This window comes from Variovorax sp. PvP013, from assembly GCF_050435945.1.
In the GTDB taxonomy this organism is placed as follows: Bacteria; Pseudomonadota; Gammaproteobacteria; order Burkholderiales; family Burkholderiaceae_C; genus Variovorax.
Genome location: NZ_JBNDLF010000004.1, coordinates 166,603 through 223,889 on the forward strand (window position 1 = coordinate 166,603; position 57,287 = coordinate 223,889).

Sequence of the window (57,287 nt, forward strand, 5' to 3'; positions counted from 1 at the left end):
GCACGTTGACCACGTCGCCCAGGGTCACGAAGCCGCCGTCGGGCGTGGCGATCGGGGTGCGGCGCAGGTTGGCCATGACGCGCTCGTCGGGCGGCAGGCGCACGGCGACGGCGAACTTGCGCTCGCCCTCCCACAGGCTGGTGGCGGCCTTGCCGGCCAGCGCGGCCTCGATCACGTCCTGGATGTCGCCGACGTTGAGGCCGTAGCGCGAGGCGCGGTCGCGGTCGATGTCCAGCAGCAGCTGGGGCACCTGGCCGTCGCGGTCGATCTCCGCGCGCACCACGCCCTGCACCTGCTTGACCTCGCGGGCGATCTGGTCGGTGGTCTGCTTCATCAGCGCGAGGTCGTCGCCGGCGAGCTTGATCACGATCTGGCCCTTGATCTGCGAGATCGACTCCAGCACGTTGTCGCGGATGGGCTGGGAGAACGCCGGGTCGATGCTCGGGATCGCCGACAGCACGCGGTTCATCTCCTCGGTGATCTTGGCCTTCGTCATGCCCTTGCGCCATTGCTCCTCGGGCTTGATGTCGACGAAGATCTCGGCCATCGAGATCGTCTTGGGGTCGGTGCCGTCCTCGGGCTGGCCGGCCTTGGAGACGGTGGTACGCACCTCGGGCACGGTCAGCAGGGCCTTGCGCGCCATGTGCAGGATGCGCGAGGCCTCCTGCGTCGAGACGTTGGGCGAGAGCGTGAAGTTGACCCAGGTGGTGCCCTCGTCGAGCTCGGGCAGGAACTCCGAGCCCAGCCGCGCGGCCACCACCGTCGTCAGGCCGAAGGCGGCCACGGCGATGATCATCACCGTGCGGCGACGGCGCAGCGCCCAGTCCAGGATCGGCGCGTAGAAGTGCTTGGCGCCGCGCACCACGCGGTTGTCGCCGTGGGGCAGCTTCTTGCGCAGCATCCAGAAGGCCAGCAGCGGCACCAGCGTGAGCGAGAAGATCAGCGAGCCGATCAGCGCCGAGGTCACCGACAGCGCCATCGGCTGGAAGATGCGGCCCTCGTGGCGCTGCAGCGCGAAGATCGGGATGTGCGCGGCGATGATGATCAGCATCGAGAACAGCGTCGGGCGGCCCACCTCCGTCACCGCCTTGACGATCACGGAACGCCGCTCCTGCGGGTCCATGGTCTCCTTCTTCTCGGCCAGGCGGTGCATGATGTTCTCGATCACGATCACCGCGCCGTCCACGATGATGCCGAAGTCCATGGCGCCGAGCGACAGCAGGTTGGCCGGCACGCCCATGATCTTCAGGCCCATGAAGGTCGACAGCAGCGCCAGCGGGATCACCACCACCACCGCCAGGCTGGCGCGGAAGTTCGACAGGAAGACGTAGAGCACCACCGACACCAGCAGCGCGCCCTCGACCAGGTTGCGGAAGACGGTGGAGAGCGTCTTCTCCATCAGCCAGGTGCGGTCGTAGAACGGCACGATCTGCACGCCCGGGGGCAGGGCGCGGGCGTTCATGTCGGCGATCTTGTCCTTCACGCCCTTCAACACCACGCTCGGGTTCTCGCCCTTCCTCATGATGACGATGCCGGTGACGACGTCGTCGTCGTTGTCCTGGCCGACCACGCCCAGGCGCGGTACGGCGCCGATCCTCACCTGCGCGATGTCGCGTATCAGGATCGGGGTGCCGTTGCGCGCGGCCACCACGATGCGGCCGATGTCGTCGGACGACTGCAGCAGGCCCAGGCCGCGGATGGTGTACTGCTGCGCGCCCTGGCGCACGTAGCTGCCGCCGGCGTTGGAGTTGCCGCGGCCCAGCGCGTCGAGCAGGTTCTGGAACGTGACCTTGTACGCGCGCAGCTTGTCGAGGTCGGGCTGGACCTCGTACTGCTTGATGGCGCCGCCCATGGCCACCACGTCGGCCACGCCGGGCACCTGGCGCAGGCCGCGCTCGACGGTCCAGTCCTCCAGCGTGCGCAGCTCGGTCGTGGACAGGCCGTCGCCGCGCAGGCGGTAGCGCATGATCTCGCCCACCGGCGTGGCGTTGGGCGCGATGTCGGCCTCGACGCCCTCGGGCAGGTCGATGCCGCGCAGGCGTTCGGCCACCTGCTGGCGCGCGAGGTTGACCTCGGCCTTGTCGTCGTACGTGACGACGGTGAAGGACAGGCCGAACTGGGTGTGCGAGAACACCCGGATCGAGTTGGGCAGGCCAGCGAGCGCCACCTCGATGGGCAGCGTGACCTGCTTCTCAACCTCCTCGGCGGCGCGGCCGGGGAACAGCGAGATCACCGTGACCTGGGTGTCGGTCACGTCCGGGAAGGCCTCGACCGACAGGTTCTTGAACGCGATCACGCCCGCCATCGCGAACAGCAGCGTGCCCAGGATGATGAACAGCGGCTGATGCAGGGCGTACTGGACGAGGCGCTTCATGGCTTGGTCGTTCCGCTGGCGGCCGGGGCGGCGGCGGGGGCGGTGCCCCCGGCCGGTGTCGCGGGCCGGGCGTCCTCGCGCGCCACGGCGAACTGGCGCGCCAGCAGCAGGGCGTTGTCCGCCACCACCTGCTCGCCCACGGCGAGGCCGCTCGAGATGACCACCTCGCGCGTGCCGGTGTGGCCGATCTTCACGCGGCGCGGCTCGAAGACGCCGGGCTGGGTCTGCACGTAGACGGTCTGGTTGTTGCCGTCGAGCGTGACGGCGCGCGCCGGCACCACGGTGCCCGTGAGCGCCTCGTCGACCAGCGCCGTCACCAGCATCTCGCCCTTGAGGCGGCGGTCGGCGTTGGCGATCACGCCGCGGATCTTGATGGTGCGGGTGGTCGGGTCGATGAAGTCGGACGCCGCCGCGACGCGGCCGGTGAAGTTCTCGCCCGGATAGGCCGGCACCTGCACGGTGAAGGTGGCGCCCTTCTGCAGGCTGCCGATGTCGTTCTCCTTGGCGTCGATCTGCACCCACAGCGAGGTCGGGTCGGTCACCACGAAGAGGGCCTGCGTGCCGGGGCCGGACTGGTCGGGGCGCAGCTCCTGGCCGGGGTTGAGGTTGCGCTCGACCACCACGCCGTTGATGCCCGAACGGATGCCGAAGCGCTGGTTCACGCCCATGCCGCCGCCGTACATCGTGGTGCGGGCGCCGGCGCGCGAGGCTTCGGCCTGCGAACGGGCCGAGTCGGCCTCGGCCTGCTCCAGGTCCTTGCGGGCGATGATCCCGGCCTGGAACAGCTCGCGCTGGCGCTCCAGGTTCTTGCGCGAGAACGACGCGTCGGCCTGCGCCTTGGCGGTGTCGGCCTGGGCGATGCCGAAGTCCGGCGAGGCCAGCTGGGCGAGCAGGTCGCCCGCCTTCACGCTTTGGCCGACGTCGGCCTTGATGTCGGTGACGCGGCCGGCGAAGGGCGCGAACACGCGCTGCGTGCGCTCCTCGTTCCAGACCAGGCGGCCGGGGAGGTCGACGCTCACGCTCTTGGCGGCGGTGGCGGGCACCACGGCCAGCAGCTTGAGCTGCGGATGGTCGGGCGCGAAGCGGATCTGGTTGCCCTGCACGATCGGCGCGGGCGGCTCGGTGTTGACGACGGGCGCGTCGCGCTCGCCGCAGCCGGCGAGCATCAGCGCGGCGGCGAAGGCGATGGCCGCGAAACCGGCGGAGGGGAAGACGGAGGTGGTCATGGTGTGGGCGACGAGGTTTGGGTGCGCAGGCGCCAGGCGAGGGCGGCCTTGGCGTGATCCACGCGGGCGTTGATGGCGTCGAGCTGGGTGGCGCGCAGCGTGCGGCGCGCGTCGAGCAGGTCGGTCAGCGACAGGGCGCCGCGGCGGTAGGCGAGTTCGGCGTTGTCGGCGAGTTTCTGGGCGCCGCCGAGGATGTCGCGCTGGAACACCTGCAGGCGCCGCGCGTTCGACTCGGCCTCGGCGCGCAGGCGCTGGAGTTCGAGCCGGGCGATGTTGCGCGCGCGATCGAGGTTCTCCTGCGTCTGCGTGTAGACCGCCAGGGCGCGGCCGATTTCGCCCTCGGCGCGGTAGTTGAACAGCAGCGGGATCGAGGCGCGCACCTCCAGCAGGCGGTTCGACGTCGTCGGGTAGCGTTCGAGCGACGCGCCGATGGTGACGTCGGCCACGCGCTGCGCCTGCGCGTTGTCGAGCGAGGCGCTGGCCGAGGCCACGCGCGCGCGCGCCGCGCGGATGTCGGCGCGGTTCTCGATCAGGGTGTCGAGGTCGACCTCGCCGGCCGTGCCGTAGGGCAGCAGGCCCAGCACCGGCCAGTCGGTGCCGGCGAGGCGCCCGCGCACCGCGGCGGCGGGACCGAGGATCTGCGCCAGCACCAGCTGCGCGCGGTCGCGGTCGAGCTCGGCCGCGCGCAGGTCGACGGCGCTGCGCTGGGCCTCGACCTCGGTGCGGGCGGCTTCCTGCGCCGGCAGGTCGCCGGCCTGCACGCGGCGCGTGGCGGTGCCCGCGAGCTGCGAGGCGCTGCGCTCGATGGCGTTGATCTCGACGATGCGCTCCTGCGCGCCGAGCAGGTCGTAGAAGGCGCTGCCGGCGACGAGCTGCTGGTCGAGCTGCACGTCGTCGATGTCGAAGCGCGCGGCGTCGGCGGCGCGTTCGGCGGCGGCGGTCCGCGCGGCGCGCTTGCCGCCGCGCTCCCAGGTCCAGTCGACGCCCACCGAGCTGTCCACGCGCTTGCGCCCGAGACCGCCGGCGCCGACGCCGTTCTGCAGGTCGATCGAGGCCGCCTTGGCGGTCAGCACCGGCGAGGGCGCGTGGTCGGCCGCCAGGATGTCGGCGCGCGCGGCCGACAGCGCCAGACGCGAGGCGCTCACGTCGGGGTTCTCGCGCGCGGCGCGCAGCACCTCGTCGAGCGTCAGCGGCGCAGGCAGCGCGGCGGCGACCGCCGCCGGCATGGGCGTCGCCGTGGGGATCGTCGGGGTCGAGGGGGTGAGGGGCGGCGCAGAAGGAGAAGGGGACGAGGGGGATCGCTGCGCCGGAGAGGGCTGCAGCGCGGGGGATGGAGGTTGCTGGGCGAGCGCCATGCCGCTCGTCCCCGCGATCCAGAATGCCGCCCATGCGGCTTGCCGTCGTATGCTCATGACGCGTTTATCGCGCCACCCTGCTGACTCGTGGCTGACCGCCGCGCGACGGCGCACTTTCTCCCATTCCTTCCGAGACTTTCCGTGCGAATCCTGCTGGTCGAAGACGATGCCGTGCTGCGCGACGTGATGCTGCGCAGCCTGGGCGACGCGGGTCACCGCGTGGACGTGGCGACGAACGTGGAGGATGCCGACCACCTCTGGCGCATCCAGCCTTTCGACGCCGTGCTGCTCGACCTCACGCTGCCCGCCCACGCCGGCCCCGTGAGCGTCGCGGGCAGCGGCCTGACGGTGCTGCGCCGCGCCCGCGCGCGGGGCGACCGCACGCCGGTGCTGGTGCTGACCGCGCGCGACCGCACCGACGAGCGCATCGCCGGCCTCGACGCCGGCGCCGACGACTACCTGGGCAAGCCCTTCGACCTCGCCGAGGTCGAGGCCCGGCTGCGCGCCCTGGTGCGGCGCGCGCTGGGCACCGACGACGTCGCCGTGCTCGGCACCCTGAGCCTGGACCGCAAGGCACGGCGTTTCGCGGTCGACGGCGACCTGCTCGAACTGCCGGCGCGCGAGTTCGAGGTGCTGTGGGAGCTGATGAGTCCGCCGGGGCGCACGGTGAGCAAGCGGACCCTGTCCGACAAGCTCTCCACCTTCGACGAGGCCCTGGGCGACAACGCGCTCGAGGCCTTCATCTCGCGCCTGCGCAAGAAGCTCGCCGGCAGCGGCGCCAGCATCCGCACGCTGCGCGGCATCGGCTACCTGCTCGAACCCGGGCGATGACCGCTCCGCATCGCCCCGGGGTGCGCCGGTGAGCGCGACCGAGGACGCGGCCCGGGCGAAGGCGGCCGCCGGCGACGCGGCGCCGGGCGTGCGGTCGCGCTGGCGACCGGCGTCGGGGCGCCGACGCGCGCCCTCGCTCACCGCGCGCGTGCTGCGCGGCGTGCTGCTGCCGCTGGCGCTGACCTGGCTGCTGGGCTCGGGGCTGTCGCTGACGGTGGCCAACTACTTCACCGGCCAGGCCTTCGACCGCGCCATGCTCGACGACGCCTACTCGGTCTCGGCCAACGTGCGCGCCAGCGGTGCGCGGGGCGCGCAGTTCCTGCTGACGCCGCGCGAGATCACGAGCGTGCTGTTCGATCAGTCCGAGGCGGTGTTCTTCGCCGTCATCCGTCCCGACGGCTCGCTCATCGCCGGCCACGCCGGCCTGCAGGCGCCCGAGCCGGTCGCGAACGCGCGCTACCGTTTCTCCGACATCGTCTACCAGGGCCGGGCGCTGCGCGCCGTGGTGCTGGAGAACCCCGAGCCCGACAACGCCTACCACGTCGTCATCGCCCAGACCACGCGCGCGCGGCGCGCCATGGTCGAGCGGCTGCTGCTCTACACGCTGGTGCCCGAGATGCTGGTGCTGACGCTGCTGGCGGCCTGGCTGTGGCGCAGCATCGGGCGCGAGCTGCACCCGCTGCGCGACCTGCAGCGCGCGCTCGACCGGCGCGACGCGAACGACCTGTCGCCGGTGCCGGTGGCGCGCACCTCGCGCGAGCTGGAGCACCTGGGCGAGGCGGCCAACTCGCTGCTCGACCGCCTGGGCCACAGCGTGCGGGCGCAGCGGGAGTTCGCCGGCAACGTCGCGCACGAACTGCGCACGCCGTTGGCCGGCATCCGCGCGCTGGCCGACTACGGCCTCGCGCAGACCTCGCCGGCCGTCTGGCGCGAGCAGCTCGAGCGCATCGCGCAGAGCCAGTCGCGCGCGAGCCACCTGGTCGACCAGCTGCTGGCGCTGGCCCTGGCCGACGAGGGCCGCGCGACCCTGCGGCGCGAGCCGGTGCGCCTGGACCTGCTGGCCGAGCAGGCCGTGATGCGGCACCTGGCGCGCGCCGATGCGCAGGGGGTGGACCTGGGCGCGCGCGGCCTCGACACGCCGGTCACGATGCAGGCCAACACCGCGCTGGTCGAGGGCATCCTGGACAACCTGATCGACAACGCCCTGCGCTACGGCGGGCGCACCGTCACGGTCGAACTCGCCGGGTCGACCCTCGCGGTCTCCGACGACGGCCCCGGCATCCCGAAGGCGGCGCAGCGCGATTTCGTGCGACGCTGGGCGCAGGGCCCGGACGGTCAGAAGCTGGGGCAGGGCGCCGGCCTGGGATTGGCGATCATCGCGCGCTACGCGACCCTGCTGGACGCCCAGCTCAGCTTCGGCACCACGCCCGGCAGCACCGGCCTGCGCGTCGAGCTGAGCTTCGCGCCCTGGGACCGGGCCGAGCCGGCCGACTGACCGACCGCTCGACCGACCGACCGATCAGTCCAGGGTCGGGTAGTCGGTGTACCCGTGCTCGCCGCCGCCGTACATCGTCGCCTTGTCGGGCTTGTTGAGCGGCGCGCCTTCGCGCAGCCGGCGCACGAGGTCGGGGTTGGCGATGTACGGGCGGCCGAAGGCGACCAGGTCGGCGCCGTCCTCGACGGCCTGCTCGGCCAGGGCCTTGTCGTAGCCGTTGTTGACCATCCAGGCGCCGCGGCCGCCGGCCGTGCGGTAGGCGGCTTCCAGGGCGTCGTAGTCGAACGGGCGGTCGTCGAGTTCGCGCTTGCCGCCGGTGGCGCCTTCGATCACGTGGACGTAGGCCAGGTTGAGCGTGGCGAGCTGCTGGACGAGGTGGGTGAACAGCGGCTGCGGATCGGCGTCGTCGGCGTCGTTGGCGGGCGTGACGGGCGACAGCCGGATGCCGGTGCGGCCGCCGCCGACGGCGTCGGTCACGGCGCGCGTGACTTCCAGCGTCAGGCGGGCCCGGTTCTCGATGCTGCCGCCGTAGTCGTCGGTACGCTGGTTGCTGCCACTCTTCAGGAACTGGTCGAGCAGGTAGCCGTTGGCGGCGTGGATCTCGACGCCGTCGAAGCCGGCGGTCTCGACGGCGTTGCGCGCGGCGGCGGCGTAGGTGTGGACGATGCCGGGGAGTTCGCCGGCGTCGAGCGCGCGCGGCTCGGAGGTGTCGACGAACTCCGCCTTGCCGTCCTTGATGAGCACGGTCTGGGCCTTGGCGCGGATGGCCGAGGGCGCCACCGGAGCGCCGCCGTCGGGCTGCAGGTCGGTGTGCGAGATGCGGCCGACGTGCCACAGCTGCACGACGATCCTGCCGCCGGCTTCGTGGACGGCGTCGGTCACGCGCTTCCAGCCGTCGAGCTGTTCGGTGCCGTAGAGGCCCGGCACGTCGGAATAGCCCTGGCCTTGGTGGCTGATGGCGGTGGCTTCGCTGACGATCAGGCCGGCCGTGGCGCGCTGGGCGTAGTAGGTGGCGGTGATGTCGCGCGGGACGGCGTCGGGCGAGCGGTTGCGCGTCAGCGGCGCCATGACGATGCGGTTGGCCAGCTGCAGGTCGCCGAACTGGACCGGTTCGTAGAGGGAGGTCATGCGGAAATTCTTCTTGGAAGGAAAAGGGGAAACGCGGGAGAGAGAGAAGGAGGATTACTTCGCCGCGGCCTTCGCGGCGGCTTCCGCGGCCAGCGCTTCCCTGACCGCCGGGCGCTCGCCGATGCGCGCGTGCCAGGCCCGCACCTGCGGATAGGGAGCGAGGTCCAGGCCCGTGGGCTTGGCCCAGTTGGTCACGGTGAAGAGGTAGGCGTCGGCCACGGAGAAGGTGTCGCCCATCAGGAACTCCTTGCCGGTGAGCTGCTGCTCGATCCAGGCGTAGCGCTTGGCCAGCTTGTCGCGGGACTGCGTCTTGGTCTCGTCCGGCGTGGCCGGATTGAACATCGGGCTGAAGCCCTTGTGGATCTCGGTGCCGATGAAGTTGAGCCACTCCTGCAGGCGGTAGCGCGGCAGCGTGCCGTTGGCCGGCGCCAGGTTCTTCTGCGGCGCCTGGTCGGCGATGTACTGCACGATCACCGGGCCCTCGCGCAGGACGGTGCCGTCGTCGAGTTCGAGCAGCGGCACGTAGCCCAGGGGGTTGATGGCGTAGTAGTCCGTGCCGTCGGCGAGCTGGTGGCTTTTGGTGCTGGCGAGCACGGGTTCGAAGGCGATGCCGGCTTCGATCAGGACGATGTGCGGCGACAGCGAGCAGGCGCCCGGCGAGAAATACAGCTTCATTCGTTGAACTCCTGGGAGTGGGGGAAGGGGGACGAGAGTGGTCGCAGATGGGGCGGCGACTGCATTCTGCAAGCCGGCGGAGGGCGGATCGGGCGCCCCTCAAGGCATCGCGTTTTTGTCCTACGGGTGCCCGCGCAGGCCGGACGTGCCGCGTCCGGAGCGCTGCTCTACGCTCACCCCATCAGCGGCACGATGCCGCGCCATAGGAGTCGCCATGTTGAAGTACGCCATCGTTTTCGCGGTCATTTCCCTGATTGCCGGTGCCCTGGGCTTCGGCGGCGTCGCCGCCGGTGCGGCGGGCATCGCCAAGGTGCTGTTCGGCCTGTTCCTGGTGCTGGCCGTGATCTTCCTGGTGCTCGCTGCGCTGGGCGTGGGCGCGGTGCGCAAGGCGATCGACTGACCGGTCGATCGCGGCGGGAGGTGGCCCCACGGGCCACGCTCCCAGGGTCGCCCGCTTAAAATCGCGACCCCGTCTCCCACGGAGACTCCACCGCCGCGCACGCGATAGTGCGCCCCCTCTCCACATGCTTTATCCCGAAGAATTCGACGTCATCGTCGTCGGCGGCGGCCATGCCGGCACCGAGGCGGCCCTGGCGTCCGCCCGCATGGGCGCCAAGACCCTGCTGCTCACCCACAACATCGAGACGCTGGGGCAGATGAGCTGCAATCCCTCCATCGGCGGCATCGGCAAGGGCCATCTAGTGCGCGAGGTCGATGCGCTCGGCGGCGCCATGGCATTGGCGACCGACGAATCCGGCATCCAGTTCCGCATCCTCAATTCCAGCAAGGGACCCGCCGTGCGCGCCACGCGCGCCCAGGCCGACCGGGTGCTCTACAAGGCCGCGATCCGCCATCGACTGGAGAACCAGCCCAACCTCAGCCTGTTCCAGCAGGCGGTCGACGACCTGATGATCGAGGGCGACCGCGTGGTGGGCGCCGTGACGCAGGTCGGCATCGCCTTCCGCGCGCGGACGGTGGTGCTCACCGCCGGCACCTTCCTCGACGGGCGCATCCACGTCGGGCTGGACAACTACCAGGCCGGTCGCGCGGGCGATCCGCCGGCGGTCACGCTGTCGGCGCGGCTGAAGGAACTCAAGCTGCCGCAGGCGCGCCTGAAGACCGGCACGCCGCCCCGGCTCGACGGCCGCAGCATCGATTTCTCGCGCTGCGTCGAGCAGCCCGGCGACGGCATGCCCGGCGGCGCGACGAACGCCATGCCGGTGTTCAGCTTCATGGGCGACGCGGCCATGCACCCGGCGCAGATGCCGTGCTGGATCACCCACACCAACGCCCGCACCCACGAGATCATCCGTTCCGGCTTCGACCGCAGTCCGATGTTCACCGGCAAGATCGAGGGCGTCGGCCCGCGCTACTGCCCGAGCGTCGAGGACAAGATCAACCGCTTCGCCGACAAGGAAAGCCACCAGATCTTCCTGGAACCCGAAGGTCTGACGACCAACGAGTACTACCCCAACGGCATCTCGACCAGCCTGCCGTTCGACATCCAGCTGCAGCTGGTGCGTTCCATGGCCGGCCTGGAGAACGCGCACATCCTGCGCCCGGGCTATGCCATCGAGTACGACTACTTCGATCCGCGCGAGCTCAGGAGCAGCTTCGAGACCCGCGCCATCCAGGGCCTGTTCTTCGCCGGCCAGATCAACGGCACCACCGGCTACGAGGAAGCCGCGGCGCAAGGCCTGTTCGCCGGCATCAACGCGGCCCTGCAGTGCCGTGGCGAGGATGCCTGGTTGCCGCGTCGCGACGAGGCCTACCTGGGCGTGCTGGTCGACGACCTCATCACCAAGGGCGTGACCGAGCCCTACCGCATGTTCACCAGCCGGGCCGAGTTCCGGCTGCAGCTGCGCGAGGACAACGCCGACATGCGCCTGACCGAGGCGGGGCGCCGTCTGGGCCTCGTCGACGACGCCCGGTGGGATGCGTTCTCGCGCAAGCGCGACGCTGTTTCACGTGAAACACAACGCCTGAAGTCGACCTGGGTGAACCCACGCAACCTGCCGGCGGCTGAATCCGAGCGCGTGCTCGGCAAGGCGATCGAGCACGAATACAACCTGGGCGACCTGCTGCGACGCCCGGACGTGAGCTACGACGCCCTGATGTCGCTCGACGGTGGACGCTACGCGCCCAAGGCATCGTTGAATGCGACCGAGATCGAGCAGGTCGAGATCTCGGCCAAGTACTCGGGCTACATCGACCGCCAGCACGACGAGGTCGAGCGCGCCTCGCATTTCGAGAACCTGCGCCTGCCGGCCGATTTCGACTACGCCCAGGTCACCGCATTGAGCTTCGAGGTGCGCCAAAAGCTGGCGCGTCAGCGGCCGGAAACGCTCGGCCTGGCCTCGCGCATCTCGGGCGTCACGCCCGCAGCGATCTCTTTGCTGATGGTGCATCTGCGCAAGGGGGGACACCGGGCCTTCGCCGGCGTTGCCGACGCCTCCGAGACGACGGCAGTGGTGGTGGCCGGATGAGCCAGGACATCGCGTTGCGCGAAGGCGCACGGACGCTCGGCATCGAACTGACGGACCGCCAGTGCGAGCGGCTGCTGGCCTATGGCGCACTGATCCTGAAGTGGAACAAGGTCTACAACCTGACGGCCTTGCGCGATCCGGCGTTGGTGCTCACTCATCATCTGCTGGACAGCCTGTCGGTCATCGGGCCGCTGCAGCGTAAAAAACCCGCGATCACAGGGCAGGGCATCGGCGCGAAGTCTCAGCTGCTCGACGTCGGCGCCGGCGCCGGCCTGCCCGGCGTCGTCATCGCGATCCTGCGCGACGACATCCATGTCACGTGCCTCGATGCCGTGGCCAAGAAAGCGGCGTTCGTGCAGCAGGTGGCGGTCGAACTCGCCTTGCCGAACCTGCGGGGTCTGCACGCGCGCGTCGAGACGCTGACGGGTGGCTACGGCATCGTCAGCTGCCGCGCCTTCGCGTCGCTGGGCGATTTCTACGACGGCTCGCGCCAACTGCTGGCACCGGGTGCCGTCTGGATGGCCATGAAGGGCAAGATGCCCGACGACGAGCTGGCGCAACTGCCTGGCGATGTCGATGTGTTTCACGTGGAACAACTGCGTGTGCCGGGCCTGGATGCCGAGCGCTGCCTCGTCTGGGCGCGGGCCAAAGGCGACTGATTTCATGACTCCCTCTCCCTCCGGGAGAGGAATGCTGAGCGAGGGACACGGGCGGTCATCGAGACCGCGACCTTTCCATCATCGCAGCCCTTCACCCAGCCTCTCCCCGGAGGGGAGAGGAGCAATTCGGAGACCCGTACCACTCCATCTCTTTCGGTACGATTCCCTCTCCCTCCGGGAGAGGGCAGGGGTGAGGGCCGACAGCGGCCATCGAAGCAGCAGCATGTCCACCGCTGACGGCCCCTCACCCAGCCTCTCCTCGGAGGGGAGAGGAGCAATTCGGGGACACGTACCACTCCATCTCTTTCGGTGCGATTCCCTCTCCCTCCGGGAGAGGGCAGGGGTGAGGGCTGGCAGCGGTCATCAAAATGGCAGCATGTCGACCGCCGGCGGCCCCTCGCCCAGCCTCTCCCCGGAAGGGAGAGGAGCAATTCGGGGACACGTACCACTCCATCTCTTTCGGTACGACTCCCTCTCCCTCCGGGAGAGGGCAGGCGTGAGGGCTGGCAGCGGTCATCAAAGCGGCAGCATGTCAACCGCCGGCGGCCCCTCACCCAGCCTCTTCCCGGAGGGAAGAGGAGTAATCCAAGGCACGTACCACTCCATCTTTTTCGGTATTGCTCCCTTTCCCTTCGAGAGAAGGCAGGAATGAGGGCCGGCAGCGATCATCGAAGCCGCGACCTGTCCATCGCTGTGACCCCTCGACCAGCTTCACCCTGAAAGGGCGAAGAGCGATCAGAACGGGCGTGCCAACCACGCCAGCCAACGCATTTCATCCGTCTATTTCGAAAACCACCTCAGCGTGTTTCACGTGAAACAACGCTTCGATCGCGTCTTGAACGCGAACCCGACGGTCATGCGGAGCGCCATCCAGGGTCCGTGCGATTGCGTCCGGCAACACCTTCGCTGCAGTGAGCGAGGCGTGCGTGCCTTAGACTCGGCCTCCCTTCGTTCGCCCGGTCAACCCGGAAAATCCCATGTTCGGCATCGCTGACTACGGCGCCTTTGTGGCGGCCATCATCGTGTTCCTGCTGATTCCCGGGCCGGGCAACCTGGCACTGGTCACGTCGACCGGCAAGGGTGGCATCCGGGGCGGGTTGGCCGCGACGCTCGGCGTCATCGCCGGCGACCAGGTGCTGATGTGGTTGGCCGTGGCGGGTGTCGCTGCCTTGCTGGCGGCCTATCCGACCGCCTTCCATGCCGTGCAGTGGCTGGGCGCCGTCTACCTGGGCTGGCTGGGCCTGAGGATGCTGCGCGCCAAGCCGGGCGATGCGCCCATCCTGCACATCCGCCCGCGCCAGTTCTTCCGCCAGGCGTTGTTCATCACGCTGCTCAACCCGAAGGCCATCGTGTTCTACATGGCGTTCTTTCCGCTCTTCGTCGATCCGGCCCGCCACCAGGGCCTGACGACCTTCGCCGTCATGGCGCTGACCATCGCCGTACTGACCTTCCTGTACGGCCTGACCGCCACGCTGCTGACGCATTTCCTGGCCGAGCGCCTGCGCGCCAATCCGCGCGTCAAGACCACGCTCGAAAAGCTGGCGGGTGTGTTCCTGATCGCCTTCGGCATCAAGCTCGCCATCAGCCGCTGACCCACCGTTTTCCCGTTCCCCATCTCCCCGTTCCCGTACGCACCGAAAGACATCGAGCAAGCCATGGCCAAGATTTTTTGCATCGCCAACCAGAAGGGCGGTGTCGGCAAGACCACCACCACCGTGAACCTGGCCGCCGGACTCGCCAAGGTGGGCCAGCGCGTGCTGATGATCGACCTCGATCCGCAGGGCAACGCCACGATGGGCTCGGGCGTCGACAAGCGCCAGCTGGAGCTGTCCGTGTACGACGTGCTCCTCGAATCGGCCTCGGTCGCCGAGGCGCGCATCCGGTCCGAGAAGTGCGGCTACGACGTGCTGGGCGCCAACCGCGAGCTGGCCGGCGCCGAGGTCGAGATGGTGGCGCTGGACCGGCGCGAGAAGCGCCTGCGCACCGCCCTGGCCGCCGTCGGCGGCGAGTACGACTTCGTCCTCATCGACTGCCCGCCCAGTCTCAACCTGCTCACGCTCAACGGCCTGTGCGCCGCCCATGGCGTCATCGTGCCGATGCAGTGCGAGTACTTCGCCCTCGAAGGCCTGACCGACCTGGTCAACACCATCAAGCAGGTGCACGCCAACCTCAACAAGAACCTGCAGATCGTGAACCTGGTGCGCGTCATGTTCGACCCGCGCATCACCCTGCAGCAGCAGGTCAGCGAGCAGCTCAAGGCGCACTTCGGCGACAAGGTGTTCGACACCGTCATCCCGCGCAACGTGCGATTGGCCGAGGCGCCGAGCTACGGCTTGCCGGGCGTGGTGTTCGACCCCTCGGCGCGCGGCAGCCAGGCCTTCGTCGCCTTCGCCAGCGAACTGGTCGAGAAGATGCCGCCGGCCAGCATGTTCGCGCCGCTGTCGGGCGCTCCTTCGGCGGTCGCGACGTCGCCTTCCGCCGGAAAGGCGAAGAAAGCGGACCGGGGCGGCGAGGCACGCGACGGCGATGCCGGTCCGGTCGTCGACGCCGCGTCATCCGCCGAGCCCGCGCCTGCCGCCGACGCCAGGCCCGCGCCGGCATCCAGGTCCGCACCCGCCGCCAAGCCGGCGGCATCGACGCCCGAATCGGCGTGACCATGGCGCCGTCCGCCGACACGACCGTGCTGCTGCTGCCCGGCTGGCAGAACAGCGGTCCCGCGCACTGGCAGAGCCGTTGGGAGGCGCTGCATGGCGACCGCCGCGTCGAGCAGCACGAGTGGGTGCGTCCGCTGCGCGGCGACTGGTCGATCCGGCTGGAGGAGGAAGTGCTGGCCGCGCCGTCGCCGGTCGTGCTGGTCGCGCACAGCCTGGGCTGCCTGCTGGTGGCGTCCTGGGCCGCGCACTCGCGCCAGACCGGCAAGGTGCGCGCCGCGCTGCTCGTCGCGCCCGCCGACCTGGAGCGCGACGACCTGCGCCAGACCATCCCCGGCTGGGCGCCCATCGTGCGCCAGCGCCTGCCGTTTCCGTCGCTGGTGATCGCCGCCGACGACGACCCGTACTGCGACGTCGCGCGCTCCCGCAGGCTGGCGGTCGACTGGGGCGCCCGCTTCGTCGACGCCGCCGACATCCGCTACGCCTCCCATGCCCCAGCGGAGGGCGCCGCCGGCACCCACGCCGGCCACCTCAATCACGACTCCGGACTGGGCGACTGGCCCGAGGGCCGTGCACTGCTGAACGATTTCCTGAAAGAGCACTGACCTCGATGGCTACCAAGAAACTCAAGGGCCTCGGCCGCGGACTCGAAGCCCTCCTGGGCCCGACCTTCAACGCCGGCACCGCCGTCGCCGACAGCGGCGACGAGGATGACGGCACCACGGGCTCGACGGGCGCCGCCCGGGCCGGCGACGGCCGTCCGGCCGCCAACGGCGCGCGCATCGATCCTTCCGTCCTCCGACTCGACCAGATGGTCGCCGGCGCCTACCAGCCGCGCACCCGCATGGACGAAGGCGCGCTCTACGAACTGGCCGAGAGCATCAAGGCGCAGGGCATCATGCAGCCCATCCTCGTGCGCCGGCTCGAGCCCGACCTGGCTGCGCTCAAACACGCCGAGTACGAGATCATCGCCGGCGAGCGCCGCTTCCGCGCCGCCAAGCTCGCCGGGCTCGACAGCGTGCCGGTGCTGGTGCGCGACGTCGCCAACGAGGCGGCGGCGGCCATGTCGCTGATCGAGAACATCCAGCGCGAGGACCTGAACCCGCTGGAGGAGGCGCAGGGCCTGCAGCGCCTGATCGAGGAATTCGGCCTCACCCACGAGACCGCCGCGCAGGCCGTCGGCCGCTCGCGCAGCGCCGCCAGCAACCTGCTGCGCCTGCTCAACCTCGCCGAGCCGGCCCAGGCCATGCTGATGGCCGGCGACCTCGACATGGGTCACGCGCGCGCCCTGCTGGCGCTCGACCGCGGCGCGCAGGTGACGGCGGCGACGCAGATCGCGGCCAAGAAGATGTCGGTGCGCGAGGCCGAGGCCCTGGTCAAGAAGCTCGCCGCCGACTTCGGCACGACCCCTGGCGCCGACGCTCGCCGCGCCGCGCCGGACCCGCAGGAGAAGTCGGGCGACCTGAAGCAGGTGGAACGCGAACTGGCCGACCTGCTGACCTCCGCCGTCGAGGTGCGCATCAAGAAGCGCACCAAGCACCGGGGCAACCGGGTCGTGGAGAGCGGCGAACTGGCGATCCACTTCGGCTCGATGGATGCCCTGAACGGCCTCATCGAGCGCATCCGCAAGATGCCGGCCTGACGGCCGCCGGCCGGTGCCGGCCGCGACCTCAGACGGACGTGGCCGTCACTGCCCGACCTTCAGCACGCCGCCGCGTCCCAGGCCGCCGCGCACCTCCTGCGCCTTGTAGTTGCGCAGCGAGACCACCATGCTGTTGTAGGCGTCGATGAAGGCCGCCACCGTGGCCTTGCCCTCCGGCGTGCTGGAGAAACCGCTCAGGCTGCCGGCGGCACCGCCGCCGAAGGCACCCAGCGCCGCGCCGTAGTTGGTGGCGGTCGAATTGCCTTCGGAGACCGCGACCTGCACGCTGGAGCGGATGTCGAACAGACTGAGCGTGACGACCGACGACTTGGTTTCCAGCGAACCCGCCATGCGGCTCACGCCGGGGCCCAGGAAGCCGCCCAATGCGCCCGCGAGCTTGCCGGTGGAACTGTTGTCCACCACGATGGACGGCTCCATGAAATAGTCCGCCGCCACGCGCTGTCCCTTCTGCTGGTTCGATCCGGCGCGGAACTCGCCCGAATTGCGCTGCTGCTGGGTGATCGCGCTGATGACGGTGTCGGTGCGCGAATTGCCGATCGACGTGATGACGAAGCAGTTCGACTGCTGCACGGCGACGCGCAGCAAAGGCTCGATCGAGGTGACCTTGGTCGCGGCGCCGAAGCTCGCGTACCACGCCTTGCCGCGTCCGTCGTCGACCGCCAGCGTGCCCAGCGACTCGCTGCAGCGCTCCAGGCTCGAATTGGCGCCGACGCTGCTGCCGCCGGCCGCGCCGCCGGTCACCGCCGTCGGGCTGGTGCCGGTCGAGACCAGACCGCCGGCGCCGGGCGTGACGCAGCCGCCCAGGGCCAGGATGCCCAGCAGGGCGGTGCAGCGCAGGGAGACGAGGGTGTTCTTCATGACGATGGCTTTCGTTGGCGAGGGAAACGACGAGGGGCCCGGGGAGGGACTTCAATAGCGGTAGTACCAACCCCTGGGTCCGCCCCAGGCCCAGTAATAGGGATAGCCGCTGTACCAGTAGCCGTACCAGCCGGCGCGGCGCGCATCGACCCACGCGCGGTACGCGTACTGGCTCCGCAGCTTGGCGGCGCTGGCCTCCGCCTGGAGCACGCGGGCTTCCCGGTCGCCGCGACCGGCGGCGATCATCAGCCACTTCTCCGCCTCCGCCGGGTCCGAGCCCATCTCTTCCAGGCCCATCAGGTAGAAGCGCCCCAGCGCCGATTGCGCCTGCAGGTCGCCGCGCTCGCCGGCGCTGCGCATCCACTGGATGGCCTGGTAGCTGTTCTGCCGGACGCCGTCGCCGCGGAAATAGCGCAGGCCCAGGTCGTAGGCGGCGCGCGGGTCCTTGTTGGCCAATTCGGTGAGGGCGGCGATGCGGTGCGCCTCCTCGGGATCGGTGCCGGCCGACGGATCGAAACTCCCGCCGGCGCGTGGCCGGTCCGAGCAGCCCGTGTCGTCGCAGATCCGCACCGTGGCCGGCTGCGCGGGCGGCGAGGGTGCCGGAGGCTGCGCGCAGGCGGTCAGGGCGCATGCCAGCAAGACGATGGAACAGCGGTGACCGGTCATGGACGATGCGGCGTGGAGGTCTTGGACGATCCCCACTCTAATGTCCGAGACCGTCGCTCGACGACGTGAATGGCCGCTCCGTCTCCCTCCGTTTGAGGATGCACGAAGACGCGATCCGTGCATGCGAACGCACCGCTCGACGCGGCGCGGCTACAGCGCGAAGATCTTCCCCGGATTCATGATGTTCTTCGGGTCGAGCGCGCGCTTGATGACGCGCATGACGTCGACCGCGCCGGCGCCGGCCTCGGTGACCAGGAAGTCCATCTTGTGCAGGCCGATGCCGTGCTCGCCGCTGCAGGTGCCTTCCAGGGCGATGGCGCGCATCACCAGGGAATGGTTCAGGGCCTCGGCGCGGGCGCGCTCGGCGGCGTCGTCGGGGTCGATCAGGTAGCCGAAGTGGAAGTTGCCGTCGCCCACGTGGCCGACCAGGAAGTAGGGGATGCCGCTGGCATCGGCCTCGGCGACCGACTCGAGCAGGCAATCGGCCAGGCGCGAGATCGGCACGCAGGTGTCGGTGGAGATGGCGCGGCAGCCCGGACGCGACTGGATGGCGGCGAAGTACGCGTTGTGCCGCGCCGTCCACAGGCGCGTGCGCTCCTCCGGCGTGGTGGCCCACTCGAAGGCGTTGCCGTCGTGGCCGCTGGCCAGCTCCTGCACCAGTTCGGCCTGCTCCTTCACGCCGGCGGGCGAGCCGTGGAATTCCATCAGCAGCATCGGCTCCTCGCGCAGGCCCAGCTTCGCGTAGGCGTTCACCATGCGCACCGTGTTCGCGTCGATGAGCTCGACGCGCGCGATCGGCACGCCCAGCTGGATGATCTCGATGGTCGTGCGCACGGCCGCCTCGATGCTCGGGAACGAGCAGATCGCGGCCGACACCGCCTCGGGCAGCGGGTAGATGCGCAGGCTGATCTCGGTGATCACGCCCAGCGTGCCCTCGCTGCCCACCATCAGCCGCGTCAGGTCGTAGCCGGCCGAGGACTTGCGCGCCCGCGTGCCGGTGCGGATCGTCTCGCCGGCGGCTGTCACCACCTCCAGCGCCAGCACGTTCTCGCGCATGGTGCCGTAGCGCACCGCGTTCGTGCCGCTGGCGCGCGTGGCCGTCATGCCGCCGATCGAGGCGTCGGCGCCGGGGTCGATCGGGAAGAACAGGCCGGTGCTCTTCAACTCGTCGTTGAGCTGCTTGCGCGTCACGCCCGGCTGCACCGTCACCGTCAGGTCGTCGGCGTCGATGGACAGCACACGGTTCATGCGGCCCAGGTCGATGCTGATGCCGCCCTGCACGGCCAGCAGGTGGCCCTCGAGCGAGGAGCCGACGCCGAAGGGGATGACCGGCACGTCGTGGTCGGCGGCCAGCTTCACGGCATCGGCCACGTCCTGCGTGCTTTCGGCGAACACCACCGCCGCGGGCGGCGGCAACTCGAAGGACGACTCGTCGCGCCCGTGCTGCGTGCGCACGGCCAGGGCGGTCGAGCAGCGCTCGGCGAAGCGCGCCTTGAGCGCATCGATCAGCGCGGCCGGGACCTCGCGCTGCGCGGCCACGGGAGGGGCCAGGTGGGAGAGGGCGGCGGGAGCGTTCATGGCGATGTCCTCAAGAGGAGGGAGTCCGCGACGACGGCGCGGGCGGTCTAACATTCTATGAACCGCTTCCCAACCTTTCATCGGAGTCAACCCATGGGCAACCGCCTCACGCAGATCGCCACCCGCACCGGCGACGACGGCAGCACCGGCCTCGGCGACAACACCCGCGTGCCCAAGAGCCACCTGCGCGTGCACGCCATGGGCGACGTCGACGAGCTCAACTCGAACATCGGCGTGCTGCTGTGCGAGCCGATGCCCGATGCCGTGCGCGAGCTGCTCGTCGACGTGCAGCACCAGCTCTTCAACCTCGGCGGCGAACTGTCGATGCCCGGCTACACGCTGCTCAAGGCCGAGGCCCTGCTGCAGCTCGACGAGGCCCTGGCCGAGCACAACGCGCACCTGCCGCGCCTGGCCGAGTTCATCCTGCCGGCCGGCACCCGCGCCGCCTCGCTGGCGCACGTGTGCCGCACGGTGGCGCGGCGCGCCGAGCGCGCCGTCGTGGCGCTGGGCGCCGACGAGTCGATCAACGGCGCGCTGCGCCACTACCTCAACCGCCTGAGCGACCTGCTGTTCGTGCTCGCGCGCGTGCTCAACCGCATGCCGGACAGCGACGGCCGACACGGCGACGACGTCTACTGGAAGAGCGAGCGCATGGCGCGAAACGAAGCGGCCTCCTGACCGACACGCGCCGGTGGTGCGAGGCCCCAGGCTACGTCTGCTTACAGCCTTCACCTCGTGCGCACCCGTCGACCGTCCGGTCGATACACGCGGGCCGCACAGTGGAGTTTCCGCATCACGCAGCACCCGAGAAGGACGCCCCCTCATGAACGCCTCAGACCACACCCGCACGAGCGCTCGCCCCTCCGGCCGGCGCATGCAACGCCTGGCCGTGGCCGCGCTGGCCCTGTGCATGGCCGCCGGCGGCGCCATGGCCCAGGGACGCCCGGGCGGCGACGACCGGCGCGGTCCGCCCGATCACAAGGAACGCTTCGACAACGGCCACGACAACCGGCGCGCCGATCGCCGCGACGATCGCGACGACCATCGCCACGATCGTCACGACCGTTACGACCGCCAGGACTTCCGCGACGGCCGGCACTTCGACCGCCGCGGCTACGAGCCCCGTCCGGCCGAATGGCGGCGCGGTGGCCGCCTGCCGCCCGAGTACCGGGGCCGCAACTACGTCGTGAACGACTACCGCGCCTACCAGCTGCAGCCGCCGCCGCGCGGCTACCAGTGGATCGGCGTCGGCGGCGAGTTCGCGCTCGCCGCCATCGCGACCGGCGTCATCGCGCAGATCGTCCTGTCGAGATGAAACGACGACGGGCCGCCCGCGCGGTTCCATGAAAAAAGCGCCGACATGTCGGCGCTTTTTTCGTTGGGTTCAGTGGCTCTCGGTGAAGACGGGGGCCTGGGCCACCTGCGCGCGGACGTTGCGTCCGGTGATGGTCAATCGAAGACCGCCGCCGTGCCATTCCAGCCAGTTCAACGCCACGTAGGCGTCGATGTCGTCGCTGTCGATCAGGTCGGCCTGACGCTGCTTCAGGCGCTCCATGGTCAGGGGCAGGGCCTGTCGCAGTCGTTCACGCTCCAGTGCCGCCATGTCGGCTTTCAGGGAAAGGCGGGCTGAAACCTGCTTGCGGGTCTGCATCGTTGCCGGGGCCATGAGAGATCCATTTCCAGAAAGAGAAGAGGTGCATACCAATGTACGCGTCTTGGATCTCCAGCATATCGATTTGCCGTTACCAATTCGCCACAGTTCCCATATTTGGAATTACTCCGTCTAAAACTCGCTCTTTTCGTGAATTCCTACTGATACACTGCCCACTCAAAACGTTACCAACTGTCAATGTAATACTAAAGATGTAATTGCAGTTGGCCAATTGATTGTTTGTTTTACTGGAGCAGTACATTGATTTCATCATTCTCGAAATCGGCAGTGGCCAAGATCGCTGTTCCCGCGTTGGCCGCGTTGGCGCTGACGGCCTGCGGTGGTGGTGGCGGCGGTGACGGCGGCAGCGGCAGCAACGGCGCCGGTGCCGGCGTGTCGGTCAATGGCACGGTCGCCCGTGGCGCCGCGATCGCGAACGCCACCATCCAGTTGTCCTGCGCCAACGGTGCCGAACTGACCGGCACGTCCGCCGCGGACGGCACCTTCACCACCAGCCGTACCGCCGTCGTCTACCCGTGCGTCGGCACGGCCACGGCCGGCACCCTGGTCTATCGCGGCATCCTGTTCACCAACTCGACGGCCAACTTCACGCCCCTGACCGACCTGCTCGTGCAGACCGTGCTGGCCGCCTCGGTGAGCGGCTCGGCGTCGTTCACGCTGCAGGAGTTCATCTCCAAGATCCGGGGCGACAGCACCTTCGCCGCCAACGTGTCGTCGTCGACGGCCGTCGCCAGCTTCCGCAACTCGGTGCTCAACGTCATCAAGGCGCAACTGATCGCCTCCGGCCAGACCGAAGCCCAGGCCACCGCCACGCTGGCGGCCGCCGGCAACTTCGAGGGCCAGACCTTCGTCGTCGGTTCCGATCTCGACAAGGTGCTCGACAACCTCGCCGCCACGATCCAGAACGCCGACGGCAGCCTGCGCACGACCATCCTGGCCCTGATCAAGGCGGCCGGCGACCTGCTGGCCACGCCGGCGAGCGGCACGGCCACGGGCGGCACGGGTGGCACCGGCGGAACCGGCGGCACGGGCGGCACGGGCGGCTGAGGACGCGTCGCCGAATCGATGAGCCTTCCAGGGCAGCTCCGAAGCTGCCCTTTTTCTTTTGTCCGTCCGTCCCATGTCACCCTCCTGTGAAACCGGCGTGTTCCGGGTCAAGGCCACCGTCGGCGCGCTGCTGGTGTGGCCCGGTCTCGTGGGGGCGATCGCGCCCGTGTTCGCCCAGCCGGTCGCGCAGCTCGCGCCGACGCTCAACGCCAGCGGCATGTCCGGCCTGTCGGTCACGCCGACGGCGCCGCTGCTGCCATGGGGCACGCTGGGGCTGGCCTACGACAACGAGGTCGTCGGCGCGCCGGTCGACCGCACCCACGGCACCGGGGGACACAACGTCGTGGCCGGCTTCGGCCTGCTGCCCAACCTGGAAATCTCCGGCCGCGTCGCCGCCAACACGCTCGGGGTGAACTGCTACACCGAGAACTGCGGCCTGCGCGACCTCTCGTTCAACTTCAAGGCCGGCGCGCCGCTCGACCGCGACAACCGCTGGCACATCGCCGCCGGCGCCACCGACCTGGGCGGGCAGACCGGCAACTTCCGCTCCGTCTACGGCGTGCTCACGTACCGCCCGGTCGACCAGCTCGACCTCTCCGCCGGCCTGGCGCGGCGCCGCGGCGCGGCCAACGTCAGCACGCCGCTCGACGGCCCCTTCGCCAGCGCCGCCTATCGCCCGCTGCCGTGGCTGCAGACGCACGTCGAATACGCCGACAGCAAGGCCTGGGCCGGCGCCCGCGTCTACGCGCCGGCCACGTGGCTGCCCGCCGGCTGGCAGGCGCACGTCGGCGCCAACGTGCGCCTGCACGGCGACGACCGCATCGCCGTGCCGGGCGGCGGCACGCAGGGCTCGGCGCGCGGCTGGGTCAGCGTCGGGCTGAACATCCCGCTCTTCAAGGTGCCGACCGCCGCGCCGGCGCCCGCATCGCATGCGACGCAGGGCGAGGGCGCCGCGGCGCCGCGCCCGGCGTTCTCCACGCGCGGCCTGCCGGCCTCGGAGACCCCGCTGGTGGCCGACCTCGCCCCCCGGGTCGTCGAGGCCAAGCCGCCGCCGTCGGCGCTGGTCAACATCGCGCCGCCGGGCATCGGCATCAGCGCCGAGGCCCAGGCCGCCGCCGACGCCATGGCCCGCACCGACGCCGTCCTCCCGGCCGTGGCCCCGGTCGCCGACGCGCAGCTCGTGGCGCTGGGCGAGGCCCTGCGCGCCAAGGGCTTCGAGGACATCGCCGTCGGCCGCGCGGGAGACGGCGCCATCGCCGTGCGACTGAACAACGCCACCTACAACGCCAACACGGCCGACGGCCTGGGCGTGGCGCTGGGCGTGATCGCGCGCCAGCTCGCCGGCCAGCGCGCCGGCTACCGGCTGGTGCTGACGCAGCGCCAGCTCGCCATCGTCGGCGTGACGGGGCAGGCCGACTGCCTCGCGCAATGGATCGCCCAGGGCCCGCCGCGCTGCACCGCCGGCCAGCTCTACACCCCCGGCACCACCGCGCTGGACACCCTGCTGGCCGACGCCCGCTGGGTGGTCGAGGGCCGCGCGCCGAGCTGGGCGACGCCGCGCGTCATCCTGCAGCCGGTGCTGCGCAGCGCCGTCGCCACCGAATACGGCGTGTTCGACCATTCGCTGGCCCTGCGCGCGATGCTGCAGCAGCCGCTGTGGCGCGGCGCCTGGGCCGAGGTGGCGGGCAACACGCCGCTGCACGAATCGAACGACTACAAGCCCGGCCAGGTCTTCGGCGACAGCCGCTTCGTCAGCCAGACCGACCGCTACATGGTCCACCAGATGTTCCGCGTGCCGGTGGAGAGCCTGCTCGGCCAGCTCGTGCGCGTCACCGGCGGCAGCGACCACCGCAACCCCGAGAAGGTGCGCCAGGCCGCCGAGCGCTGGGGCGCCGCCGCCCTGACCGCCCACGTGGCCACCGGCCGCATCGACGCCAACTACCGCGGCCACTACGGCGAGCTGCGCTGGGAGCCGGGCGAAGGCCGGCACAAGTTCGGCGTGGAGGCGGGGCGCTTCCAGCGCGTGACGTACTACGACCCCAACCTGCCGATCAATTCGCGCACCGCGCTGGCCAACTACCGCTACGCCTTCACGCCCACGCGCACCTACTTCGAGGCCGCCGCCGGCCAGTTCCTCTACAACGACCGGGGCGTGCGCGTGGGCATCAAGCAGTGGTTCGACGACGTCGCCGTCAGCCTCTACGTGCGCCACACCAAGTTCGAATGGGCGGCCCAGGGGCGCACGTCGGCCGGCATCGAGCTGTCCATCCCGCTGACCCCGCGCAAGGACATGTCGCCCACCTACCCCGTGCAGGTGGTGGGCAATCCGCGCTGGTCCTACGGCATCGAGACCGTGGTGCGCGAGCAGTCCAACGTGCTGAACACCACCCAGGGCGTGGGCGCGAACGTGTCGATGCTCGACCGGACCTTCAACTTCGACCGCGCCGGCCTGGCCTATTTCGAGGACCAGATGCCGCGCATCCGCAGCGCCGCGCAGCAATAGCCGACGGCCATCGCCGGGCCACGGATTCAATTTCCTCCAATTCATCATCCATGAACGACATCAGCCACTCATCGCCCATCGCCATCATCGGACTGGGTTACGTCGGACTGCCGCTGGCGGCGGAATTTGGGAAAAAGCGCCCGGTCGTCGGCTTCGACATCGATGCCCGGCGCATCGCCGAATTGCAGGCCGGGCACGACCGCACCCTGGAGACCACGGCCGAGGAACTGCAGGCCGCATCGCAGCTGTCCTTCACGTCGCACGGCGACGACCTGCGCGACTGCGGCGTCTTCATCGTCACCGTGCCCACGCCCATCGACAACGCCAACCGCCCCGACCTGACGCCGCTGGTCAAGGCCAGCGAGACCGTCGGCAAGGTCATGCGCCAGGGCGCCGTCGTGATCTTCGAATCCACGGTCTATCCGGGCGCCACCGAGGAGGTCTGCGTGCCCATCCTCGAACGCTTCAGCGGCAAGAAATTCAACGTCGACTTCTTCTGCGGCTACAGCCCGGAGCGCATCAACCCCGGCGACAAGGAACACCGCCTGCCCAGCATCAAGAAGGTGACCAGCGGCAGCACGCCGGAGGTGGCCGAAGCCGTGGACCGGCTGTACCGGGAGATCATCACCGCCGGCACCCACAAGGCCAGCAGCATCAAGGTGGCAGAGGCCGCCAAGGTGATCGAGAACACGCAGCGCGACGTGAACATCGCCCTGATGAACGAACTCAGCCTGATCTTCCACCGCCTGGGCATCGACACCCTGGAGGTGCTGCAGGCGGCGGGCACCAAGTGGAACTTCCTGCCGTTCCGTCCCGGGCTGGTGGGCGGGCACTGCATCGGCGTGGACCCGTACTACCTGACCCACAAGGCGGTCGAGGTGGGCTACCACCCCGAGGTCATCCTGGCCGGGCGCCGCATCAACGACAACATGGCCAGCCACGTGGCCGACCAGGTCGTGAAGCTGATGCTGCGCAAGAACCTGCCCGTGCTGGGCAGCAAGGTGCTGGTGCTGGGCCTGACCTTCAAGGAGAACTGCCCCGACGTGCGCAACACCAAGGTGGTCGACATCGTGACCACGCTCAGGGGCTACAACACCCAGGTCGACGTCTACGATCCGTGGATCAACGTCGAGGACGCGGAGCACGAGTACGGCCTGACGTGCCTGCGCCAACCGCCGGCCGCCGGCGCCTACGACGCCGTCGTCCTGGCGGTGAGCCACCACCAGTTCGTGACGCTGGGCGAGGCGGGCATCAAGGCCTTCGGCAAGCCGGAGGCGGTGCTGTTCGACGTCAAGAGCCTGTTCCCGCTCGGCGCCGCCGACGGACGCCTGTGAGAACCACCCCCCGCACCCGACCGGACCGCCCCAGATGACGACGGCTTACGAACGACTGAAAGCGCGGCTGCCCGACGAGCCGCACACCTGGCTGGTGACCGGCGTCGCCGGCTTCATCGGCAGCAACCTGCTGGAGACCCTGCTGCGGCTCGACCAGCGCGTGGTGGGGCTCGACAACTTCGCGACCGGCTTCCAGCGCAACCTCGACGAGGTGCAGGGCCTCGTCACGCCCGAGCAGTGGCGCCGCTTCGACTTCATCGAGGGCGACATCCGCAACCTCGACGACTGCCACCGTGCCTGCGAGGGCGTGGAGTACGTGCTGCACCAGGCCGCGCTGGGATCGGTGCCACGCAGCCTGGCCAACCCCATCGCCACCAACGAGACCAACATCGGCGGCTTCCTGAACATGCTGGTGGCCGCGCGCGACGCGAAGGTCACCAGCTTCACCTACGCGGCCAGCAGCAGCACCTACGGCGATCACCCGGCGCTGCCCAAGGTGGAGGACGTCATCGGCAAGCCGTTGAGCCCCTACGCGGTGACGAAATACGTCAACGAGCTCTATGCGGACGTGTTCGCCCGTTGCTACGACTTCAAGACCATCGGCCTGCGCTACTTCAACGTCTTCGGCCCGAGGCAGAACCCCAATGGGGCCTATGCGGCGGTCATTCCGAAGTGGACTTCTTCACTGCTTGACGGCGCACCGGTCTATATCAACGGCGACGGCGAAAGTAGTCGGGACTTTTGTTTCATCGAAAACGCGTTGCAGGCAAATCTGCTGGCAGCCACGAGCGAGAGCCAAAAATCAAAGAACCAGATCTACAACGTCGCAGTAGGCGACAGAACTACTCTGAACTCGTTGTTCTTTCTGATCAAAAACAATCTTATAAAAAGCGGCGTTCCAATTTCTTCCGAGCCGGTCTATCGCGATTTTAGAGAGGGTGATGTGCGGCACAGTCAGGCCGCCATTGAAAAAGCAAGAGAACTGATAGGGTATGAGCCGCTTTTCGATATAAGCCGAGGGATTGAAAAGGCATTGCCTTGGTACATTGCCAATCGATGACTCCGCCTGCCTTACACCATATTTCGTAAATGGCTCGCACTTCTGCAGATCCAGTAGCTCAATTCTCAAAAGAGCTGTAGCTTACATCAAATAATGTTAAAGAATTCTCTAATATATTTGATTGTGAGATTGCTAAATGGCGTTGTTGCGATTGCAAGCTTTTATGTTCTGTCGCGGCTTTTAAGTGCGGCAGAGTATGGTGTCTATGCACTTGGAATTTCTGCAATCGCATTTTTTGGGTCTGTTCTGTTTCAATGGATCGCAGTATCCATGGCGAGATTTTACGCAGAGCATTCGAGTCGTTCGGACGTTTTGCTCAACGAAGTCATGCGGTTGTTTTTTTGGGCGACCGGAATCGGCCTCCTTGTCCTGGCAGTATTTGTAATGTTGCCAGGGAGTGGTCAAATGAACTCTCAATTGGCAATGGCGATATTCGTTGGTGCCATCGCCATGGGAGGGCACAGCATCGGATTGCAAATCGCAAATGCTGCGAGTAGGCCCGTTTACTATGGGTTGCTCTCAACGACACGAAGTCTTCTTGCTTTTGTTATGGCAATCGCTGCGAGCTACTGGGGCTTTGGCGGCACCGGAGCGGTACTGGGGATTGCAGTCGCGACAGCAGTTGTTGTTCTGGCATTTAAAATAATCCGATTTCCAGCGAGAGAAAAAGAAGATCGACTGTTGCGTGCAGATCTGGTGCGTTATGGATTGCCATTGACTTTGACGTATTTGGCAATGATGGTGCTTGATGTTTCGGATCGATTCATCATCGGGTTGATGTTGGGAGCGGCGGCGGTAGCTCCTTACGCTGCAGCATATGATCTGACCCAGCAAGTAATCGGTGCCTTGGCCAACGTTCTATTTTTGGCCTCGTTTCCAAGCATAATGAATGCTTGGAAAAAAGGTCGTGCGGTCGAAGCGAAACGAGCAGTGCTGCCGTTATCAAATGCCTTGCTCATCGGGGCGCCATTGATTGCTGGTTTATTTATCGGCTGGTCATCTGAGATATCTCAGATAGTATTCGGCCCTGCTTTACGCCACGATGCTTCATTGATAATGCCCTGGGTTGTTATCGCCATAACCATAGGGTGCATTAAAAGCTTTTTCCTTGACGTTGCTTTTCAGTTGGAAAAAACGATTCATTTGCAGTTGCGAATTACCATCGCAATGGCTCTTCTTAATGTGATCTTGACTGTTGCCTTGCTGCCAATGCTCGGCGTTCTAGGGGCGGCGGTTTCCACTGCGATCGCTTTTTTTCTAGGAGCTTGTGCAAGTTGGTGGTTTGGTCGAAGGCTTGAAATATATTCAGTCTCCTTCAAAGATGTTCTAAGGGCGCTTGCTGTTTTTGGCTGCATAGTCGCCTCTATGAGTTTCTTTCCTGTCAATCAAGATACGGCTGAAATTCATATGTTTCTTAAACTGACTGTTGGTTTGGGGGCATACCTTGTTTCCGCCGTTTTGATTAATTTGGGCGGCGTTCAATTGGCATTCGCCAAAAAACTCAAATCTATTAACGCAAGTACATAAAATGGTTGTAAGTCTTGCGGCTGGCGCATTCCTTCTGCTGATTTCCCTCGTTCTAAAGAGCGTTGTGAAGGACGGTTTGCATCCGAGCGTGGTTTTCACCATGACTTGGGGTCTTGTTTTAATGGCGATTGGAATCTCGCAGCCTTTTGGTTATTTCCAAATTGGCTTGGAAGCCTTGTTGATAATCCTTATCGGCGTAATTTTCTACATAGCTGGATCGCTGGCTCAGATCAAAAGAAAAAGCTTTTATTCAGGACAGGTCGACTATCAGATTGATTATAGAAAGATCCTGATTTTTTGCATTCTGCTTCATGCGGTGATGATCCCGATCTCGTTCGATGAAATCAGCTCGATCACTCAAAATTCAGAAGATATTTATGCGTCCGCATACCGGCTTCGTGAAGCTTCCGTAAGTGGTGAGGAAAAAGTAGGTTTTTTGGTCGGGAATTACTTGACGCTTGGACTGTTTTTCGTCCCTATTCTTTTGGTTGGATGGATTCAGCGAAAATTAGGAATAATTGCCTTTCTGCTTATAACTGTTCCATGGCTGGTGATTAACGTGTATGTGAATGGTCGCAGTGGAATCGTTACGCTGCTCCTATGCTGCATCTACATCTATCTGGCGCAAGGAAAAAGGATATCCATCCGCGCAATTGCAGTGTTCGCACTTGCTTTCATGGCGGTACTGGTAGCAGGTAATTTGCTGGTGGGGAAGATCGACGCCACTTTAGATGAGGGATTATTTGCTGTTCTGCTGCAATCCTTGGTGGGATTTGCAAATTATTTAATGCAAGGCCCGATTCTTTTCTCTGAATATATAAAAAATCCAGTAGCAATCAATCCAAGTTGGGATGCATTGATATTTTTTTGCCAAATCCTTTCGAAAGTGGAAATGTGCGTCTTGCCTGTGCTCCATCAAGACTATATGAGCTTTACGAGGGACGGTGATATTGGCAACGTTTATTCGGTATTTTTCTCGATATATCCGAACTACGGTTGGATTGGAATTATATTTTTTTTCTGGGTTTATGGTCTATGGTCTGCTTTTCACCATGTCCATGCAAATAATTCCTTGATGCATTTGCTGCTGGCTGGATTTCTTTTCTCGGCCTGTACCTTGTCGATTTTTTCCGATGCTTATGGAATGAATTTGTATTTCTTTATTAAAATCATTTTTATCTATCTGATCTCAAAACGTGTATTCGCAAAAAAGACGAGTAATAGCTCTAACACAGGGGAAATCAGTTCCCAGCACAAGGTTCCGATGGCAGCAATATCAGGTGGACCTTGAAGCTTCGGGCTTGGAGGTCACTGAGGCGCATAGTTACTTTGGTGCTTATGCGCCACCCAATAAGGTGATCCGAGCAGGATGGCTTGCTTGTTCACTTGCTGAAAATGTTCTTAGGGTACAAAGGGCGAATAAATATGATCTGCGATTTCTTCAAAGAAATCTAACAGCAACTTTGACGACGATGGAACCGTGGTTGAAGGCTCCTTTCGTTTTCGATGTTGATGACGCAATTTTTTTGGGTCCGCGCGGTGCTAGTGCCGATCGGATCGCTCGCGCTTCATCATTGATAATTTGTGGAAATGATTTCTTGGCTGATCATTTCTCGCGGTACGGAAATGTAAAGGTTTTGCCTACTGCAGTCGACGCTGTGCGTTTTGCTCCGTGCACGAGTAGAAACCAGGATTTTCAGGTGATCGGCTGGTCTGGATCTTCTTCTGGCCTCAAATACCTTTATAGGATCGAGAAATCGATACTCAAATTACTGCAAAGGTTTCCTGCTGCCATCCTGAAAATTATTTGCGACAGACCACCTGAATTCAAATTGCTTCCGGCAAAAAGAGTGATCTACGAACCGTGGGCTGCTGATACAGAAGTTTCTGCGTTGCAGAGTTTTTCCATTGGAATCATGCCGCTCGAAGATGATCTATGGGCCAAGGGCAAATGCAGTTTTAAGATGCTCACATACATGTCTGTAGGCATCCCTGTTGTGGTTTCACCAGTGGGAATGAATTTGGAGGTGCTGTCCCAAGCGCACTGTGGATTTGGTCCGAGAAACGACCATGAGTGGATAGAAGCAATTTCGTCGCTACTTGAAAGCTCTGAACTTTCGAAGAATATGGGTGAGGCTGGCCGCAGTTTGATTGAAGCGAGATACGCAAAAAATATAATAGGTCTGCAGCTTTCGGAGATTCTCAAATCTCAGATTTAAGCTGATTTCAACGATGCCTTGCCGTTTCGGGAAAAAGCCAATTGAAACATGTGGCTGCTTGGCTCTCTTGAAATCAAAACTATAGAGTGACTTGTCTGTTTGAGTTTTGCGCAAAAGTATTTTATTTTGATAGCCAACGGAATTTCGCAAAGAGTTGAATTGAATCCCCGGATGGGAATGAAAAAAGTTTTGCACATAATCACTGGTCTAAGCAATGGCGGGGCGGAAGCCGTTTTGTCGCGTTTAATCGAATTCGATCGCGCAAGCGACATCCGGCATCATGTGATTTCGCTTACGGATCGAGGTCTATATGCCGCTCGACTAGAACATATCGACGTGCCCGTGGATTGTCTGAATTTCCCGCGCGGTCGAGTCACCTCATCAGGACTTATTAAGCTGTTTGGTCTTATAAGAAAAATAAAACCTGACATCGTCCAAACATGGATGTACCACTCCGATCTGATCGGAGGCATCGTCGCGCGCGTGGCGGGTGTCGATTCCGTTGTCTGGGGCATTCGACAAGCCAATCTCGATCCCGCTCACAACAGCGGCGGCACTTTGCGTGTGGTCCGCATGTGCGCGCGCTTGTCGCGATGGGTGCCCAGGAAAATCGTCTCTTGTTCCGAACAGGCGACGCGGCTGCATCAGGCGGCAGGCTACCGGGCCGACAAATTCGTGCAGATTCCCAATGGCTACAGCATGGAGCGTCTCAAGCCCGACGCGTCCGCGCGGCATGGCATTCGCGCCGAGCTGGGCGTTCCGGCCGATGCTTTCGTCTTGGGCATGGTGGCGCGCTTCAATGTCCAGAAGGACCATCGCAACCTGATCCGGGCGTTGGGCTTGCTCAAGCGCCGTGGCGTGCAATTCACCTGCCTTCTCGTCGGCGTGGACATGGAGCCGGCGAACGACACGCTGCGCGGCTGGATCGAGGAAGCCGGTATTTCAGGCGACGTCCGGTTGCTCGGACCTCGCAGCGACATTCCGGCCGTCATGAACGCGATGGACGTCCATGTGCTGTCGAGTCTGGGCGAGGGGTTCCCAAATGTCCTGGCGGAAGCCATGGCCTGCGGCATCCCGTGCGTGACGACCGACGTGGGGGACGCCGCCGTCATCGTCGGGGCGCATGGATGGGTGGTCGCACCGCAGGACGCCGGAGCGCTGGCGGACGGATTGACGCAAGCCCACGCGAGCTTCCTGAAAAGCCGGGAAGACTGGCGAAGCCTCAAATCCGCGTGCCGCTCTCACATCATGGCGAACTTCGAATTGGAAGTGATGTGCGAGCGTTACCGGCAGGTGTGGAAGGCTTGCATGCCGAATTAGCGGATCGGACCGGGCCGTGTGCCGACAGGCGATTTTCCATCGCGCGTATTCGATGAACAAACAAGAAAATTCCCGGCGTGGCTGTGCCTGCCGGAACAGAGAGGACTGCCGGACATGTGCGGATTTGCGGGTTTCCTAGGAGGGCAATGGTCGGGTGATACCGCTTCACCACACCTGAAGGCCATGACCGATGCGATTTCCAGGCGCGGCCCCGACGCCGAGGGGCAGTGGCTGGACGCGGACGCCGCCATCGGTCTGGGACATCGGCGCCTGTCGATCGTCGACCTGTCCGAAGCGGGCGCGCAGCCGATGACCTCGACATCGAACCGGTATGTCATCGCGTTCAACGGCGAGATCTACAACCATACGGATCTGCGCGACGAGTTGGACGCACGAGGCCGTGCTCCCACGTGGAGGGGGCATTCGGACACCGAAACGCTGCTGGCCGGCTTCGACGCCTGGGGCATCCGTGCCACGGTCGAACGCTCCATCGGCATGTTCGCCTTCGCCGTGTGGGACCGGCAGTCGCGCACGCTCACGCTCGCGCGCGACCGCATGGGCGAGAAGCCGCTCTATTACGGCTGGCAGGGCACGGGCCGCGCGGCGGTGTTCCTGTTCGGTTCGGAGTTGAAGGCCCTGCGCCAGCATCCGGCGTTCGGGGCGGCGATCGACCGCGACGCCCTGTGCCTGTTCATGCGGCACAACAACGTGGGCGGCGCGCATTCCATCTACGAGGGCATCCACAAGCTGTTGCCGGGCAACCTGCTGACCGTGTCGCAGACCGCGCCCGAGCCCGTTCTCCAGACCTACTGGTCGACCGTCGCGGCGGCGCAGCAGGGCGTGGCTCACCGGTTCGAAGGCGGCCCCGGCGAGGCGGTCGATGCGCTGGAGGTGCTGCTCAAGGACGCCGTGCGCCGGCAGATGATGGCCGACGTGCCGCTCGGCGCGTTCCTGTCGGGCGGCATCGATTCCTCGACCGTGGTGGCGCTGATGCAGTCGCAGGCCGCGCGGCCGGTCAAGACCTTCTCGATCGGCTTCCACGAGGCCGGCTACAACGAGGCCGAGCACGCCAAGGCGGTCGCCTCGCACCTGGGCACCGAGCACACCGAGATGTACGTCTCGCCGGAACAGGCGCTGGCCGTCATCCCGGACCTGGCGGGCCTGTACTGCGAGCCGTTCGCCGACTCGTCGCAGATCCCGACGTTCCTGGTCAGCCAGCTCGCGCGCCGCCACGTGACGGTCTCGCTGTCGGGCGATGCCGGCGATGAACTGTTCTGTGGCTACAACCGCTACATGCTGACGGCGAACCTGTGGAAGAAGCTGTCGGCCGTGCCGCGGCCGATGCGGCACGGCCTGGCCCGCGCGCTGACGGCCGTGTCGCCCGAGCGCCTGAACCGTCTGGCCGCCGGCACGCCGCTTTCGCGCCGCTGGGCGAACGTGGGCGACAAGCTGCACAAGGGCGCGGGCGTCATGACGGCCGGATCGGCGGCCGAGCTCTACCGGGGCATGGTGTCGCATTGGCCGCGGCCCGAGGACGTGGTGATCGGCGGCCGGGAGCCGCGCACCGCGCTCGATGCGCCGGCGTCCGTGCTCGCGGGCCTGAGCGACGTCGAACGCATGATGGCGCTCGACCTCCAGACCTATCTGCCCGACGACATCCTGGCCAAGGTCGACCGTGCCGCCATGGGCGTGAGCCTGGAGACGCGCGTTCCGTTCCTGGATCACCGCGTCGTGGAGTTCGCCTGGCAACTGCCCATGCAATACAAGCTGCGTCGGGAAGACCGGCGCTGCACGACCAAGTGGGCGCTGCGCGAAGTGCTGTTCCGCCACGTGCCCAAGGCGTTGATCGAGCGGCCGAAGATGGGTTTCGGCGTGCCCATCGAAAGCTGGCTGCGCGGCCCCCTGCGGGCCTGGGCGGAAGACCTGCTGAGCGAGTCGCGCCTGAAGCGCGAGGGCTTCTTCGACGTCGCCGCCGTGCGGCAGAAATGGTCCGAACACCTCGGCGGCCAGCGTAACTGGCAGCACCAGCTCTGGTGCGTGCTGATGTTCCAGGGCTGGCTCGACGAGCAGACGAAACCGGCGCGGCCGTAGCCATCCATGTCGAAAAAGATCCTGCTGTTCGTCGTCAACGTCGACTGGTTCTTCACCTCGCACCGCATGCCGATCGCGCTGGCGGCGCAGAAGGAGGGCTACGAGGTCCACATCGCCACGGGCATCACCACCAAGCTCGACGAGCTGCGGCGCAACGGTCTGATCGTCCACGAGCTCCGGCTCCGGCGCGACGGGGCGTCGTTCCTCAACGGGTTCTCGTCGCTGTGCCAGCTGGTCGGCCTGTTCCGCGCGCTCCGGCCGCGCGTGGTGCATCTGGTGACGATCAAGCCGGTGCTGCTCGGCGGCATCGCGGCGCGGCTGACAGGCATGCCGGCCGTGGTCGCGGCGGTGTCGGGGCTGGGCTACGTGTTTACGGCGCGGGGCGGGGTGGCCCTTGCGCGGCGCTGGGCCATCTCCCAGGTCTACCGCATCGCGCTGTCGAACCCGCGTCTCAGGGTGATCTTCCAGAACGAGGACGACCGGCGCATCCTGTGCCGGTTCGGCCGGCTGGACCCGGCGCGGTCGATCCTGGTCCGCGGCTCGGGCGTGGACCTGCGCGGCTATCCCTTCTCGCCGCTGCCCTCGGGCGTGCCCGTGGTGATGATGGCGGCGCGCCTGCTGCGCGACAAGGGCGTCGGCGAGTTCATCGAGGCGGCGCGGCTGCTGCGCGGGCGCGCCCTGGCCGCGCGGTTCGTGCTGGTCGGCTCGGTCGACGAGGCCAACCCGACCAGCCTCACGCAGGCGCGGCTGGACGCCATCGCCGACGAAGGCATCGTGGAGCTGTGGGGCCACCGCAACGACATGCCCGACGTGCTGTCGCAGGCCGCCATCGTGGTGCTGCCGTCCTACCGCGAAGGCCTGCCCAAGGTGCTGATCGAGGCCGCCGCCTGCGGCCGGCCCGTGGTCACCACCGACGTCCCGGGCTGCCGCGACGCCATCGAGGCCGACACGACCGGGCTGCTGGTGCCGGTGCGCGACGCGGCCGCCCTGGCGCACGCCATCGAGCGGCTGGTGTCCGACCCCGCGCTGTGCCGCGACATGGGCGGCGCCGGGCGCCGGCTGGCCGAAGCGGCCTTCGACCTCCGGACCGTGGTCGACGCCCACCTCAACCTCTACGAAGAAATGGCGCCCACGTCATGAAAATCCTGATCACCGGTGCCAACGGTTTCGTCGGCAACGCACTCTGGCGCCGGCTCGACGCCGAGCCCGGCATCCAGGCCGTGGGCAGCGTGAGGTCGTCCGCGGCGGCCGGGCGCCATCCGCGGTGGTCGGCCGTGGGGGAACTCACGGCGGCGACGGACTGGTCGGCGCTGGTGGCGGGGGTGGACGTGGTGGTCCACACGGCGGCGCGTGTCCACGTGCTCGACGACGCGGCGGCCGATCCGCTGGCCGAGTTCCAGCGCGTGAACGTGCAGGGCACGCTGCGGCTCGCGCGCCAGGCGTCGGCCGCCGGGGTGGGGCGCTTCGTCTTCGTCAGTTCGGTCAAGGTGAACGGCGAATCGACGCCGGGCGGCCGCCCCTTCACGGCCGACGACCGGCCGGCGCCGCTGGACGCCTACGGCGTTTCCAAGCACGAGGCGGAACGCGCCTTGCGCGAGCTGGCGTCGCAGACCGGCATGGAACTCGTCATCGTGCGTCCGCCGCTGGTCTACGGGCCGGGCGTCAAGGCCAACTTCGCCGCCATGATGCGGTGGCTCGGACGCGGCATGCCGCTGCCCCTGGGCGCGGTGGACAACCGCCGCAGCCTGGTGGCGCTGGACAACCTCGTCGATCTGCTGGCGACCTGCCTCCGGCACCCCGCCGCGGCCGGGCAGACCTTCCTGGTGTCCGACGGCGAGGATGTCTCCACCACGCAGCTGCTGCGCCGCATGGGCGCGGCGCTGGGCCGTCCGGCGCGGCTGCTGCCGGTGCCGCCGTCCTGGCTCGAATGGGGCGCGGCGCGCATCGGCAAGGGCGACGTGGCGCGCCGCCTGTGCGGCTCGCTGCAGGTCGACATCACCAAGACGCGCGACCTGCTCGGCTGGCGTCCGCCGCTGTCGCTCGACGAGGGGTTGAGGAAGGCCGCCGGAGGCGTGGCATGAAGCGGGCCTTCGACCTGTCGCTGGCCCTGGTGGCGGCGGTGCTGCTGGCGTTGCCGGTGATCGTGGTGGCGGTGCTGGTGCGGCTGACGTCGCCGGGTCCGGCGCTCTACTGGTCGGACCGCGTGGGCCGGGGCAACCGGATCTTCCGCATGCCCAAGTTCCGCAGCATGCGGGTGGGCACGCCGGCCGTCGCGACGCACCTGCTGACCGATGCCCGGTCGCACCTCACGCCCATCGGCAGCTTCCTGCGCAAGAGCAGCCTGGACGAGCTGCCGCAGCTCTGGAGCATCCTCGTGGGCGACATGAGCTTCGTGGGGCCGCGTCCGGCGCTGTTCAACCAGGACGACCTGATCGCGCTGCGCACCGAGCTCGGCGTCGACGCCCTGGTGCCGGGACTCACCGGCTGGGCGCAGGTCAACGGGCGCGACGAACTGCCCATCCCCGACAAGGTCAGGCTCGACGCCCAGTACCTGCAACGGCGGTCGATCGCGTTCGACGTCCGCATCCTCTGGCTCACGTTCGTCAAGGTGCTGCGCCGCGACGGCGTCTCGCACTGACCGACCGGCATGGACGACCCGATGACCCCCTCTGCTCCGCCGCGCCTGCGACCCTGGCGCATCCTGCTCGCCGTGGCCATGCTCGCCATCCTCGTCCTGAGCCTGCTGCCGCCCTCGTCGGACCTGCCCACCACCGGCTGGGACAAGAGCAACCACATGCTCGGCTTCGGCACGCTGGGGCTGCTCGGGGTGCGGGGCTGGCCGGGCCGCGCGGTGGCCGTGCTGGCGGCGCTCCTGGCCTACGGCGGGCTGATCGAGGTGTTGCAGTCGCTCACACCTTACCGGTCGGCGGAATGGGCCGACCTGTTCGCCGACGGCGTCGGCCTCGGGGTCGGTCTGCTGGTGGCCCGAGCGAGCCTGGTGTTTCAGGAACGTAGAAATAAGGGTTAAGGAGAAAGTAATAGCACCAGCTGACCTCGAAAGAAAAGCCCGAGATTTCAACAGCCGTGCAACAGCCGAAAGGAAGTGTTGCTTCACATTCGGCTGACAATCGTGGACTGAAATTCAACTACGAGGTTTCCTCCAGTGATCAATCGACTTGCAGGGACCCTGCTGGGTCTGTCGCGGCCGGTGAAACGATCTCTGGCACTCGCCGTGGACGCTGCGCTCTGCGTGCTGTCCGTGTGGATGGCGCTCAGCCTGCGCTACGAGGGCTGGACGTCGATCCAGGGCGATCAATGGTTCGCGGTCGTGGTGGCGGTCGCGCTGGCGCTGCCGCTGTTCGTGGTGACCGGGCAGTACCGCGCGATCTTTCGCTATTCCGGCGCGGCGGCGCTGATGTCGCTGACCTGGGCCTGCGGGGCCTTCGCGGGGACCTACCTGCTGGTCTTCGCCGTGCTGGGCGTGCAGTCGGTGCCGCGCAGCCTGGGGCTGCTGGTGCCGATGATGCTGTTCTTCACGGTCGGCTTCTCGCGGCTGGTGGCGCGCTACTGGCTGGGCGGCCTGTACGTGGGCGTGCTGCGGCGCAAGGCGCGCTCGCAGGTCGTCATCTACGGCGCGGGCGGCGCCGGCCGGCAGCTGGCCGGGGCGCTGCTGCACAACCCGGACATGGCGCTGCGCGCCTTCATCGACGACTCGCGCCAGCTCCAGGGCAGCAGCCTGCGCGGGCTGAACATCCATTCGCCGGCCTGGCTCAAGGCCAACGCGGCCCGGCTGGGCGTGACGGAGGTGCTGCTGGCGCTGCCCTCGGCCAGCCACGCGCGCCGCGCCGAGATCCTCAACGAGCTGCTGCCGCTGGGCCTGCACGTGCGCATGCTGCCCGCGATGGCGGACCTGGTGAACGGCCGGGTCCGCATGCAGGACCTGCTGGAGGTCGACATCGAGGACCTGCTCGGGCGCGACCCGGTGGCGCCGGACGCCGAGCTGCTCGGCCGCCACATCCGCGGCCAGGTCGTGCTGGTGACCGGCGCGGGCGGCTCGATCGGCAGCGAGCTGTGCCGGCAGATCGTGCGGCTGCAGCCGGTGACGCTGCTGCTGGTGGAATTGAGCGAGTACGCGCTCTACGCCATCCACCAGGAGCTGGAGAAGGCGGCCACCGGCGTGCGGGTGCTGCCGTTGCTGGCCTCGGTGCGCGACGCCGCGCGCATGCGCGAGATCATGCGCACCTGGCGGCCCGACACGGTCTACCACGCGGCGGCCTACAAGCACGTGCCGATGGTCGAGCACAACCCGGTCGAGGGCGTGCGCAACAACGCGCTGGGCACGCTGACGACGGCGCGGGTGGCGATGGAGTGCCGGGTGCGCCAGTTCGTGCTGGTGAGCACCGACAAGGCCGTGCGGCCGACCAACGTCATGGGCGCGAGCAAGCGCGCCGCCGAGCTGGCGCTGCAGGGGCTGGCGCAGCGCGAGTCGGGCACGCGGTTCTCGATGGTGCGCTTCGGCAACGTGCTGGGATCGAGCGGTTCGGTGGTGCCGCTGTTCCGTCGGCAGATCGAGGCCGGCGGCCCGATCACGCTCACGCACGCCGACATCACGCGCTACTTCATGACGATCCCCGAGGCGGCGCAGCTCGTGATCCAGGCCGGCGCGATGGCGCGCGGCGGCGATGTCTTCGTGCTCGACATGGGCCAGCCGGTGCGCATCATCGACCTGGCGCGGCGGCTGGTGGAGCTCTCCGGCCGCACGGTGCGCGACGCGCAGCGGCCCGACGGCGACATCGAGCTGCACGTCGCCGGCCTGCGCCCGGGCGAGAAGCTCTACGAGGAACTGCTCATCGGCGACAACGCCCTGCCGACCCCGCACCCGCGCGTGATGAAGGCGCACGAGGACTGCCCGCCCTGGACGGAACTCGCCCGCATGTTCGAGCAGCTGGAGTCCGCGCTCGACGCCAGCGACGTGCCCCGCGTCAAGCAGGTGCTGCAGTTCATGCTGCCGGGCTACCAGCCGCTGGCCGAGGTGGTCGACTGGGTGCATCTGGAGGTGGCGGCGATGCGCGCCGCCGCCGCGCCGGAGGCCCCCCGCGCGGACGAGCGCCACGGCGCGGTGACGCTGGCCGGCGGCCGCGACCGCGGTACCGGAACGAAGGCGTCGGGCGCTGCCGTGTCGGCCTGAGTCCCGCGCCGGAACCGGTCGACCCTCAGAACCGCACCACCACCTTGCCGAAGGCCCCGCGCTCCAGGTGCGCGAAGGCCTCGGGCACCGCGTCGGCCGCGTACTCGGCGGCGATCACCGGCCGCAGCGCGTTCACGTCGATGGCGCGCACCATGTCCTCCAGCGCGCGGCGGTGACCGACGCTGATGCCCTGGATGGTGCCCCGGCTGCGGATGGCGGCGAAGGCCGATCCGCGAAGCTCGCCGCCGTCGAGCACGCCGATCACCGACAGCCGGCCGCCCTGCGCCAGCGCCTCGAGCGAGCGGCCGATGTTGGCGCCGCCGACGGTCTCCAGCACCTGCTCGGCGCCGCGCCCGCCGGTGAGCCGGCGCACCTCGGCCGGCCAGTCGCTCTCGCGCGCGAGGGCGTGCGTGGCGCCCAGGTCCAGCGCGCGCCGGCGCTTGTCGGCATCGCCCGAGACGACGACGACGCGCGCGCCGTGTAGGCGGGCGAACTGCACGCCGAACAGCGCCACGCCGCCGGTGCCGTGGACCAGCACGGTCTGGCCGGCGCGCAGCGTGCCCGTCTCCACCAGCGCGAACCAGGCCGTGAGCGCGGCGCAGGGCAGGGTGCTGGCCTGCGCCGCGCTCAGCGAGGCCGGCGCGGCCGCGGCCCACTGGGCGTCGAGCAGCACGTGCGTGGCCAGCGCGCCGGGGCCGGGGCCGCCGAGCGCGATCGTTTCGGCCGGCGCCTCGCCGTCGAGCCAGCCGGCGGCGAAGGTGCCGACGACGCGCTCGCCACCGCTCCAGCGCGTGACGCCGGCACCGACGGCCTGCACCGTGCCGGCGAGGTCGGAGCCGGGCACGAAGGGCAGCGGCGGCGTCCAGCCGTAGCGGTCGTCGGTCAGCATCAGGTCGCGGTAGTTCAGCGACGCGGCCTCGACGCGCACCAGGATCTGACCGGGTCCGGGCGAGGGCAGGGGCGCCTCGACGCGTTCGAGCGTGCGGCGGTCGAAGCGGCTGATCTGCCAGCGATGCAGGGTGTCGGTCATGACGGTTTCCTTCCTCGATTGAAAGCGTTGAAAGCGGTGAACGGATTCGTCATGCTATTGGGGCTCAGGCGTCGGCAGTGGCGCCTTTTTCTCCCTTGAATGACAACCAGGATTCACCAATGAGCGAGCGCCTGAACGGCATCGAGGCTTTCGTGGCGGCGGTCGAGGCCGGCAATTTCGCGCTGGCGGCGCAGCGCCTGCGGTTGACGCGCTCGGCCGTCGGCAAGAGCGTGGCGCGGCTGGAGGCGCGCCTGGGCACGCGGCTGTTCCACCGCACCACGCGCAGCCAGCGCCTGACCGACGACGGCCAGGCCTACTACGAGCGCTGCCGCCGCGCGCTGGCCGAGCTGGACGCGGCCGACGCGGCGGTCGAGGCCGGGCGGACGGCGCCCGCCGGGCGGGTGCGGCTGAGCGTGCCGGCGCTGATCGGGCGTGCGCGGGTGGCGCCGCTGCTGCTGGAGCTGGGCCGGACGCACCCGGCGCTGGCCTTCGACGTGTCCTTCAGCGACCGGCGGGTCGATCTGGTCGAGGACGGCATCGACTTGGCCGTGCGCAGCGGCCCGCTGGGCGACAGCGCGGTGCTGGCGGCGCGCCTGCTGGGGCACCAGTGGATGGGTCTGTACGCGTCGCCCGACTACCTGGCCGCGCACGGCCGACCGACGGACCTGCGGGCGCTGACGGCCGATCGCGCCGCGCACGCCTACGTCGGCTACGTGCGCCCGACGGGTCCCCATCCCTGGCAGTTCCACGACGCGGCCGGGCGCCTGGTCGACTTCGCGGTGCCGTCGCGTTTCGACTTCGGCTGCGACAGCCTGGAGGTGGCCGCGCTGGCGGCCATCCAGGGCGTGGGCCTGGCGCGCCTGCCGGCGTGGCTGGTGGCCGACGCGCTGGCCGACGGGCGATTGCTGCGGGTGTTCGAGGAGCCGCGGCCCTTCGGCTACGCGCTCCACGCCGTCTGGCTGCACGCGCGCGCGCAGCCGCCGAAGACGCGCGCGGTGATCGACCTGCTGGCCGAACGGCTGCCGCCGCTGCTGGCGGCGCGCTGAGGCCGGCGCCGGCGCGGCCGGCCCGGATCAGGTGGCCTTGTACTTGTATTCCGTGTAGCGGTAGCCGCCGTACTTGTAGCTGCCGTAGTGGCGCCGCGTCATGTCCATGGCGTTGAAGATCACGCCGGAGGCGGGCTTGCCGGCCTGCACCAGGCGCTTGGCGCTCTCGTTGAGCTCGCCCAGCTGGGTCTGGTCGGCGCGCGCGACCAGCAGCACGGCGCCGGCGAGCGGCGCGACCGCGGCGGCGTCGGCGGCCACCAGCACCGGCGGGGTGTCGATGACCACCAGGTCGTACTGCGCCGACAGGGTGTCGAGCAGGTTCGAGAAGGTCTCCGACATCATCATGTCGGCCGGGTTGAGCGGCAGCTTGCCGGTGGTGATCAGGTCGAGGTTGGGGATGACCTCGCGGCGGATCGCCTGCGTGTCGTCGATCATGCCGGCCAGCCGCTCCGACAGCCCGTTCTCGCGCGTGGTGCCGAACTGCTGGTGGATGTGACCCTTGCGCATGTCGGCGTCGATCAGGACCACGCGCTTGCCGGCGATGGCCATGATGGCGGCGAAGTTGGCGGAGATGAAGCTCTTGCCCACGCCGGGCGTGGCGCCGGTGATCATGACGCGGTTGTTGCCGGCCTCCAGCGTGGCGAACTGCAGCGCGATGCGCAGGCTGCGCAGGCTCTCCACCGGCGGGCTCTCCGGGTTGGAGACGGTCAGCAGCTGCAGGCCCGGCGTCTTGGCGGCGATGCGCTGCTCGATGAGCAGCTGCTCCTGCGTGAACGGCACGACCGAATAGACGCTCAGCCCGGTGTGGGCCTCGATCTCCTGCGGGTTGCGGATGCCGCCCATGAACAGGCTGCGCACGATGGCCAGCGCCACGCCGGCGAGCAGCCCCAGCACCCCGCCCAGCGCGACGATCAGCGGCTTCTGCGGCTTGACCGGGATCTTGGGGGGCACCGCGCGGTCGAGCAGGCGCACGTTGCCGACCTTGCCCTCCTTGACCAGGCGCAGCTGCAGCGAACTGTTGAGCAGCGACTTGTAGAGCTCGTTGTTCACGCGCACGTCGCGCTCCAGCCGCAGCGCGTCCTGCTCGATCGTGGGCAGGCGGCTCACGCGGTTGTTGAGCGTGCCGATCTCGCGGTTGATGGCCGCGATCTGGCCGTCGATGGTCAGCACGCGCGGGTTGATGTCGGTGTACTTGGCGGCCAGCGCGCGCCGCTGCTGCTGCGCCTCGAGCAGCTTGGTCTGCAGCTCGACCGTCTGGCCGAGCACGCCCTTGGCCTCCTCGTCCAGGGCGATGGTGCCGTTCTTGTTGCGAAAGCGCGTGTAGGCGTCTTCGGAGGCCTCCACCTGCTTCCTGAACTCGGGCAGCTGGGCGTCCAGGAAGCCGATGGTCTTCTCGGCCTCGGCGGCCTTGCGCTCGACGTTCTGGCGCACGTAGGCGGCGGCGATGGCGTTGAGGATGGTCGTGAGCCGCCCGCGGTCGCTGTCCTCCAGCGTGGCGGTGATGACGTTCGACTGCTTGCCCTGCTCGCCCAGCTGCAGGCGCTTCTGCAGGTTCTCGATGGTGGCCAGGCGCGAGGCGCGCGCCACCGTGAACTGCGCGCCGGGTCGGCCGTCGAGCCGCGTGACGAGCATGTCGATCGGACCGGTCGCGGCATCGCCGGCGAAGCGCAGCGGCTGTCCGACGACGCCGTCGAGCGGCTGGCGCAGGTCCTCGTGGTCGAGCCGGTAGCGGCCCTCGCCCAGCGCGGTCACGGTGAAGGGCTTGACGTCCTCCAGCTCGGGCGGCACGTCGAAGCGGTCGACCTCGATGTCCTCGTTGCCGCTGACGTAGCCTTCCATGCCCAGGAAGCCGGGCGTCGAGAGGTCGTGCGCGCGGCGCGCGAGCCATTCGCCCACGACCGGCAGGTAGCGCGGCTTGGCGTCGATGTAGAGCCGCGTGGCGTCCACCGCGTTGCCCAGCACCATGCGCGAACGGATGATCTGGATCTCGCCGGTCGCGGGCGTCTTCACCTCGAACAGGCTGGTGGCGTCGCCCAGGAAGCCCTTGGCGTCGGGGCCGCTGTCCTCCACCTGGATGAGCAGGTTCGACTGGTAGACCGGCGTGGCCAGCAGCGCGTAGGCCACGCCCAGCGCCAGCCCCAGCGCCGTGACGCCGGCGACCAGCCACTTGCGATCGACCAGGATGTCGAGGTACTCGGAGAGGTTGATCTCGTCGTCGCGGCCGCCCGGGGCGGAGGCGGGTGCGGGCGTCGGCGCGTGGGACGCGCGCGCCAGGGTCGATGCGGTGGCGGAGGGGGTCATTTGAAGTGCTTGATTCGCTCGGCCCAGGCGGTGGCGCCGGCATCGATGAGGCGGTAGGCGTGGTCGAAGGCGGCCTGTCCCCGGCGGTAGGGGTCGGGCACGTCGAGCTTGAGGGTCTCGGTCAGGCGGAACACCCGGCCGCGCGCGAACGGGAAGCGCGCCTCGATGTAGCGGCGCTGCTCGTTGTCCATCGTCAGGATGAGGTCGGCGGACTGGCACATCGCCTGGTTGATCTGGCGCGCGACGTGGCCCTCGATGTCGAGCCCGCGGGCGGTCATGAGTTCGCGCGCGATGGGGTCGGCGCCCTGGCCGATGAGCGCGCCGGTGCCGGCCGAGGTCACCTCGAGGTCGGGCGCCGCCGCGGCGAGCAGGGCCTGGCCCATCGGACTGCGGCAGATGTTGCCGATGCAAACCACCAGTACGGATTTCATCGTGTCGTCGAGATCTGGCTGCCGGTGTAGAGCACCTGGGCGCTCGGCAGGATGAGGCTGATGATGCGGTTCCACTGCACCAGCGGCACCGGGTCGATGTAGACCACGTCGCGCGGCTTGAGCGCGAAGTTGTCGGCCAGCGCCAGCGCGGCGGGCGAGCCCGCGTCGAGGTGGAACAGCGCCGGGTCGCCCTGCGCGTTGTTGCGGATGACGTAGATCTGCGCCGTGTTGCCGGTCGTGCGGTCGGGACCACGCGCCTCGCCCAGCGCCTGGTTGAGCGACAGGCGGCCGTTGTTCATGGTCAGCGCCGCGGGCACCGTGGCCTCGCCCATCACGTAGACCTTGTTCTCCTCGCGGCTGCGCACCGTGATGAGGTCTTCGTTCTGCAGCAGGATGCGGTTGGGGTTGATGCCCAGTTCCTCCAGCGCGATGAGGTCGATGCGCGTGGTGATGTCGTTGCGCGTGAGGTGCACCACCGCGCGGTCGCCCGTGGCGGTGATGCCGCCGGCGCGGCTGAGCGCCTGGGGCAGCGTCATCGGCACGTCGGTGAAGGGCTGCAGGCCGGGAGTGCGGACCTCGCCCTCGACGTAGGCGCGGCGGCTGCGGAACGACACGATGCGCACCGACACCTGCGGCTCGCGGATGTACTTGGCGAGCCGGCGCTCGAGCATGTCGCTCGCCTCGATCTCGGTCAGGCCCGCGACCTTGACGCGGCCGATGTACGGAAAGCTCACCTCGCCGCCCGCGCTGACGATGAAGCCGGGCGCCGAACTGATGCCGGTGGGGTCGACCTGCTGGCTGATGACGGCGGTGGCCGGGGGCAGCAGGTCGGGGTGGTCGTAGACCACGATGCCGACGACGTCGCTCGGGCCGATGGTATAGGGCTTGGGGGTGCCGAACAGCGCCTTGACTTCCGGCGCGACGTCGCGCGGACGCGACAGTTTCTGGGCCTGGATCAGCTCCCGCGTGATCGGCACGACCACGCCCTGGGGTGGATTGTCCGGGTCGCCGGCCACGTACTGGCCCAGCGGCACGCTGGTGCGGGTGCCCGCGTCGGCGTAGCCGAAACCCGGCGCGGTGACCACCGCGCAACCCTGGAGCCCCAGCAGCAGCGCCATCCACAGCCCGGCACGCGCCCACCTGCCATGACCCGCATGGCACATCTTCATCTTGTCGAAATTCAACTCGGATCCTCGGAGTTACCTGGGCGGAATGCGCGCGGCACACTTACTCACACGATGTAATTGTGAGTTAAGGTTAACTGATTGATCGTGTGAATAGAAAGGTGATCTGCCTGCTGATCGGAAATTCGATCGGACGCGGCACCGTCACGCGTTGCTCGTGGCGCGCACTTCGTCGATGGTCGTCACGCCGGCGAGCACCTTGTCGATGCCGTCCTGGCGCAACGTGCGCATGCCCTGGCGCAGGGCGGTGGCCTGCAGCGCCTCGGCGCGGGCGCCGGTCTGGATGAGGTGGCGCAGTTCGCGCGAGATCACCATCAGCTCGTGCAGGCCGGCGCGACCCTTGAAGCCGGTGCCCTCGCATTCCGGGCAACCGGCGCTCGCATGCATCTGGATGCGGCCGTCCTTGCCGTGGCGCCGGGACCACGACGCGAGCACGGCCTCGCGCTCAGTGGGCGTGGATTCGCCGCCGAACGCGTGCAGGTAGTCGGCCAGCAGCTCGTTGGCCTCCTCCGGCGTGGCGGGGCGGCTGGTGCGGCAGTGCGGGCACAGCCGCCGCACCAGCCGCTGCGCCAGGATGGCGAGCAGCGAGTCGGCGAAGTTGAACGGGTCCATGCCCATGTCGAGCAGGCGGGTGACGGTCTCGGGCGCGCTGTTGGTGTGCAGCGTGGAGAGCACCAGATGGCCCGTGAGCGAGGCCTCGACGGCGGTCTTGGCGGTCTCCTCGTCGCGGATCTCGCCCACCATGATGACGTCCGGATCGGCGCGCAGGAAGGAGCGCAGCGCCTTGGCGAAGGTCCAGTCGATGCGCGGGTTGATCTGCACCTGGCGCAGGCCGGCCTGGGTGATCTCGACCGGGTCCTCGGCGGTCCAGATCTTGCGCTCGGGCAGGTTGATGTGGCTGAGCGCGGAGTGCAGCGTGGTGGTCTTGCCCGAGCCCGTGGGGCCGACGCACAGCACCATGCCGTAGGGGCGCTCGACGGCGCGCTTGAGGCGCTCGAGGTTGCTGGTCGACAGGCCGAGCTTCTCCAGCGGGATCGGCTTGGCCGAGGCCAGGATCCGCATCACCACGTCCTCCAGGCCGTTGTTGGTCGGGATGGTGGCCACGCGCAGCTCGATCTTGTGCTGCGGCGAGAACTTGGCGAAGTTGATCTTGCCGTCCTGGGGCTTGCGCTTCTCGCTGATGTCGAGGTCGCACATGATCTTCACGCGCGCGATCATGGCGTTGCGGTAGTTCGGCGGCAGCTCCAGGTGGGTGCGCAGCTGGCCGTCCTTGCGGAAGCGGATGCGGATCTTCTCGCGGCCCGGATAGCTCTCGATGTGGATGTCGGAGACGCCGCTCTCGTGGGCGTCGACGATCATCCGGTTGATCATGCGCACGAGCGAGTTGTCCGACTGCTCGATCGGCTCGTCCTCGTCGTTCCTGTCCTGGGTGCCTTCCTTCTCGAGCGTGAGCAGGAGGTCCTCGGTGTTGCCCGGCGCGAACTCCAGCGGCTGCAGGTGAGCGTTGCCGGCGAAGCGGTTGTCGGTGAGGGCGCCGATGCGGTCGTAGGCGGTGTGCAGCGCGCGGGTGAGGTCGCGGCACTGGGCCAGCACCGGCACGATCTTCATCTGCGCGTTGAACTCGGCCTCGTCGATGGCGCTGTGGCGGTTGGACGGGTCGTCCATCGCGATGACGAGCCGGCCCTCGTGGATGAGCAGCGGCATGATCTGCAGCCGCTGCGCCGTGGCGTAGCCGAGCTTGCGCAAGGCCTCGGCGTCGGCCGGGAAGACGTCGATGTCGACCAGCGGATAGCCCATCTTGCGCGTCAGCGCGACCTGCAGGTCGGCGCGCGAGACCGCGCCGCTGTTCACCAGCAGTTCGCCCACCGGCACGCGCCGGTCGAGCTGCTGGCGCGACAGCGCCTCGGCGAGCTGTTCGGGCGTGATCATGCCCAGCGAGACCAGCGCCTCGCCGATGCGCACCATGGGCATGCGCGCCTGGCGCGCGATGGCGCGCAGCAGGTCCTCGGCGGTGGTGACGACGCGCGACGTCAGGGCGGTCCCGATCCCGGGGCTCTCCGCGGCCGGCGGCGCCGCGGGCGTGTTCCAGTCCAGCGATTTCGACTCGCTCATCGATGCACTCTCCAAGGTTGCGCGACCCGGCGCCGCGCGGGGGGACGGTCAGCGCGCCGGCGCCGGCGTCGGTGCGCTTTCGGGAAGCTCGATCTTGATGTCCAGCACTTCGAGGTCGTCCTGCCGCTCCAGATGGACCTTGATGTCCTCGGGGTTGATCGAGACGTACTTGGAGATGACCGCCATCAGCTCGCGCTGGAGGTCGGGGAGGTAGTCCGGTCGCTTGGTGGCGCTCAGGCCCGAGCGTTCATGGGCGAGGATGATCTGCAGCCGCTCCTTGGCGACGGTGGCCGTTTTCTTCTTTTCGCCCAGAAGGAAGGAGAGGAAGGACATGGCTTACTTGCCTCCGAACAGGCGCTTGAAGAAGCCCGGCTTCTCGGCTTCGGTGAAGCGCATCGGGCGGTCCTCGCCGAGGAAGCGCGCCACGACGTCGGTGTAGGCCTCGGAGACGTCCGTGCCCTTGTCGTGGATGGCGGGCACGCCCTGGTTGGAGGCGTTGAGCACGGTCTCCGATTCCGGGATGACGCCGATGAGCTTGATGCGCAGGATGTCCTGGATGTCCTCGAGCGACAGCATCTGGCCGCCGGCCACGCGGTGCGGGTTGTAGCGCGTGATGAGCAGGTGCTCCTTGATCGGCTCGGCGCCGTCCTTGGCGCGCTTGGTCTTGCTCCCGAGCATGCCCAGGATGCGGTCGGAGTCGCGCACCGAGGAGACCTCGGGGTTGGTGACGATCAGCGCCTCGTCGGCGAAGTGCATCGCCATCAGGGCGCCGGTCTCGATGCCCGCGGGCGAGTCGCACACGATGTAGTCGAAGTCCATCGCCGAGAGCTCCTTGAGCACGCGCTCGACGCCGTCCTGCGTGAGGGCGTCCTTGTCGCGCGTCTGCGAGGCGGCCAGCACGAACAGGTTGTCGCACTGCTTGTCCTTGATCAGCGCCTGCGTCAGGTTGGCCTCGCCCTGGATGACGTTGATGAGGTCGTACACCACGCGGCGCTCGCAGCCCATGATCAGGTCGAGGTTGCGCAGTCCGACGTCGAAGTCGATGACGGCCGTCTTCTTGCCGGCCAGCGCCAGCCCCGTCGAGAAGCTGGCGCTCGTGGTCGTCTTGCCGACGCCGCCCTTGCCGGAGGTCACCACCACTATCTTGGCCATCGATTTGTTCCTTGTACGCTTTTTCGGTTGTTGGGTTGTCTTGGGACGGGCCATCAGAGGAGGGCGTCCATCAAGAGCTTCTTGTCGTCCAGATGGATCTGGACCGCCTTGCCCTGCAGGTGCGCGGGCAGGTCGACTTCGGAGGTGCGGTAGATGCCCGCGATGGCCACGAGCTGGGCTTCCATGCAGGTCGTGAAGATGCGCGCGCTGGTGTCGCCGCGGGCGCCGGCGATGGCCTTGCCCCGCAGCGGCGCGTAGACGTGGACGTTGCCGTCGGCGATGACCTCGGCGCCGAAGTTCACCACCGCCAGCACGATGACGTCGCCGCCGCGCGCATACACCTGCTGGCCCGAGCGCATCGGCTTGTCGATGACCAGCGTGCTGCCGGGCACCGGCACCTCGCGCACGATCTGCACGGGCTCGCTCGCGGCGGCCGGGGCCGGGGCGGGGGCCGGCGCGCTCGCGCGGGCGCCGGGGGTGGGGGCGACGGGCATCGCGGCGATCGACAGGCCGGCGGCGCGCGCCGCGGCGTTGTGGGCGTCGCTGCCGCCGCGCAGGGCGATGGGCTGGGTCTGGTAGCGCGCGAGTAGGTCGCGCAGCACGCGGAAGTCGATGGCCGCCGGCGGTCCGCCGCCCTGGTGCTCGGGCAGTTGCGAGAGGTCGATGACGACCGGTTCCTGTTCGAAGAAGTCCGGCGAATCGGCCAGCTGCTCCTGCAGCGCGGCCGCCAGCAGCCGCAGGTCGGCCGTCTTCAGGATCACCGCGATCAGCGGCAGCGTGGCGCTCTTGAATTCGAAAACCGCCTTGGTGCGCGCGGCTGAAGCATCGGCCATGGGATGAATTCGTCCGAAAAGCGGAGAAGTCTAACGGGGCGGGCCGGCCGGCGATAGCGCGGTGTTCGGTCGGCACCCGGGGTCTTGGCGCCGCCGCCGCCCGATCCCCGGCCCCGGGTCGTCACGTCGATGCGATCAGGCGTTTCGCGCCCGGCCCAGCAGCGCCCACAGGATCAGCGCGCCGAAGGTGGCCGTGCCGATGCCGCCGAGCGCGAACTGGCCGAACTTCAGGGTGAAGTCGCCGGTGCCGACGATCAGCGTGATGGCCGCCACGATCAGGTTGCGGTTCTGCGAGAAGTCGACCCGGTTGTCGACCCAGATCTTGGCGCCGGCCACCGCGATCAGGCCGAAGACGACGATGCTCACGCCGCCCATCACCGGCAGCGGGATGGCCTGGATCAGCGCGCCGAACTTCGGGCTGAAGCCCAGCAGCAGCGCGATGACCGCCGCCACCACGAACACCGCCGTCGAGTAGATGCGCGTGGCGGCCATGACGCCGATGTTCTCGGCGTAGGTCGTCACACCGGTGCCGCCGGCCATGCCGCTGACCACCGTGGCGACGCCGTCGCCGATGAAGGCGCGGCCGATGAGCGGGTCGAGGTTGCGCCCCGTCATGGCGGTCACGGCCTTGAGGTGGCCCAGGTTCTCGGCCACCAGCACGATGGCCACCGGCGCGATCAGCAGCATGGCGTTGCCGGTGAACACCGGCGCCGTGAAGGCCGGCAGGCCGAACCACGCCGCGGCGGCGATGCCGCCGAGGTCGACCGGCTTGCCCAGCCCGAGGCCGTTGGTCAGCACCGCGTAGACCGCCGTCGCCAGCAGCAGGCCGACCAGGATCAGCAGGCGCTGCACCATGCCGCGCGCGAACACCGCCACCAGCCCGACGCACAGGAAGGTCATGGCCTGCATCCAGGCGTCGAAGTTGCCGGCGGCCATGTTCTTGATCGGCACGTTGGCCAGATTCAGGCCGATGACCGCCACCACCGCCCCGGTGACCACCGGCGGCATGAAGCGCTCGATCCAGCCGGTGCCGATGGCCTGCACCAGCGCCCCGATGGCGACGTAGAGCACGCCGCAGGCGACGATGCCGCCGAGCGCGACGGCGATGTTGGCGTTGGGCCCCGGCCCGGCGTAGCCGCTCGCCGCGATCACCACGCCGATGAAGGCGAAGCTCGAGCCGAGGTAGCTCGGCACCCGGCCGCCGGTGATGAAGAAGAAGATCAGCGTGCCCACGCCGCTCATCAGGATGGCGATGTTGGGGTTGAAGCCCATGAGGATCGGCGCCAGCACGGTGGCGCCGAACATCGCGATCACGTGCTGCACGCCCATGACGGCGGTCTGCGGCCACGGCAGGCGCTCGTCGGGAGCGACGACGGCGCCGTCGGCGGGGGCGCGGACCTCGCGCCACTGGAAGAGGGCACCCATGTCAGCGTTCCGCGCGCGGCAGCAGGATCGCCATCGTCAGGCGCGAGACGCAGGTGAGCTCGCCCGCGTCGTTGGTCATGTCGATCTGCCAGACGTGCGTGGTGCGCCCGCGATGCACCGGCCGCGCCGTGCCGGTGACCCAGCCGCCCGTGGCCGCGCGCAGGTGGTTGGCGTTGATGTCCAGGCCGACGGCGCGGTGGCCCTCGGGCGCGGCGTAGTAGGCGCCGCTGGAGCCCAGCGTCTCGGCCAGCACCACCGACACGCCGCCGTGCAGCAGGCCGTAGGGCTGGACCGTGCGCTCGTCGACCGGCACGCGGCCGCGCAGGAAGTCGTCGCCGACCTCGGTGAACTCGATGCCCAGCCGCGAGATGGCGGTGTTCAGGGCGCCCTGGTTGAGCAGGTCGAGCGAGATCGTTTTTTGCCAGATGGCCATGCGGATTCCTGAAGGGGAGGAGGGGCGGGACGGGGACCCAAAACTATAGCGACGGCGGCCGTCGCTTCCGTGGCCGTGGGACGCCCGCGTTGACCCTTAAGCTGTACGTCATGACATCACCCGTTCGACGACGACTGGCCCTGGGTGCGCTCGCGCTGGGGGCCGTGGCCGCCGTCGCGGCGGGATTCGCGATCTGGAAGCTGCCCGGCGACGACGAGGTCGCCGCGCGCGTGATCCGGGAGTTCGACGAGCGCACCGGCATCGGACTGAGGATCGGCCGCCTGCACTGGTCGCTGTGGCCGCGCCCGAACGTCGTGGTGGAGGACGTCGCCACCGTGCAGGACGAGCCCATCCGCGTGCGCCGCGCCTCGGCCGTGATGCCGTGGGGCGCGGTCTTCGCGCGCGAGCTGCGCCTGGAGGCGGTCGAGGCCGACGGCATCGCCCTGCCGCGAGGCTCGGTACGGGCCTTCCGCGGCAAGGGCGGCGCCGGCGTGTCGGAGGCCACCGGCGCCTGGAAGGTGGCCGACACGCCCGTGCCGCGCGCGCGCTTCACCGACCTGACCTGGATCGACCGCCGGGGCATCGCCCTGCGCTACGACGGCGAGGCCGAATTCGACCCGCACTGGCGCCCGCGCACCGCCGAGGTCCGCCGCCGCGAGGTCGAGCCGCCCGCGCGGGCGCGCATCGAGCGCGAGGACCCGCAGACCGACCGCTGGCGCGTGATCGTCGAGCTGGCCAACGGCACCTGGAACGGCGACGCGGCCCTGCAGACGGCGCCAGAGGGCCGGATGACCCTGACCGGGCAGCTGCAGCCGCAGCGGATCGACCTGGAACTGCTGCTGCAGACCTTCGGACGCGGCGCCCCGGTGGCGGGCACGCTGCGCGGCGACACCACCTTCGACGCCACCGGCGACACCGTGCCGGCGCTGTGGCGGGGCCTGCGCACGCGCACCCGCTTCGACGTGCGGCCGGCCACGCTCACGCGCTTCGACCTCGCCCGCGCCGTGAAGAGCGCCGGCACCACGCGCGGCGGCCGCACGCCGCTCGACCAGCTTACCGGAACGCTCGACACGCGCACCACCGACGACGGCGTGGAGCTGAACTACCGCGACCTGAAGGCGCGCTCGGGCATCCTCACCGCGACGGGCAACGCGCGCATCCTCAACCGCCGGCTCGAGGGCGAGGCGGCGGTGGACATCGTCGACGGCGTGGTCGGCGTGCCGCTCAAGCTCGGCGGCACGCTCGACAGCCCCGAGCTGTCGCTCACCGGCGCCGCGCTCGCCGGCGCGGCGGTGGGCACGGCGGTGCTGCCCGGCGTCGGCACGGCGATCGGGGCGCGCATCGGGCAGCAGATCGAGCGGTTGTTCGGGGGTGGGAAGGACAAGGACGGAAAGGACGGGAAGAACGGGACGAGGGGTGAGGCCAGACCGCCGATCCGGGGGGCGCGAGCGCCCTGAGGCGCGTCGCGCAGCGGACAGGCGCCGGCCTGCGCACCGGACATTCCCCAGGGCCCCTGGCCGCACGGCGGACCTAAGCTCCCTGGCATCCATGACCGCCCATCCCGCTCCCACCTCCGCGCCCGTCCCTTCTTCCTCCGCCCCCGCCGCCGCCCACGTCCCCCTGATCCGCCGCTACCAGGACTGGCTGCGCGCCACGCGCGGCATCACCTTCGACGACTACGACGCGCTCTGGCGCTGGTCGGTCACCGACCTCGACGGCTTCTGGCGCAGCGTCTGGGATTACGCCGACGTGCGGTCGCCCGACCGGCCGGAGACGGTGCTGGCCGAGCGCCGCATGCCGGGCGCGGTGTGGTTCCCCGGCACGCGAGTGAACTACGCGCGCGAGGTGCTGCGCCACGTCGACGCCGCGCACGCGGCCGGCGTGCCGGCGATCGTCGCCGAGGACGAGCGCGGCGTCGTGCGCGAGCTGTCGTGGCCCGAACTGCGGCGCCAGGTCGCCTCGGTCGCGCTGGCGCTGAGGTCGCTCGGCGTGCGGCGCGGCGACCGTGTCGCGGCCTACCTGCCCAACGTGCCCGAGACCATCGTCGCCTTCCTGGCGTGTTCGAGCATCGGCGCGGTCTGGAGCGTGTGCGCGCCCGACATGGGCACCGCCGCCGTGGTCGACCGTTTCCGCCAGATCGAGCCGGTCGTGCTCATCGCCACCGATGGCGTGCACTACGGCGGCCGGCCGCTCGACCGCTCGGCGGTGGTGCGCGAGCTGCGCGACCAGCTGCCCAGCGTGCGCCATCTGCTGCTCGTGCGCAGCGGCTTCGCCACCGGCGCGCTGGATGCCGAGGCCGACTGGGCCGAAGCCGCCGCGCGCGACGACGCCGAGGTCGCCGCCTTCGAGCCCGAGTGGCTGCCCTTCGACCACCCGATCTGGATCCTCTATTCGAGCGGCACCACCGGCCTGCCCAAGGCCATCGTCCACGGGCAGGGCGGCATCATCCTCACGATGCACGCGTGCGGGCTGCACAACGACATCGGCGCGGCCTACGGCGCCAACAACGCCGGCGAGCGCTACCACTGGTACAGCTCCACCGGCTGGGTGATGTGGAACTCGCAGCTCGCGGGCCTGGCGATGGGCGCGACCGTCGTGCTGTACGACGGCCATCCGGCCGGCAGCCGCGAGCGGCCCGATTGGGGCGTGCTGTGGCGCTTCGTGGCGCGCCACCGCGTCACCTTCTTCGGCGCCGGCGCGGCCTACTTCGCCAACTGCATGAAGGCCGGACTCGACGTCGCGGCCTGCGGCGACCTCTCGCACGTGCGCGCGCTCGGCAGCACCGGCTCGCCCCTGCCCGAGGAGGTGCAGCGCTGGGGCAGCGCGCAGCTCGCCGCCGCCGGCGCGTCCGGCGTGTGGTGGTGCAACATCTCCGGCGGCACCGACTTCTGCGGCGCCTTCGTCGGCGGCCACCGCGAGCTGCCCGAGGTGCCCGGCCAGATGCAGTGCCGCCAGCTCGGCGCGGCGGTCGAGGCCTGGAACGAGCAGGGCCAGCCGGTCGTCGGCGAGGTCGGCGAGCTGGTCTGCGTGCAGCCCATCCCGTCGATGCCGCTGTACCTCTGGAACGACCCGGACCGGGCGCGCTACCTGTCGAGCTACTTCGACACCTACCCGGGCGTCTGGCGCCACGGCGACTGGCTGCGCATCGGCGCGGACGGCGGCTGCGTCATCTACGGCCGCAGCGACGCCACCATCAACCGCCAGGGCCTGCGCATGGGCACCAGCGAGATCTACAGCGCCGTCGAGCGCCTGCCGGAGGTGGTCGACTCGATGGTGGTCGACCTCGAATACCTGGGGCGCGAGAGCTGCATGCCGCTGTTCGTGGTGCTGCGCGACGGCGTCGTGCTCGACGACGCCTTGCGCGAGCGCATCGCCCAGGCCATCCGCACCTCGCTGTCGCCGCGCTTCGTGCCCGACGAGGTGCACCAGGTGGCGGAGATCCCGCGCACGCTGTCGGGCAAGAAGCAGGAGCTGCCGATCAAGAAGCTGCTGCTGGGCCAGCCGCTGGAGAAGGTGGTCAACAAGGAGGCGATGGCCAATCCGGGCTGCCTGGACTGGTACGTGGCGCTCGCGGCCCGGCGCGCGGGCGCGGCGACGGGGTCATAGCCAGAGGCCGCCCTGCGGCATCCGGATCTCCATCGCCGGATCGCCGCCGCCGCCGAGCAGCGAGGCGATCACCAGGCTCAGCAGCGAGACGAAGATGCTGGCGAAGAAGGCGGTCCAGAAGCCCGAGACCCGGAAGCCCCGCACCAGCGCCGAGACCAACAGGATCATCAGCGCGTTGATGACCAGCAGGAACAATCCGAAGGTCAGGAAGGTCAGCGGCAGCGTCAGCACGATCAGCAGCGGCTTGACCACCGCGTTGGCGAAGCCCAGCAGCAGGGCCGATACCGCCAGCGCGCCGGTGGTGTCGAAGCGCAGGCCGCGGAACAGGTGGCTGGCCACCCAGAGCGAGAAGGCGATGACGGCCCAGTGGACGAGGAAGGGGATCAGGGTCTGGAGCATGGGGGCACGAGGAAGTCGATGGCGTCGGCGAAGCGACGAAGGACCGGAGGATGCCGCCCGGGCGCGCCCCGCCGTATCGGTGGGCATGCCCAGGCGCTGTCGCCGGCGACCGTCTCGACCCGCCGGTCGCGCGAACGCCGGACCGCGCACGCCGCCGGCAACGGCCCGGGAACCTCAGGGTTCGCCTCGCGCCTGCGCCGCGATCCAGTCGCGGAACAGCGCCAGCGCCGGCCGCTCGTCCGGCAGCGCGGGTTCCACCAGCAAGTAGCCGCGCTCGCCGCGCAGCGGCCGGTCGCAGGCGATCACGAGTTCGCCGCGCGCGAGCTCGGCCTCGATCAGCATGCGCGGGATCAACGCGCAGCCCAGCCCGTGGCCGGCGGCCGTCGCGGTCATGGAGAACAGCTCGTAGCGCGGACCGCCGTGCGCGTGCGGCGCTTCCACGCCCTGGGCCTCGAACCACTGGCGCCAGCCGTCGGGGCGCGTGCTCTGCTGCAGCAGCGGCAGTCGCGCGATCGCCGCCGGGTCGATCCACGTGCGCGGCGCGATCAGCGCCGGGCTGCAGACCGGCACGACGTCCTCCGGCAGCAGCACGGTCGAGCGCGTGCCGGCCCAGTTCGCCGCCTGCGCGGCCGTGCCCGCCCAGAGCGCGGCGTCGAAGGGCGTGTCGGTGAACAGGAAGGGGCGGGTGCGCGTCTCGATGTGCACCGTGATGTCCGGGTGCCGCGCCGCGAAGTCCGGCAGCCGCGGGATCAGCCAGCGGGTCGCGAAGGTCGGCACCGCCGCCAGCTGCAGCGCGCCGCCCTGGCCCCGGCGCGCCATCGCGTCGAGCGTGTCGCGCTCCATGGTGTCGAGCTGGCGCGCGATCTGCCGCGCGTAGTCGGCGCCGGCCGGCGTCAGCGCGACGCCGTGCCGGGTGCGCCGGAACAGCGCCATGCCCAGGAAGGCCTCCAGCGCCGTGATCTGGCGCGACACGGCGCTCTGCGTGAGCGACAGCTCCTGCGCGGCGCGCGTGTAGCTCTCGTGGCGCGCGGCGGCCTCGAAGCAGACCAGCGCCTGGGTCGACGGGATTTTTCTTCGCATGGTATGCGTGGGTTGCATGGTGGAAATCGATGCGCCTTCGCTTGGAATCGCCCGGTGCAGGTAGGCATCATCGCGCCTTGACGTGCGTTTTGCGCATGACTGGGTGTCGAATCATCGTTTGCGCGGCCCGGTCGCGAGGCTTAGCATGGGTGATCCTTCCAGACCCATCCAACGACCCGGAGACACGCGCCATGGCCACCAAAGCTTTCTTCCATTGGGACGACCCGCTGCTGCTCGACGCCCAGCTCACCGACGACGAACGCATGATCCGCGACGCCGCCAACGCCTACTGCCAGGAGCGCCTCGCCCCGCGCGTCGTCGAGGGCTTCCGCAGCGGCGAGACCGACCCGGCGATCTTCCGCGAGATGGGCGAGCTGGGCCTGCTCGGCCCGACCATCCCCGAGCAGTACGGCGGCCCGGGCCTGAACTACGTCGCCTACGGCCTGATCGCCCGCGAGGTCGAGCGCGTCGATTCGGGCTACCGCTCGATGGCCAGCGTGCAGAGCTCGCTCGTCATGGTGCCGATCAACGAGTTCGGCACCGAGGCGCAGAAGCAGAAGTTCCTGCCGAAGCTGGCGACGGGCGAATGGATCGGCTGCTTCGGCCTGACCGAGCCCGACCACGGCTCCGACCCGGGCAGCATGGCCAC

49 protein-coding genes and 1 pseudogene (2 of these 50 only partly in view) are annotated in these 57,287 nt (G+C 68.4%); 29 read left to right on the forward strand and 21 right to left on the reverse strand.

Features of this window, described 5'->3' with window-relative positions; translation table 11 throughout:
- The 3 genes in view from ABID77_RS13665 to ABID77_RS13675 are tightly spaced (each overlapping or abutting the next) and all read right to left on the reverse strand, a layout consistent with a single transcriptional unit that may run on beyond the window.
- Positions 1-2,374 carry the 5' portion of an efflux RND transporter permease subunit gene (locus ABID77_RS13665; RefSeq protein WP_429596604.1) on the reverse strand. It extends 761 nt beyond the left edge of the window, so 2,374 of the gene's 3,135 nt are visible here — the first part of the coding sequence; its start codon is at positions 2,372-2,374; its stop codon lies off the left edge, out of view.
- Positions 2,371-3,600 (reverse strand): efflux RND transporter periplasmic adaptor subunit, encoded by a 1,230-nt coding sequence (locus tag ABID77_RS13670; protein ID WP_429596607.1) that lies wholly within the window; start codon positions 3,598-3,600, stop codon positions 2,371-2,373. The genes ABID77_RS13665 and ABID77_RS13670 overlap by 4 nt, the downstream gene beginning before the upstream one ends.
- Positions 3,597-4,826, reverse strand: coding sequence for a TolC family protein (locus ABID77_RS13675; protein ID WP_429596610.1), 1,230 nt, complete (start codon positions 4,824-4,826; stop codon positions 3,597-3,599). Before ABID77_RS13675 ends, ABID77_RS13670 begins: the two co-directional genes overlap by 4 nt.
- 270 nt (positions 4,827-5,096) lie before the next feature.
- Between ABID77_RS13675 and ABID77_RS13680 the strand changes: the two genes are divergently transcribed.
- Positions 5,097-5,786, forward strand: coding sequence for a response regulator transcription factor (locus ABID77_RS13680; RefSeq protein WP_429596613.1), 690 nt, complete (start codon positions 5,097-5,099; stop codon positions 5,784-5,786).
- 88 nt (positions 5,787-5,874) lie between these two features.
- On the forward strand, positions 5,875-7,281 hold the full coding sequence (locus tag ABID77_RS13685; RefSeq protein ID WP_429597320.1) for a sensor histidine kinase: 1,407 nt from the start codon (positions 5,875-5,877) through the stop codon (positions 7,279-7,281).
- A gap of 24 nt (positions 7,282-7,305) precedes the next feature.
- Here the strand turns inward: ABID77_RS13685 and ABID77_RS13690 are convergent, their stop codons facing one another.
- Entirely contained in the window at positions 7,306-8,409 is a 1,104-nt protein-coding gene (locus tag ABID77_RS13690) for an alkene reductase (RefSeq protein ID WP_429596616.1), read from the reverse strand.
- A 54-nt stretch (positions 8,410-8,463) separates the two neighbouring features.
- Positions 8,464-9,084: a glutathione transferase GstA gene (gstA, locus tag ABID77_RS13695; protein ID WP_429596618.1), complete on the reverse strand. Its 621-nt coding sequence runs from the start codon at positions 9,082-9,084 to the stop codon at positions 8,464-8,466.
- A 214-nt stretch (positions 9,085-9,298) separates the two neighbouring features.
- Here gstA and ABID77_RS13700 point away from each other — a divergent pair, with 214 nt between their 5' ends.
- From ABID77_RS13700 to ABID77_RS13730, 7 genes and pseudogenes are all read left to right on the forward strand, one after another.
- Positions 9,299-9,484 (forward strand): DUF1328 family protein, encoded by a 186-nt coding sequence (locus tag ABID77_RS13700; RefSeq protein WP_429596621.1) that lies wholly within the window; start codon positions 9,299-9,301, stop codon positions 9,482-9,484.
- Positions 9,485-9,608: 124 nt separating this feature from the next.
- Complete coding sequence (gene mnmG, locus ABID77_RS13705; protein ID WP_429596624.1) at positions 9,609-11,570, forward strand: tRNA uridine-5-carboxymethylaminomethyl(34) synthesis enzyme MnmG; 1,962 nt, start codon at positions 9,609-9,611, stop codon at positions 11,568-11,570.
- Positions 11,567-12,229, forward strand: coding sequence for a 16S rRNA (guanine(527)-N(7))-methyltransferase RsmG (rsmG, locus tag ABID77_RS13710; RefSeq protein WP_429596627.1), 663 nt, complete (start codon positions 11,567-11,569; stop codon positions 12,227-12,229). The genes mnmG and rsmG overlap by 4 nt, the downstream gene beginning before the upstream one ends.
- Before the next feature lie 977 nt (positions 12,230-13,206).
- Entirely contained in the window at positions 13,207-13,821 is a 615-nt protein-coding gene (locus ABID77_RS13715; RefSeq protein WP_429596630.1) for a LysE family translocator, read from the forward strand.
- Between the two features lie 63 nt (positions 13,822-13,884).
- Positions 13,885-14,643, forward strand: a pseudogene (locus ABID77_RS13720) (ParA family protein); the annotation flags it as partial.
- Between the two features lie 242 nt (positions 14,644-14,885).
- On the forward strand, positions 14,886-15,485 hold the full coding sequence (locus tag ABID77_RS13725) for an RBBP9/YdeN family alpha/beta hydrolase (RefSeq protein ID WP_429596633.1): 600 nt from the start codon (positions 14,886-14,888) through the stop codon (positions 15,483-15,485).
- Between the two features lie 5 nt (positions 15,486-15,490).
- Positions 15,491-16,522 (forward strand): ParB/RepB/Spo0J family partition protein, encoded by a 1,032-nt coding sequence (locus ABID77_RS13730; RefSeq protein ID WP_429596636.1) that lies wholly within the window; start codon positions 15,491-15,493, stop codon positions 16,520-16,522.
- A gap of 45 nt (positions 16,523-16,567) precedes the next feature.
- Here ABID77_RS13730 and ABID77_RS13735 read toward each other — a convergent pair whose 3' ends face one another.
- The 3 genes from ABID77_RS13735 to ABID77_RS13745 form a co-directional block, all read right to left on the reverse strand.
- Complete coding sequence (locus ABID77_RS13735) at positions 16,568-17,401, reverse strand: hypothetical protein (RefSeq protein WP_429596641.1); 834 nt, start codon at positions 17,399-17,401, stop codon at positions 16,568-16,570.
- A 51-nt stretch (positions 17,402-17,452) separates the two neighbouring features.
- Positions 17,453-18,067 carry a tetratricopeptide repeat protein gene (locus ABID77_RS13740; protein ID WP_429596644.1) on the reverse strand — a complete coding sequence of 205 codons (615 nt, stop codon included), beginning with the start codon at positions 18,065-18,067 and terminating at the stop codon, positions 17,453-17,455.
- A 150-nt stretch (positions 18,068-18,217) separates the two neighbouring features.
- The gene (locus ABID77_RS13745) at positions 18,218-19,645 is read right to left on the reverse strand and encodes an FAD-binding oxidoreductase (RefSeq protein WP_429596647.1); all 1,428 of its coding nucleotides are present in this window, start codon (positions 19,643-19,645) and stop codon (positions 18,218-18,220) included.
- A 93-nt stretch (positions 19,646-19,738) separates the two neighbouring features.
- Here ABID77_RS13745 and ABID77_RS13750 point away from each other — a divergent pair, with 93 nt between their 5' ends.
- Both ABID77_RS13750 and ABID77_RS13755 read left to right on the forward strand, forming a co-directional pair.
- Positions 19,739-20,323 carry a cob(I)yrinic acid a,c-diamide adenosyltransferase gene (locus tag ABID77_RS13750; RefSeq protein ID WP_429596650.1) on the forward strand — a complete coding sequence of 195 codons (585 nt, stop codon included), beginning with the start codon at positions 19,739-19,741 and terminating at the stop codon, positions 20,321-20,323.
- Between the two features lie 145 nt (positions 20,324-20,468).
- Positions 20,469-20,960: an RcnB family protein gene (locus tag ABID77_RS13755; protein ID WP_429596652.1), complete on the forward strand. Its 492-nt coding sequence runs from the start codon at positions 20,469-20,471 to the stop codon at positions 20,958-20,960.
- A 69-nt stretch (positions 20,961-21,029) separates the two neighbouring features.
- Here the strand turns inward: ABID77_RS13755 and ABID77_RS13760 are convergent, their stop codons facing one another.
- The gene (locus ABID77_RS13760) at positions 21,030-21,311 is read right to left on the reverse strand and encodes a hypothetical protein (protein ID WP_429596655.1); all 282 of its coding nucleotides are present in this window, start codon (positions 21,309-21,311) and stop codon (positions 21,030-21,032) included.
- A gap of 273 nt (positions 21,312-21,584) precedes the next feature.
- Between ABID77_RS13760 and ABID77_RS13765 the strand changes: the two genes are divergently transcribed.
- From ABID77_RS13765 to ABID77_RS13830, 14 genes are all read left to right on the forward strand, one after another.
- Positions 21,585-22,364, forward strand: coding sequence for a hypothetical protein (locus ABID77_RS13765; protein ID WP_429596658.1), 780 nt, complete (start codon positions 21,585-21,587; stop codon positions 22,362-22,364).
- A gap of 73 nt (positions 22,365-22,437) precedes the next feature.
- Positions 22,438-24,867, forward strand: a complete 2,430-nt coding sequence (locus ABID77_RS13770; protein ID WP_429596661.1) for a YjbH domain-containing protein — start codon at positions 22,438-22,440, stop codon at positions 24,865-24,867.
- 50 nt (positions 24,868-24,917) lie between these two features.
- Positions 24,918-26,201 carry a Vi polysaccharide biosynthesis UDP-N-acetylglucosamine C-6 dehydrogenase TviB gene (gene tviB / locus ABID77_RS13775; protein WP_429596664.1) on the forward strand — a complete coding sequence of 428 codons (1,284 nt, stop codon included), beginning with the start codon at positions 24,918-24,920 and terminating at the stop codon, positions 26,199-26,201.
- Between the two features lie 34 nt (positions 26,202-26,235).
- A complete protein-coding gene (locus tag ABID77_RS13780; protein WP_429596667.1) occupies positions 26,236-27,261 on the forward strand; it encodes an NAD-dependent epimerase/dehydratase family protein in 1,026 nt (341 codons plus the stop codon).
- A 93-nt stretch (positions 27,262-27,354) separates the two neighbouring features.
- A complete protein-coding gene (locus tag ABID77_RS13785; RefSeq protein ID WP_429596670.1) occupies positions 27,355-28,788 on the forward strand; it encodes an oligosaccharide flippase family protein in 1,434 nt (477 codons plus the stop codon).
- A gap of 1 nt (position 28,789) precedes the next feature.
- A complete protein-coding gene (locus ABID77_RS13790) occupies positions 28,790-30,079 on the forward strand; it encodes an O-antigen polymerase (protein ID WP_429596673.1) in 1,290 nt (429 codons plus the stop codon).
- On the forward strand, positions 30,069-31,007 hold the full coding sequence (locus ABID77_RS13795; RefSeq protein WP_429596676.1) for a glycosyltransferase: 939 nt from the start codon (positions 30,069-30,071) through the stop codon (positions 31,005-31,007). Before ABID77_RS13790 ends, ABID77_RS13795 begins: the two co-directional genes overlap by 11 nt.
- Positions 31,008-31,106: 99 nt before the next feature.
- Positions 31,107-32,327 carry a glycosyltransferase family 4 protein gene (locus ABID77_RS13800; RefSeq protein WP_429596678.1) on the forward strand — a complete coding sequence of 407 codons (1,221 nt, stop codon included), beginning with the start codon at positions 31,107-31,109 and terminating at the stop codon, positions 32,325-32,327.
- Positions 32,328-32,441: 114 nt separating this feature from the next.
- Positions 32,442-34,418 (forward strand): asparagine synthase (glutamine-hydrolyzing), encoded by a 1,977-nt coding sequence (gene asnB, locus ABID77_RS13805; protein WP_429596681.1) that lies wholly within the window; start codon positions 32,442-32,444, stop codon positions 34,416-34,418.
- Positions 34,419-34,424: 6 nt separating this feature from the next.
- A complete protein-coding gene (locus tag ABID77_RS13810; RefSeq protein ID WP_429596684.1) occupies positions 34,425-35,558 on the forward strand; it encodes a glycosyltransferase family 4 protein in 1,134 nt (377 codons plus the stop codon).
- Positions 35,555-36,499, forward strand: a complete 945-nt coding sequence (locus ABID77_RS13815) for a UDP-glucose 4-epimerase family protein (RefSeq protein ID WP_429596686.1) — start codon at positions 35,555-35,557, stop codon at positions 36,497-36,499. Before ABID77_RS13810 ends, ABID77_RS13815 begins: the two co-directional genes overlap by 4 nt.
- Entirely contained in the window at positions 36,496-37,056 is a 561-nt protein-coding gene (locus ABID77_RS13820) for a sugar transferase (protein ID WP_429596689.1), read from the forward strand. Before ABID77_RS13815 ends, ABID77_RS13820 begins: the two co-directional genes overlap by 4 nt.
- Positions 37,057-37,077: 21 nt before the next feature.
- Positions 37,078-37,446, forward strand: a complete 369-nt coding sequence (locus ABID77_RS13825) for a VanZ family protein (RefSeq protein WP_429596691.1) — start codon at positions 37,078-37,080, stop codon at positions 37,444-37,446.
- Positions 37,447-37,581: 135 nt separating this feature from the next.
- The gene (locus ABID77_RS13830; RefSeq protein WP_429596694.1) at positions 37,582-39,606 is read left to right on the forward strand and encodes a polysaccharide biosynthesis protein; all 2,025 of its coding nucleotides are present in this window, start codon (positions 37,582-37,584) and stop codon (positions 39,604-39,606) included.
- Positions 39,607-39,631: 25 nt separating this feature from the next.
- Here ABID77_RS13830 and ABID77_RS13835 read toward each other — a convergent pair whose 3' ends face one another.
- The gene (locus ABID77_RS13835) at positions 39,632-40,636 is read right to left on the reverse strand and encodes a zinc-dependent alcohol dehydrogenase family protein (protein ID WP_429596697.1); all 1,005 of its coding nucleotides are present in this window, start codon (positions 40,634-40,636) and stop codon (positions 39,632-39,634) included.
- Between the two features lie 119 nt (positions 40,637-40,755).
- On the opposite strand from ABID77_RS13835, the gene ABID77_RS13840 reads away from it, so the two are divergent.
- Positions 40,756-41,682 carry a LysR family transcriptional regulator gene (locus tag ABID77_RS13840; protein WP_429596700.1) on the forward strand — a complete coding sequence of 309 codons (927 nt, stop codon included), beginning with the start codon at positions 40,756-40,758 and terminating at the stop codon, positions 41,680-41,682.
- Positions 41,683-41,709: 27 nt separating this feature from the next.
- On the opposite strand, the gene ABID77_RS13845 is transcribed toward ABID77_RS13840, so the two are convergent.
- From ABID77_RS13845 to ABID77_RS13885, 9 genes are all read right to left on the reverse strand, one after another.
- Positions 41,710-43,983, reverse strand: a complete 2,274-nt coding sequence (locus ABID77_RS13845) for a polysaccharide biosynthesis tyrosine autokinase (protein ID WP_429596703.1) — start codon at positions 43,981-43,983, stop codon at positions 41,710-41,712.
- A complete protein-coding gene (locus tag ABID77_RS13850; protein WP_429596706.1) occupies positions 43,980-44,414 on the reverse strand; it encodes a low molecular weight protein-tyrosine-phosphatase in 435 nt (144 codons plus the stop codon). Before ABID77_RS13850 ends, ABID77_RS13845 begins: the two co-directional genes overlap by 4 nt.
- Complete coding sequence (locus ABID77_RS13855; protein ID WP_429596709.1) at positions 44,411-45,598, reverse strand: polysaccharide biosynthesis/export family protein; 1,188 nt, start codon at positions 45,596-45,598, stop codon at positions 44,411-44,413. The genes ABID77_RS13850 and ABID77_RS13855 overlap by 4 nt, the downstream gene beginning before the upstream one ends.
- A 144-nt stretch (positions 45,599-45,742) precedes the next feature.
- A complete protein-coding gene (locus ABID77_RS13860; RefSeq protein ID WP_429596712.1) occupies positions 45,743-47,710 on the reverse strand; it encodes a GspE/PulE family protein in 1,968 nt (655 codons plus the stop codon).
- A 48-nt stretch (positions 47,711-47,758) separates the two neighbouring features.
- Positions 47,759-48,043, reverse strand: coding sequence for a cell division topological specificity factor MinE (gene minE / locus ABID77_RS13865; RefSeq protein WP_429596715.1), 285 nt, complete (start codon positions 48,041-48,043; stop codon positions 47,759-47,761).
- A gap of 3 nt (positions 48,044-48,046) precedes the next feature.
- Positions 48,047-48,862, reverse strand: coding sequence for a septum site-determining protein MinD (gene minD, locus ABID77_RS13870; RefSeq protein ID WP_429596717.1), 816 nt, complete (start codon positions 48,860-48,862; stop codon positions 48,047-48,049).
- A 53-nt stretch (positions 48,863-48,915) separates the two neighbouring features.
- The gene (minC, locus tag ABID77_RS13875; RefSeq protein WP_429596720.1) at positions 48,916-49,695 is read right to left on the reverse strand and encodes a septum site-determining protein MinC; all 780 of its coding nucleotides are present in this window, start codon (positions 49,693-49,695) and stop codon (positions 48,916-48,918) included.
- Positions 49,696-49,830: 135 nt separating this feature from the next.
- A complete protein-coding gene (locus tag ABID77_RS13880; RefSeq protein ID WP_429596723.1) occupies positions 49,831-51,120 on the reverse strand; it encodes a solute carrier family 23 protein in 1,290 nt (429 codons plus the stop codon).
- Between the two features lies 1 nt (position 51,121).
- Positions 51,122-51,553, reverse strand: coding sequence for a hotdog fold thioesterase (locus ABID77_RS13885; protein WP_429596726.1), 432 nt, complete (start codon positions 51,551-51,553; stop codon positions 51,122-51,124).
- 110 nt (positions 51,554-51,663) lie between these two features.
- Between ABID77_RS13885 and ABID77_RS13890 the strand changes: the two genes are divergently transcribed.
- The gene (locus ABID77_RS13890) at positions 51,664-53,010 is read left to right on the forward strand and encodes a hypothetical protein (protein ID WP_429596729.1); all 1,347 of its coding nucleotides are present in this window, start codon (positions 51,664-51,666) and stop codon (positions 53,008-53,010) included.
- A 91-nt stretch (positions 53,011-53,101) separates the two neighbouring features.
- Entirely contained in the window at positions 53,102-55,159 is a 2,058-nt protein-coding gene (locus tag ABID77_RS13895; protein WP_429596732.1) for an acetoacetate--CoA ligase, read from the forward strand.
- Here the strand turns inward: ABID77_RS13895 and ABID77_RS13900 are convergent.
- Both ABID77_RS13900 and ABID77_RS13905 read right to left on the reverse strand, forming a co-directional pair.
- Positions 55,154-55,558, reverse strand: a complete 405-nt coding sequence (locus ABID77_RS13900; protein ID WP_429596734.1) for a phage holin family protein — start codon at positions 55,556-55,558, stop codon at positions 55,154-55,156. The genes ABID77_RS13895 and ABID77_RS13900 overlap by 6 nt on opposite strands.
- A 174-nt stretch (positions 55,559-55,732) precedes the next feature.
- Entirely contained in the window at positions 55,733-56,638 is a 906-nt protein-coding gene (locus tag ABID77_RS13905) for a LysR family transcriptional regulator (protein ID WP_429597323.1), read from the reverse strand.
- A gap of 191 nt (positions 56,639-56,829) precedes the next feature.
- Here ABID77_RS13905 and ABID77_RS13910 point away from each other — a divergent pair, with 191 nt between their 5' ends.
- Positions 56,830-57,287 carry the 5' end (the start) of an acyl-CoA dehydrogenase gene (locus ABID77_RS13910; protein WP_429596737.1) on the forward strand. 742 nt of this gene lie beyond the right edge of the window, so only the first 458 of its 1,200 coding nucleotides appear in the window; it begins with the start codon at positions 56,830-56,832; the stop codon falls past the right edge of the window.

Coding starts and splice junctions, on each gene's coding strand:
- ABID77_RS13670 (WP_429596607.1), bottom strand. CDS start 3,600: ATGACCACCTCCGTCTTCCCCTCCGCCGGTTTCGCGGCCATCGCCTTC.
- ABID77_RS13675 (WP_429596610.1), bottom strand. CDS start 4,826: ATGCCGGCGGCGGTCGCCGCCGCGCTGCCTGCGCCGCTGACGCTCGAC.
- ABID77_RS13690 (WP_429596616.1), bottom strand. CDS start 8,409: ATGACCTCCCTCTACGAACCGGTCCAGTTCGGCGACCTGCAGCTGGCC.
- gstA (WP_429596618.1), bottom strand. CDS start 9,084: ATGAAGCTGTATTTCTCGCCGGGCGCCTGCTCGCTGTCGCCGCACATC.
- ABID77_RS13700 (WP_429596621.1), top strand. CDS start 9,299: ATGTTGAAGTACGCCATCGTTTTCGCGGTCATTTCCCTGATTGCCGGT.
- mnmG (WP_429596624.1), top strand. CDS start 9,609: ATGCTTTATCCCGAAGAATTCGACGTCATCGTCGTCGGCGGCGGCCAT.
- rsmG (WP_429596627.1), top strand. CDS start 11,567: ATGAGCCAGGACATCGCGTTGCGCGAAGGCGCACGGACGCTCGGCATC.
- ABID77_RS13715 (WP_429596630.1), top strand. CDS start 13,207: ATGTTCGGCATCGCTGACTACGGCGCCTTTGTGGCGGCCATCATCGTG.
- ABID77_RS13725 (WP_429596633.1), top strand. CDS start 14,886: ATGGCGCCGTCCGCCGACACGACCGTGCTGCTGCTGCCCGGCTGGCAG.
- ABID77_RS13730 (WP_429596636.1), top strand. CDS start 15,491: ATGGCTACCAAGAAACTCAAGGGCCTCGGCCGCGGACTCGAAGCCCTC.
- ABID77_RS13735 (WP_429596641.1), bottom strand. CDS start 17,401: ATGAAGAACACCCTCGTCTCCCTGCGCTGCACCGCCCTGCTGGGCATC.
- ABID77_RS13740 (WP_429596644.1), bottom strand. CDS start 18,067: ATGACCGGTCACCGCTGTTCCATCGTCTTGCTGGCATGCGCCCTGACC.
- ABID77_RS13745 (WP_429596647.1), bottom strand. CDS start 19,645: ATGAACGCTCCCGCCGCCCTCTCCCACCTGGCCCCTCCCGTGGCCGCG.
- ABID77_RS13750 (WP_429596650.1), top strand. CDS start 19,739: ATGGGCAACCGCCTCACGCAGATCGCCACCCGCACCGGCGACGACGGC.
- ABID77_RS13755 (WP_429596652.1), top strand. CDS start 20,469: ATGAACGCCTCAGACCACACCCGCACGAGCGCTCGCCCCTCCGGCCGG.
- ABID77_RS13760 (WP_429596655.1), bottom strand. CDS start 21,311: ATGGCCCCGGCAACGATGCAGACCCGCAAGCAGGTTTCAGCCCGCCTT.
- ABID77_RS13770 (WP_429596661.1), top strand. CDS start 22,438: ATGTCACCCTCCTGTGAAACCGGCGTGTTCCGGGTCAAGGCCACCGTC.
- tviB (WP_429596664.1), top strand. CDS start 24,918: ATGAACGACATCAGCCACTCATCGCCCATCGCCATCATCGGACTGGGT.
- ABID77_RS13780 (WP_429596667.1), top strand. CDS start 26,236: ATGACGACGGCTTACGAACGACTGAAAGCGCGGCTGCCCGACGAGCCG.
- ABID77_RS13785 (WP_429596670.1), top strand. CDS start 27,355: ATGTTAAAGAATTCTCTAATATATTTGATTGTGAGATTGCTAAATGGC.
- ABID77_RS13790 (WP_429596673.1), top strand. CDS start 28,790: ATGGTTGTAAGTCTTGCGGCTGGCGCATTCCTTCTGCTGATTTCCCTC.
- asnB (WP_429596681.1), top strand. CDS start 32,442: ATGTGCGGATTTGCGGGTTTCCTAGGAGGGCAATGGTCGGGTGATACC.
- ABID77_RS13810 (WP_429596684.1), top strand. CDS start 34,425: ATGTCGAAAAAGATCCTGCTGTTCGTCGTCAACGTCGACTGGTTCTTC.
- ABID77_RS13815 (WP_429596686.1), top strand. CDS start 35,555: ATGAAAATCCTGATCACCGGTGCCAACGGTTTCGTCGGCAACGCACTC.
- ABID77_RS13820 (WP_429596689.1), top strand. CDS start 36,496: ATGAAGCGGGCCTTCGACCTGTCGCTGGCCCTGGTGGCGGCGGTGCTG.
- ABID77_RS13825 (WP_429596691.1), top strand. CDS start 37,078: ATGACCCCCTCTGCTCCGCCGCGCCTGCGACCCTGGCGCATCCTGCTC.
- ABID77_RS13835 (WP_429596697.1), bottom strand. CDS start 40,636: ATGACCGACACCCTGCATCGCTGGCAGATCAGCCGCTTCGACCGCCGC.
- ABID77_RS13840 (WP_429596700.1), top strand. CDS start 40,756: ATGAGCGAGCGCCTGAACGGCATCGAGGCTTTCGTGGCGGCGGTCGAG.
- ABID77_RS13845 (WP_429596703.1), bottom strand. CDS start 43,983: ATGACCCCCTCCGCCACCGCATCGACCCTGGCGCGCGCGTCCCACGCG.
- ABID77_RS13850 (WP_429596706.1), bottom strand. CDS start 44,414: ATGAAATCCGTACTGGTGGTTTGCATCGGCAACATCTGCCGCAGTCCG.
- ABID77_RS13860 (WP_429596712.1), bottom strand. CDS start 47,710: ATGAGCGAGTCGAAATCGCTGGACTGGAACACGCCCGCGGCGCCGCCG.
- minE (WP_429596715.1), bottom strand. CDS start 48,043: ATGTCCTTCCTCTCCTTCCTTCTGGGCGAAAAGAAGAAAACGGCCACC.
- minD (WP_429596717.1), bottom strand. CDS start 48,862: ATGGCCAAGATAGTGGTGGTGACCTCCGGCAAGGGCGGCGTCGGCAAG.
- minC (WP_429596720.1), bottom strand. CDS start 49,695: ATGGCCGATGCTTCAGCCGCGCGCACCAAGGCGGTTTTCGAATTCAAG.
- ABID77_RS13880 (WP_429596723.1), bottom strand. CDS start 51,120: ATGGGTGCCCTCTTCCAGTGGCGCGAGGTCCGCGCCCCCGCCGACGGC.
- ABID77_RS13885 (WP_429596726.1), bottom strand. CDS start 51,553: ATGGCCATCTGGCAAAAAACGATCTCGCTCGACCTGCTCAACCAGGGC.
- ABID77_RS13890 (WP_429596729.1), top strand. CDS start 51,664: ATGACATCACCCGTTCGACGACGACTGGCCCTGGGTGCGCTCGCGCTG.
- ABID77_RS13895 (WP_429596732.1), top strand. CDS start 53,102: ATGACCGCCCATCCCGCTCCCACCTCCGCGCCCGTCCCTTCTTCCTCC.
- ABID77_RS13900 (WP_429596734.1), bottom strand. CDS start 55,558: ATGCTCCAGACCCTGATCCCCTTCCTCGTCCACTGGGCCGTCATCGCC.
- ABID77_RS13905 (WP_429597323.1), bottom strand. CDS start 56,638: ATGCGAAGAAAAATCCCGTCGACCCAGGCGCTGGTCTGCTTCGAGGCC.